Genomic DNA, 57,671 nt, shown 5'->3' on the forward strand with positions numbered 1-57,671 from the left:
ATGGAAATGATTCCTGTAATGAACCTTGGGAAATGCTGCGAAATCAAATCTCTGACAATCCCTGTATCGTTGACAACCCGACTGACTGATTCTCCACTTTGGGTTTTATCAAAGTAAGTAACCGGTAATCGGAGAAGCTTTAACCACATCCTCTCCCGCAAGCGAGCAACGATTTTTTGGCCAACCGCAGCCAGGAGGTAAGTAGATATACCATCGATAACTGCTTGGAGAATGAAAACACCCCCAATTAAAAACATAAGGGAAACACTGATGGATGAAACAGAAAACCCGTCAACCAAATCTCTTGTTAACAAGGGAATGGCAAGACCAAAAAGGGTGGTAATGACACTAGTAATTAACCCAAAGGTAAGGGCCAATTTCGGGAGTTTAGTGGAAAGAATAAGTGAAAAAAAGGGCTTTAAGCCAGCTTGTTGATTGTCCATTCATAAAACTCCTTATCCTATAAAACTGTTGTAATGGGTGGTGGTAAGATAGGGTCAGATCTCACCTCACAAATGCATTACATATCCATCTTACTTTAATTTTAAAAAAATGCCAGTCTGGAACAACGCCCGAAGGATAGGGGGGAGAAAGAGAAAAAAGGTGCCTGACCCCCAGTGCAGTAATGCTTTCCTTTAGCGGGGATCAGGCACCTTTCAAACCTAGTATTTAAAGCTTGGAACTTCTAAGGTGAGTTTATATGAATCTAGTAAGCTATATAAATTATGAATCTGATTTACCTGCTTTGTTGCCCAGCCGATGTCCGTTGCATATTGATGACTTCCAACACCTTTGGCAATTGTCACTTCAGGGTTCCATCGCATTTTGTATAGGGTATCTTGTCCTGTATTGATATAACCTTGGGCAATAAATTGAGCTCCGCCCATAATCGCAGCCTCCGGAGTAAACCATCCTGCGTTATAGGCAAAATTAGCTCCACTTGAAACGGCCGTTTGGTCGTAAGCGCCAATTCCATACATGTTATAAACGGTCTTTCCATAAATCTGAACACCCTTCGCAAGCTGGGAAGTGCCATTTCCTGTTTCTAAAAGGGCATGGGAGATTAAATAGACGTCATTTACACCGTATTTTTCACTCGCCGTAGCGAAAGTTGCTGCGTGGCCAGCAAGGATCCCTTTGCCTGCCAGAATCTTTTCATTTACTTCAAACTGATCTAAATTAGTAGTCTCTGATAGTTTTAAGAACTGCAAGGACGCAACGGGATCATTCACATGGGTACTTGGGTCAAGCTGCTTTTTTACATCCTCTGGGCTAGCATTTACCCAAGACTTCGAAAAGTTGACTTGGTACCAAATATATCCGTCAGTTCCTTTCGTACTAGAAAAAATTTGCAGGAACTCCCCGTTTTTGACTGTCCCAACAACCCAATCGCTTGTACTAGCTCCACCCCTAATCTTCCAACCGGTTCCTTGTACTTTCCCGGTTGTCGGGTTGGAGGGATCATTAAGGATGAGTGCGTCTTCCCTTATGTACGTTGTATACTTTTTATCTGTTTGCGGATTAGTCTTCATTTGCATTTGTGTAAATTCTTCTAAGGTAACACCATATTGCGTGTTTATGGTATTGATGGTCCGCTTAGAAGAGTCCTGGGTTCCTTCTTGCTTATCGGTTAGATATTGTGTACTTATATAACCGGTATGACCATTAGCTGATCCCTTTGCCCAACCATTTTCTTCCGAAATCACTGTAATGGGTGTACCCTTTGTTAGCTTCGTTAGGATTGAAGAGGAAGTAGATGGATTTGAACGCATATTTAGACTAGAACCGTCCTTCACCTTTACAAATTTTACAGTAGATGTACTTTGTCCGGGAGGCGTATTCTCTACTGGTTCTACAACAGGTTCGTCTTTTTCCGGAACTGGGCTAGGGGCTGGGCTATTTGTGTGATCCACAGGATTGTCTTTACTGTTAGACCCCGATTCTACAGTTAATAGATACTCAGCACTTACATAACCTTCTTGTCCATAAACCTTTATCTTCGCCCATCCATTCTGTTCAGACAGGACCGTTACTTGAACCCCACTGGCCAGCTTCACGATTATGGATGCTTTAGTATCTGGTTTGGTCCGCATATTTAAGCTAGATTTAGAGCTCACGTTGACCTTTTTTATCACTACTTCCTCTTTTACAGGAGGAATAGGACTTGATGAACCAGGTTTCGTTTGCGAAAGGTAAGTCGAGCTAACAAAGCCCGTTTTTCCATTAGCTGAAACCTTCGTCCAACCATTTTCGTTGGAGTGGACGGTCACTTGAGTGCCATTAGCAAGACTCGTTAAAATAGAAGCACTTGTTGAAGCAGAAGCGCGTAAATTCAACTTTGACCCAGCTTTAACGTTGACGTATTGAGTAGAAGTTTTTGCTTCTTCTTTAACAGGTGTAGTGGTGCTCGATGAGCCACCGTTGGTATTCGAAAGGTAATTCGTGCTAACAAAACCGGTTTTCCCATTCGCTGAAACCTTGGCCCAACCGTTTTCGCTGGAATGGACAGTGACTTGAGTGCCATTAGCAAGACTAGCTAAAATAGAAGCGCTCGTTGAAGCAGAAGCGCGTAAATTCAACTTTGAGCCAGCTTTGACATTGACGAATTGAGTAGAAGTTTTTGCTTCTTCTTTAACAGGTGTAGTGGTGCTCGATGAGCCACCATTGGTATTCGAAAGGTAATTCGTGCTAACAAAGCCGGTTTTCCCATTCGCTGAAACCTTTGCCCAACCATTTTCGCTGGAATGGACAGTGACTTGAGTGCCATTAGCAAGACTCGTTAAAATAGAAGCGCTTGTTGAAGCAGAAGCGCGTAAATTCAACTTTGACCCAGCTTTAACGTTGACGTATTGAGTAGAAGTTTTTGCTTCTTCTTTAGGTGTAGTGGTGCTCGATGAGCCACCATTGGTATTCGAAAGGTAATTCGTGCTAACAAAACCGGTTTTCCCATTCGCTGAAACCTTGGCCCAACCGTTTTCGCTGGAATGGACAGTGACTTGAGTGCCATTAGCAAGACTCGTTAAAATAGAAGCGCTCGTTGAAGCAGAAGCGCGTAAATTCAACTTTGACCCAGCTTTAACGTTGACATATTGAGTAGAAGTTTTTGCTTCTTCTTTAGGTGTAGTGGTGCTGGATGAGCCACCATTGGTATTCGAAAGGTAATTCGTGCTAACAAAACCGGTTTTCCCATTCGCTGAAACCTTTGCCCAACCATTTTCGTTGGAGTGGACGGTCACTTGAGTGCCATTAGCAAGACTCGTTAAAATAGAAGCGCTCGTTGAAGCAGAAGCGCGTAAATTCAACTTTGAGCCAGCTTTGACATTGACGAATTGAGTAGAAGTTTTCGCTTCATCCTTAACAGTTGTAGTGGTGCTGGATGAGCCACCATTGGTATTCGAAAGGTAATTCGTGCTAACAAAACCTGTCTTCCAATTCGCTGAAACCTTGGCCCAACCATTTTCGCTGGAATGGACGGTCACTTGAGTGCCATTAGCAAGACTCGTTAAAATAGAAGCGCTTGTTGAAGCAGAAGCGCGTAAATTCAACTTTGACCCAGCTTTGACACTGACGTATTGAGTAGAAGTTTTTGCTTCTTCTTTAACAGGTGTAGTGGTGCTCAAAGAGCCACCATTCTTAGGAGCTAGGAAATTTGAACTGACAAAGCCCGTTTTCCCATTTGCTAAAACCTTTGCCCATCCATTTTCGTTGGAATAGACTGTCACTTGAGTGCCATTTGCTAGACTACCTACAATAGAAGCGCTTGTTGAAGCGGAAGCGCGTAAATTCAGGTTTGTACCTGGTGAAATTTTGACAAAATGAGTGATGTTTGCCTGACTTGCCGTAGAAACGGGAGTACTATTTTCTGCAGCTTGAACAACTTGATCAAAGGCTGCTGTGGATAAAACGGCAAAACAGATACTCGGTAATAGAACTTTCTTCTTCATTTCGACCTCCTCAAATATGACATAGTATTACGAATTACTATTTTATTAGATAAATTTTAACATATTAATAGATGATAGAAATTTAAAAAAGAATAAAATATGACATATTTAGAAAAATTTCTTTGCGTTTCCTTTATATAGAACAATTTTCTCTGTGAAAATATGATAAATACTAGGAAACTAAGATTTTTTTTCAGAAATTTTCAGAAGAATGGAACGAAGTGGTTGATGGGCAGGGGAGAATTTGTTAAGATGTAACAAATGAAAAGACTATGTGTAACTGGCGAAAACACGGATCACCGTGAGGGAGCACATAGTTGCGATGAGCCGTTCGCCTGGGCAGAGGTAAGGGAGGAATTCCCTTGCCTCTTTATGTTTCTAGGGGGGATAGGGAAAGTGTAGAGGAATGAAGTATCATTATTGTCATGCATGTTGTTCAGATGTGAATTCGTATGGTAGGAAAGATCTCTGCTTCAATTAAGGAACTGTAGATTTGAATCGATTCTGGAAAACGGAAGACTTTTTTGAAATATTTGTGTTTTTATCCTTTAGTAGGGGTGTACAACGAACGTTTTTAGTGTTAATTTATTAATTATTCAGATTAATGGTGTTATAGAATGAAGCTTAAAATTATTTGATTATAATTATGAACCCAAGATTAAGCTTTGCTACTAATAGTTTTATAAAACGTTGATGGAAGTTATCTCACCAACAACTATTAAAATAAATGAAAAGAGGGAACTAGATGAGCACAATCGCTACGAAAATGAACACAATAAAGCCATTAAATAATATTGCAGAATGCGGTTTGAAAGTATTCGCAAACGGAAATTATACCATTGATGAGGGAAGTAACAGTCCTGATGCTATTGTTGTTCGCAGTTTTAACATGCATGACCTGGATTTTGATCGCAATCTTAAGGCCATTGCGCGTGCAGGTGCAGGCGTAAATAATATTCCCGTTAGCAAATGTACAGAACAAGGCATTGTGGTGTTTAATACACCAGGAGCCAATGCCAACGCTGTAAAAGAATTAGTGTTAACTACACTAATGGCTTCATCTCGTAATCTTTTTGCTGGTGTATTGTGGACGAAATCTTTAGAAGGTGAAGGGGATCAAATTCCTAAACTTGTTGAAGCAGGGAAGAAACAATTTGTTGGGAAAGAAATCAAAGGCAAAACTCTTGGTGTAATTGGGTTAGGGGCAATCGGAGCCTTAGTGGCCAATGATGCACTTGACTTAGATATGGATGTCATCGGTTTTGATCCGTTCATCTCTGTTGATACTGCATGGAACCTATCTCGCAATGTCCAACGTGCGATGAAGATGGAAGAGCTATTTGCGAATAGTGATTATATTACCGTCCACGTTCCATTAACAGACGATACAAGAGGAATGTTCAATGAAGAAGCATTTAGCATCATGAAGCCAGGTGTGCATATCCTGAATTTCTCCCGTGGAGAACTAGTAAACGAGGAAGATATGGCGGTTGCACTTGAAAGTGGAAGAGTAGGCAAGTATATTACGGATTTCCCAAATGAAAAAGTGCTTAAAATGAAGAATGCTGTTCCTATTCCTCATCTAGGTGCTTCTACAAAAGAATCAGAGGAGAATTGTGCTCTAATGGCGGCCCGTCAGGTGAAGGAATTTCTTGAAACGGGTAACATTAGAAATTCTGTAAACTTTCCAAATGCTTCTCTTCCTTATACAGGAAAACGTCGTGTGGCAGCTTTCCATCATAATGTTCCAAACATGGTGGGGCAAATCACAGGTGCGATTTCAAACTACAATTTAAATATCGCGGACATGGTAAACAGAAGCCGTGGAGAATATGCCTATACAATGATTGACATTGACAACAAAGTGAATGGCGATGTGATTCCAGGTCTACTGGAAAAAATCATGCAAATTGGCGGGATTGTAAACGTAAGAGTGATTTAACTATCTATAGCACAAAGGCACCACCTCATAAGGGTGGTGTTTTTTTCTTTTTTATCTTACATTAAGAAATGAGGAAAAAAACAACAAAGACATATTGGTAAATAACAAAAGTATGGTTGGTAAAATGTAGAGAAGAAAGAACGGTGGTTTACCGTCTTTCCTTACAATAGAGGAAGAGGAGGAAAAGAATGCTTTTTGAATATGTACTCGTGTTTCTCGGTGCCGCCATTCCATGGTTTGAAATTGCGTTAGTGATTCCGTTGGGGATTGTTCGTGGATTATCACCGTTCTGGGTGATGGTTCTTGCGTTTATTGGAAATGCCATCACGCTTATTCCTGTTATTATCGGCTTTGAACGATTACGTAATTGGTATGAAAAACGCCAAGAAAAAACATCAAAAGTCCCATCTAAACGAAATGAACGAGCAAAAAAAATCTGGAACAAATATGGTCTTCCTGGTCTAGCGCTATTGGGGCCAATTTTAATTGGCATTCATATTGCCGCTTTTATCGGGATGTCTTTAGGAGCAAAAAAAGGTTGGGCGATGCTGTGGATGATATCTAGTTTAGCACTTTGGACGCTTGTCTTTGGAATCCTTACGATGTTGGGCTTTGACTTTTTTATCCAACACCGCTAGCTTTTTCAACAACACGGAGATTGTCAATCATCGAAAAAATTCTTTATACTTAGGTTAGTTACGTAGGATTTTGTTAATAGATTGGAGTGATAAGATGGCACGGGACCGCAAGTTTTCCACAAGTGAATTATTCCAAACAACAACGGAGCTTTTACTCCAATATGGGTACGAAGGATTTACCTTCAGCATCTTAGCAGACCATTTAGAAGTCTCAAGGGGAACGCTCTATAAGTATTATGAAAATAAAGAAGAGCTAATCACTGATTTTATGATTCATGAGATGAATCTATTTCTTGAAGAATTAAAGAACATTCATAAGATAGAAGGTTTCGAGAAGCAGGTAGATTTTTTGCTCGAATTGATCTTTAAAAATGCTTCTATTCCTCATTTGATTGAAATCGGTAAGAATATTCCAAGCAATCTAAACCAAAAAGTGCGAGACAATCAAAGCAAGATGGAACAGCAGCGTTTTGCCATGTACCATAATTTACAAGCATTTATTGATTTAGGGAGGAAAGAGGGGAAATTAAAACCCAATCTGCCCGACTTCTTAGTGTTAGGGTTCATTTTTCAAACCATTGCAATCCCCAACCATTTTGCAATCCCGCGCTCAGAGTGGGTCAATAGTATTAAGGAAATGATTTGTTATGGAATGTTCGTAAAATAGGATAGAGGAAGAAAGCGGAAAAACCCTATAATGGTTGTTTCTAAAATGGGAATTCAATCCTTTTCTTCCGTCCTTTGCCTTGAAATGTTTAAAAACCATAATTGACACTTTCGTCACATTGAATGATAATGATAAATGAAATCTTGTTGCTTATTTTTTTATCTAAAGTAACACTTGTGTCACTTATGCTGATTTAAGTGAAAATATGGTAGGAGGTTATAGATATGAGGTCCATTTTACAATCCATAACGGATGCTGTAGCGACGAAGAAAGGGATGTGGATTACGTTAGCCGCTTGGCTCGTTGTAACCATGCTTTTGGCAATGTTCGCTCCAAGTGTTAAAGATTATGAAGTATCGAGTCTTGATTCAATTCCAGAGGAAGCAAACTCGGTCATTGCCCAAACGAAAGTAGATGAATATTTTAAAGATAATGAAGGGATTCCTGGTATTCTTGTTTTTCAAGCCAAGGAAGGCGAAGTTCAATTTGATGAATTGGTCTCCCTATTTGCTCAAATAGAGGCTGAGGAGATTGAGGGCGTAGAGCAAGTGGTTCCGCTATCAGCCTTGCCGCCTCAGGCAACAGCTGGTTTCTTTTCAGATGATAAACAAACAGCTGTTATACCTCTAAATTTCAATGATTCATTGGAAACGAAGGAAATAAAGAATTCAAAAGAACAAATTGTAAAGCTAGTTGAAGAAAGCTCCGACTTAAGTTTATATGTGACAGGTCCGGCAGGGATTGCAACAGATACACTTGACCTATTCTCCCGTGCAGATCTAGTGCTAATTTTTTCAACGGTAGGATTAATTCTAGTTCTATTAATTGTTATCTATCGTTCTCCATTATTGGCCTTAATTCCATTATTAGCGGCCGCGTTCGTATATGAAGTCGTGATGCAAACACTCGGGTTAATGGGCATGGGTGGACTAGTGATAAGTAACCAAACGATATCAATTATGTCGATTTTATTGTTTGCTGCCGTCATCGATTATTCCCTTTTTGTCTTTTCACGTTATCGTGAAGAATTAAAACTGCACGAAGATAAATATGTGGCAATGAGATCTGCCATGCGTGAAACAGGGATGCCTGTATTTTTCTCAGGTGGAACGGTTTTAGCAGCAATGCTAGTCTTGTTCTTTGCTCAATTTGGGGACTATCGGAACTTTGCCCCGACCTTTGCGACAACCATGTTAATCATCATGATTGCCTCTGTTACGCTAGTGCCAGCGTTGTTTACACTGTTTGGTAGAAAATCTTTCTGGCCAAAGGTTCCGCGTGTTGGCGATGAAACGGTGAAAAAGAATTCGATTTGGAGTAAAGTTGCTCGTTTCGTTGTAAATAAGCCTGGACTGGCAGCGGTATTAGTCAGTGCTTTCCTAATCTTGTCCGCTAGCAATATGGTTAATCTTAAATTTGAATTCAACACCATGAATTCATTTCCTGAGGACATGCCGTCTCGCCAAGGTTTTAATATCTTAGAAGAGGAATTTGCTAAAGGCGATCTTGCCCCAACAACGGTATTGTTTGAAGGGAAAGAAGCTTTAACTGCAGAAGAGCAAGAGGCACTGAGAGAGGAACTAGCTAACCAATACAATGTTAGTACCGTTCGAATGAACGGTGTAGCCGAAGAAGGTAGAGTGCTGAACTACAGCCTTACCTTTACAGAAAGTCCATATGATACGGAATCCATGGATGCGCTGGAAATCATGATGGACAATTCAGGCGAAATATTGGCAGATAGCGGTGTGAATGGTGAACTTTACTTCGCTGGTGAAACAGCGACTCAAGTAGATGACCGTTCTATCAATAATCGCGACGTTATTGTTATTGTTGTCTTGGAAACAATCTTAATCTTTGGGATGTTAATTGTTTTAACAAAGTCTGTTAAAATGCCAATCTATATGATGGGGACGATTTTGGTATCCTTCCTTGCTGCATTAGGATTGGGAATGTTCTTATCAAATCTATTCTTTGGTATCGATACGATTAGCAATCGTGTTCCGCTCTATTCCTTCGTCTTTCTAGTCGCACTCGGAATTGACTACAATATCATGTTAATTTCTCGTTTCCAAGAAGAGCGAAAGAAGCATTCTGTTAAAGAATCAGTGGAAATTGCTGTTGCGAATACGGGAGGAGTCATCTCCTCAGCTGGATTAATTCTCGCTGCAACCTTTGCGGTGTTAATGACTCAACCAATACAACTATTATTTGTATTTGGATTCATCGTGGCGGTAGGGATTTTACTAGATACATTCCTTATAAGAGGGATATTACTGCCTGGATTGATTATGTTATTTGAAAAAGAAAAAGCAGTAAGTAAGAATTAATTTTGTAAAAAAGCAAGAGGGGAGATGTAATCACATCTTCCCTCTTACTTTTACGGTTTTCTTCTCATTTTCTAGCTCGGATAAGTGTTTTGATAGCGATAACAACAAGGATGATGTAGCCAATCATAAGGGTATAGCCAATCAGGATAATGAGTAATGGTACGTAATCTGGAGTGTTTCCCGAATCGGTCGACATACCAGCCAAAAACAGTGGCATAATTGGTAACATTAACACACCTGGGCCTGAACCAACTAGTAGCAATGCTCCTGGCACAATGATAAACCATGGCCAAATGGGCATTTTACTCGGTGAGTTTTTATGATATTCCTGTGACTCTATTTGTTGTTCTGGTAAAAAAGGAATGCCATTGATTGGTTGATTAAAATTTCTTAAAGCTTGATAGGCTTTGACCATCCCCCAGACCGTCCCAATGATAGTAAAAACAGTAATTATGATAAAAATGTACATAAATAAACCAAGTTCCTCCGCTCTCCAAAAAGGAAGAAGGATTGTAAACAATAAGCCTGGTCCGGCTGAAACCCAAAAGATTGCACCACCAATTAAGACAAACCATGGCCATAATGGCTTTTGAGCTCCCATTCTATTTTCCCCTTTACCATTCTAGTAAAATTCCAATCACAATTATAATTCAGAGAATTGGAAAAAAGTACTGTTTTTTTACAAAAAATAGCCAATAATGACATTGCGGGATACCACCAAGTTTTTTTACCTTAAATAAAAGTGATAAAATAAAACTAAATTACCAGAAAACTGGCTGGTGTCAGGAACCTACAGATATCTACCAGATACAGGGAGTGTTGAGTTTTGAAATCGTTAATAGGGGAGTTGCAATCTATCTGTGAGCGGTTTCCGCTTGCGGAAAAAGTAATGATTGTAGATGAATATAGCATTGGAGAGCAAATCTTGGAGAGCTATACGAAACAGGAGCTTCACGCGATAAATTTGAACTATAAAACCGTGTTTAACCTTGCCTTGGAACAAGAAGAGCTTCATTCAAAGAAGCCAATCGAAGTAGTTGAACCCATTGTCGGAGCACAATTCATCTATCGGGTTCTCACGAAATTAAAGGAAGATGGGGCTTTAAGATATTTTCAGCATATGGAAATCAACTCGTCTTTTAGTCGTTCCATCTATCAGACCATACACACTTTGCGAATGGCAGGTTATTCTAGTGAGAATTTAAGTCCAACTCTTTTTTTGACGGAGGAAAAAGGGCTGGATATGCTTCAAATCCTCAACAACTATGAAAAACTTCTCCATAAGCATCAACATATCGATCAGGCTGAATTATTTCGGAGGGCAAGGCAACATGGGGTAACAACCTCAAAATCTTTGTTCATCCTCCAGTCCGATCTATCTTTAACTTATCTGGAAGAGCAGTTCTTACATAAACATCTACCAGAAGGAAGTCGTAAATTGCCGTTACACCCAGTATTCGGTATTCAGATTCCTGAGCGCACAAGCTTACGTTCCATCCGTTGGGGGGGACCTACTCCTCTCAGTTATGTGTATGATCAGGAATATGCAAAAGCATCAAGGGAATTATCGTTTTTTACAGCGAAAACAGAAGAAATAGAACTAAAACATATCTTGGGGCTAATCAAAAGGTCAGAAACAAAGCTGGATGAAAATGTAATATTTTATACCAGCGGTGACCCATATCATACACTTTTCTATCATTTATCTCAAAAAGACGATATTCCAATCACCTTTGGAGAAGGAATTCCGATTTCGTTTACACACCCAGGTCAATTTGTAAAAGGACTTTTGCAATGGGTCAAAGCAAATTATAGTGTATCCACATTCATTGATTTGCTTCACGGAGGGGTGCTGGAACTCGGAGAAGGGGCACCTTCTAAAATGAAAATCACCCGAATGCTGAGGGATGCCCAAATTGGCTGGAGTAAGGAACGGTATGTCTCACAATTGAATAGAAAAATTGAAGCACTACTAGTGAGAAAAGAAAAGCAAGATGACGAAGAAAAACGTACGTACTATGATGAACAAATTCAGCATCATAAGTGGGTTGTGGATTGGTTTAAAATCAGGATGAACAAGCTACCTGCATTAAAAGAAAAGATGAATGATAAGGCAACCCTTAAAGCCATTCATTATATGTTGGTCAACCATTGTAAAACCACTTCTGCTTTGGATGAATTTGCGAAAGCGTCCATGCTCGAGGAAATCGGTAAATTACTGCCATATGCGGACGAAAGCTATGGGCAACATCAACTTTTTGAAAAGCTAGAGGACTTGCTTTTATCTTTAAGGGTTCTTCGTTCCAATCCTAAACCCGGCCATCTTCACGTAACGTCCTATCATAAAGGACTGTATCATTCGAGAGAGAATGTCTATATTGTCGGCTTGGATAATCGAAAGTTTCCGGGGAGTTCTAATGAAGATCCGTTGCTCTTAGATGAGGAGCGGAAACGTCTCGGCAATCATCTCCCGTTGATGCAAAATAGTGGGCAGGAAAACCTTTATACCATGCTCCAGTTATTCGCTCAAAGTATAGGTTCTGTAACCGTCAGTTTTTGTCGCTTTGATGTAAACGAGAATCGTGTGGTGAGCCCGGCATATGTATTTTTACAAGGTTACCGGCTCGTCACAGGGAAGAAGGACGCAGAGTTTCAGGACCTCAAACAGCTGCCATCACCCCTTGCTCCAGAGGAGCTAGTGGATGAACGCGATTATTGGAGTGGCATGCTGATGGATTCTAAATCTGCAAATATAGATCGGAAATTAGTTTCCCATTTTGCCAACTTGTCTTTCGGAAATCATGCCGATCAAGCAAGATATGGAGCAGCGGAGTTTACTGAATATGATGGCTGGGTGGATATTGACCAAGAAACCTTCGATCCTCGTAAAAATAAAGAAAAAACGCTAACAGCGGGCAAGCTTGAAAGCCTTGCTGCCTGTCCGTACTCTTATTTTATTCAAGAGATTCTTGGTGTTCGTCCTATAGAAGAAATGGTGTATGACCCATACAGCTGGCTCGATCCTGCGACTCGTGGAAGTCTATTACACAGGATCTTTGAAATCAATTACCGTGAACAAAAGGAGAACGAGATAAAAGAGGATAAAGAAGTTTTCATTCTCCAAGTAGCGAAGGATCTAATTGATCAGCAGAAGGAGGTTCTTCCTCCCACGAATGACCGGGTATTTCAGCTTGAGGTTGCTGATCTCCTTGCTTGCTGTCGTATTTTCATTAAAGAAGAAGAACGGCATTTAGATTCTTATGAACCTGCTCACTTTGAGTATACCTTTGGGGTCGATGGGCACGAACCTGCTGAAATTCATTTACCTACAGGTGAGAGCATCATGCTTGCAGGAAAAATTGACCGTGTTGATAGAAAAACAGATGGAACGTACCATATCATTGATTATAAAACAGGCAGTACTTACAACTATGCAATGAACGAACCTTTTAAAGGTGGTCGGCAGCTGCAGCATTGGATTTATGCGTTGGCCATTGAAGAACACTTAAAATTAGAAGCTGGGATTGTTGAGGAAAGTGCGTATTATTTCCCAACTGTCAAAGGGTTAGGAGAACGCTATACTCGGAAACAGGACTCTGTAATCAGAACAAACGGCTTTGACATCCTTGAGCGTCTAATTGACGTGATTTCATCTGGGCAATTCACGATGACAGACGATCCAAATGACTGCAAGTTTTGTCAGTTAAAAGCGGTTTGTAGACGTCATTTTTACCATGATGATCATCTTAAAGTAAAACAAATGGACCAAAATCATGAGGGGTTACGCCGGTTTAAGGGGGTGCGTGCATATGACTAATACGGTAATTGACCAAGGTGCTCGCGAAAAAATTAAACATGAACTCAACACAAACTTCCTTGTAGAAGCAGGGGCGGGTTCAGGAAAAACAACCAGTCTTGTAGAGCGGATGGTGGAGCTGATTCGTACGGGCACTTGTCCGGTAGATCAAATGGTTGCCATCACTTTTACTAGGAAAGCCGCAGACGAGTTAAAGGTTCGTTTTCAAGCAAAGTTGGAAAAAAGTTGGAAAGAGGAAAGCGATGCAGATAAGAATTTTCGACTTGCATCTGCTCTGCAAAATATAGAACGCTGCTTTATTGGCACCGTTCACTCCTTTTGTGCAAAATTGCTCCGTGAAAGACCGATTGAGGCTGAACTTGATCTAGCTTTTACAGAGCTTGAAGATCAGGAAGACAAAGATTTACTTGAGGAAGCTTGGCAAGTCTATTTGCAAAATCTTCAAACCGAGCAGTCTCCTCTATTAGGGGAAATGGGTAAGCTTGGAATCACGGTCACAGATTTGTTTGCAAACCTTTGTGAACTTAGGGAATACCCAGACGTGGAATGGATTAAAGACGAGGTGTCCAAACCAGAATTGCTTTCGTCATACAACACTCTCATGCTAGTTATAAAAGAAGCAAAGCCCTCTATCCCGGAACAAGAGCCTGAAAAGGGGTACGATGCGTTACAAACGGCAATCATCACAGCTTTAAAGAAAGAACGTTTCCTTGATCCTTCTAATGATAAAGAAATTATCTCAGTCTTCGAGCTTTTTAATAAAAGCCTGAAACCAACGCTTAATCGTTGGCATACAAAAGAAGATGCTAAGTATTATGAAGAAAAAATCAAAGATGTGTTTGCTGAAAGCATTAAACCGCGTTTACAAGAGTGGCGTGAATATTGTCATCCCAAGGTGGTGGCTTTTTTACAGGAAGGGATGGCCGTATACAACCAATTGAAAAAAGAGCGCTCGCTCCTCAATTTTCAAGATTTGTTAATCACAACAGCAAACTTATTGAAGAAAAATGGAGAGGTTCGTCAGTATTTTCAAGCTAAGTATCAACGCCTTCTTGTCGATGAATTCCAGGATACGGACCCCATTCAAGCTGAGATCATGTTTTATTTGACGAATGAGGACTCAACAGAACAGGTTTGGAGCCAGTGTCAACCAAAAAAGGGTTCGCTATTTGTGGTGGGCGATCCTAAGCAGGCGATTTATCGTTTTCGTCGAGCAGACATCGACACCTATAACCGCGTAAAACAGCTTATGGAGGAACATGGTGGAGAAGTGCTGCAGTTAACGATGAACTTCCGAACGGTCAACTCTGTAACCGACGAACTAAATAAGGTTTTTCAACATCATTTACCAGAGGTCGATGACGTTTATCAAACTGCCTATCGTCCGCTTCATTCTTTTAAAAAAGAATCTGGTGATGATAAGGTAACGGGTTTAAAGAAGCTAACCATTCCAAGCAGTGTTTCCAAAAAGGACGATATGATAGACTATGATGCTGTACAAATTGCGGCTAGCATCAAACAGTTGCTTACCCAAGGCTTTCGCCCGCGTGATTTTATGGTTCTGACAAGATACAACGACGGAATTGCTACCTACTCTGAGAAAATAGAGGATATCGGCATCCCAGTCAGTATTAGTGGGGAAGTCCTCATCGGAGAAATGAGGAGTTTTCAGGAATTAAGTATTCTCCTGCAAACTTTTGTAGACCCAACCGATGAAGTAAGCCTCCTTGCGACTCTACGGGGAAGTTTTTTTGGAATCAGTGATAATGAGCTTTATCAATGGAAGGTAAATGGTGGCAGGTGGTCAATCTATAGTGATATCCCAGATTCCCTACCTAGTCCGTTAATAAATAAGTTTGAACTTGTTTTCACTAAACTTAAGCTGTATCAAAAATGGGTGATGTCCTTTGCTCCAACTGTGGCGATTGAAAAAATCATTGAGGATGTAGGATTTTATCTTCTACTTCTGCAGCATAGTGGAAATAAACGGACCTATAAGAGCTTGCTGCAAATTTTAGAAGCTCTTCGTAATCATGAAAGAGAAGGACAAACAACGTATAAACAATCCTTTCAATTATTAACTGAAATGATCTTTGAAAAAACGACGGTGTTGAATATTGAAGAAGAAGCTGATGCCGTTAGGGTCATGAATATTCATAAAGCAAAAGGGCTTGAGGCGAGAGTGGTTTTCCTTGCTCATCCTGCCAAGCTAGTTGATCAAGAATCTTTTTTAACAAGACATATTAAACGGAAAGAAGATTCATCAAAAGGGTATTTTTCATTTACTGTTAAAAAGGGATTTCAGCGAAAAAATATTGCATTTCCACTAAATTGGGCTGAATTAAAACTCGAGGAGCTAGCTTATTTAACTGCGGAGGAGCTGCGGATTCTTTATGTCGCAGCAACTCGTCCAGAGCAGGCCTTAGTGATTAGTTCTAGCGCCAAAGGGAATAAAAACAATCCGTGGAGTAGGTTGCTCGAGCTTCCTGACATCGAAGAATTTCCTTTAGAAAAAGTCGAGGAGGAAGAGGCATTCGAGCCGCAAGGGGAAGTCACTTTAGAGGAATATCAGAATCGGGAGAAGTTGCTGTGGCTTGAGGAACGAAAAGAAAAGTCCTTTGACTATTGGTCCCCAACAAAGGATAAAAATTACGCTAATGTTGTGACCATTGAACGCGAATCAGGGGGAGGAAAAGACTGGGGAACCATCATACACGATGTGTTTGAAAAGGTGGTCAAGGGTCAGAATGTTACCAATTATATCCCAACCTTGTTAAGCAAATACGATGTACCTTTAGAAAAAGAAGCGGAAGTGTACAAGGCTATTGAGTTACTAAAACAGTCTGATGTTTGGGAAGAGCTATTAGTGGCTGAACAGGTATTAACGGAGGTTCCCTTTATGTTGAAGGTTTCCAAAGAACATCCACTTTATCCTTTCGTCTCTAAATCAGAGGAAGCCAGCCAACCTTACTTCGTAAAAGGCGTAATCGATCTAGTCTATAAAAAGGACGATGCTTGGAAAATTGTTGACTATAAAACTGATCACCCAAAAGAAGCTGAACACTACAAAGACCTACGAGAATTTTACAAGGGGCAGATTCTCTTCTATAAAAATGCTTGGGAATTTTTGACTGGAGAAAGAGTCTTAAGTGAGAACCTATTCTTTGTAAATGAGAGGTCAGTTTGAGGAACCCTTCACAATTGTAAGATTGAGAGCACGATAGGACCCTAACCATTTGACCTACAGCCCATTCAACGGACAAATATCCCACATACCGTAATAGAAGGTAAGAATTATTATGGGAGAGGGAGTTGAGCGAATTTGCAAAATCAGTATAATATGCAGGGGCTTAGACAGTGGGGGCACCACGGAGGCCACCACGGAGGACATCACGGAGGACATCATGGAGGACATCACGGAGGACATCATGGAGGCCACCACGGAGGACATCATGGAGGATATGGTGGGGCACCGTTTGTAGGAGGCCTATTAGGTGGACTTACTTCGGGTGCATTAGGGGCTGCAGCAGGAAATCCTTACTCTGCTCCATATTTGAACCCGTATTACCCTCCATATTCTCCTTATGGCGGTGGCTACCCATATTACTAAAGGAAGCGGACGAACAAGTTATACCTTGCCAACCTTGCACTTGGTGCGAATAGGGAATAACAGAAATTCGGTGTCAATTCGGCACCGAATTTTTTTAGTAATCTGTTTACATGCTCGGAAAAAGGTAAAGAATTTAAACGAGGTGAATGTTATGGTTTTTCTGATTATTGCCGGGAGTATCATCACTCCATTGCTGATGTTTGGTTTACGAACCTATTGGGAGCAATCGAGGCTGTTTTTAAACTTGCTAGCTATTATCTGTGTCCTATTATTTGGGATTATTGCAGCTCTAGCAATTCTTGAGATTATTAAAGATAATACGGTATTTATGACAAATATCCATGGTCTATTTTTAAATCCTGTCTTTTTACTAACAAGTGCATATATAGGAGTGTATATCCTCTATCGATTGGTTGTCTTGACGTTTGATGAAACAGTTAAAAAAGAAAGGTAGTGAAGTTCCATTCTTTAGGAGTAGGGCTTTTTTATTTTGAATTAAATTACCCTTTTCAACTCGCCCCAGTATTATTTGCATTCTGATTTAAACTGCATGATTTAAACATGTTTTATTCCTATATTTATGAATTTCCTAAATTTAAATGGAGGATGAATAGGTTTGGTTAAACACATGATAAAGAAGGATTTTGAGAAGAAAGGGGGAAGCACAATGAGAGCTAATTTAGGAGTTCATGAAACAGTGGAATTACATGAGTTATTGGTTTTTAAAAATACATGCCTAACAAAAGCGAATACCCTTAGCGGACTCGCCCAAGATGAAGCGTTAAAAACGATTTTAGATGCTGATTTAACAGCAACAAAAAAGGAAGTCCAAGACATACAGGGCTTTCTATCTTAAAAGGAGGAACGATTATGGATGGACAACAGAGTAATCAAATGACTGATCAAGCGATTGCGACAGAATGTTTACTGTCTGCAAAGTCGGCAATTATTGGATATGCTGCCGCCATTACTGAAACGGCAACCCCTGAATTAAAACAAACCTTACAAGATCATCTTAATCGAGCGATTTATACCCATGAGCAACTTAGCAATTACATGATTGAAAACGGTTATTATCATCCACATGACGTAAACGAACAGATTAAAGTGGATTTGAAAGCGACCCAAACCGTACTAGGAATGACACAATAAACAAAAGAGAGGAGGGAAATCGTTATGGTAACTCAATACATGGGTATTCACGAAAGCTTAGATCTCCATGAAATTCTGATGTTTAAAAATTTATGCCTGACAAAATCAACGACGATGAGTGCTTTGGTTCAGGATGAGGAACTTAAACAAATCTTATCGGATGATGCGAACAAAACCACAAAGCAGATTAACCGTCTACAGCAATTTATTACCGAGAGGGGGGCACAACAGTGAATCAGTTCATGCAAAATATGGCGGGAATGGGCGGCATGACGAACCAAGTCATTGCTACTGATTTTTTATTCGCCACTAAGTCTGATATAAAAATGCTTGCGATGGCAATTGCTGAATCCTCAACCCCGGAAGTTAGGGAAACCTTAACTCAGTATTTAAACGACTCTATCGATAAGCATCAAAGAATCACCGATTATATGGTTTCAAATGGTTTTTATTATCCAAATGATCTAGGGAAACAGCTTAGCATCGATTTGCAAGCTGCACAAACCGCGACAAACTTAGGACAGAATCAGAATCAGAACCAAGGGCAGAACCAAGGGCAGAACCAGAATCAAGGACAAAATCAATACCAAGGCCAAGGTCAAACTGACGACCAACTAAATTTTATGCAATAAAATGATTCTTATTGAAGCTAACAATAAAGGACAGAAATAAACAGAGGGAGTGTAGCATATGCCATTCGGCGCACATGAAACCATGGAAGTCCATGAAGTACTAGCAGAAAAAAAGAATATGATTAGCCATTTTAATCTATATGCCATGCAAACGAAAAATCCAGAGCTGAAAAATATGATTATGCGGCACCAACAAGAAGAAATCAAATCCTATGATACGATTGTCACATATACACATGATTATACTCATTTTAATCCTATCTCCCCAAATACGAGTGTGAGCAACATCAAACCCGATCAAATTCAATACGGTCTTGATAATCCATCTATGCTTGCCCCGGAAACAAATGTGACTCTAAATGATTATGAAGTGGCCTCGGCGATGCTTTTATGTCATAAAAATGCAGCAGCAAATGGGGTAAAAGCAGCTTTAGAAATAGCGGATCCAAATCTTCGCCAAATGCTTACCAATAGTGCGATGAACTGTGTTAACCAGGCGTATGAAGTATTTTTATTTATGAATCAACAAGGCTTATACCAAGTACCAACAATAAAGGATCATACTGCGAAAACATACTTACACAGCTATCAACCTTCTAGTGAAGGATTGAAAGCTCAATACACCATGCAAGCTGGTCAAAATCAGGGTCAAGACAATCCAATGAAGGCTTATATGCAACAGCCGACAACTCAGGCGCCTACGGGTTATATGAATGCTTCTACTCCAGCGCAAAATTATCCACCTTCAGGACAAATGGGAGGAGCTCAAGGTCATAACTTTGGAGCTATGGGAGGTATGTCAGCTGGCGGTACGATGGGACAGCAGCACAATATGAATCCCTCCGGGCAGCAAACAAAATCCTACGGACAAAGTGGGAATATGAATGTGCCTCCTGGGTACCAACCAAATATGAACTCCTATCAAGGGAATCAAAAATTTAATCATTAAAAAAAGGGTGCCCCGAGTGAACAACTAGGGGCATTCTCACATTCATAGATTTTTTTTCTGTTTTATTATAAATAGGGGTTAATATCAAGAGCATGGAAAGGAGTCGATGACAGCATTTTAATTAAGTGGTATAATCATGCAATAGAAAAGGGCTCTAAAGCTAAGTAAATCAGAGGTGCAGTGATGTTTACCATTCCAAGGAAATTAATAAATGAAAACAATAAGGAATACTCCTACCGGGTAATAAAAGGTGCGATAATGAGTTTAGAACTAAAACCTGGTCAGGCGATAAGTGAAATAGAAGTTGCTGAAGCATTGCAGATTTCGCGGACACCAATAAGGGAAGTAATGGCCAAACTGAGAGAAGAAAACTTGGTCGAGGTTCGCCCCCAAATTGGTACTTACGTGACTAAGATCGATCCACGATTAATAGAGGAAGCTGCTTTTATGCGTTATACTCTTGAAAGAGAAGTGTTAAAGCTGTCGTGCGAAGATTTTTCAGTAGAATACCTATTTGAGTTAAAAAAAATCGTCTCGTTGCAAGAACGGATGAGTGAGGCAGAAGGGAATGCGTTGGAATTTCATGAGTTAGATAATCAATTTCATCGTACCATCTTCCAAGGGAACCAGAAGGAAAATGTCTGGAAAGCCATTATTAGATTAAGTACCCACTATAATCGGATAAGACTTTTATCCGAAATCGAACATCGATATGATTTGGCCATCGAGCAGCATAAGGAAATCATTAAAATTATTGAATCTAAGCAGGTCAACAAAGTTGATGAATTTGTCCGAAATCACATATTAGAACCAACCAAGAATTGGGAAGTTTTATACGCTAAAGACAGCCCTTATACGGATTATTTTGATTATACCCATAAAATGCCAGTGTTCTAAAATTGAATACTGGCATTTTATCTGTTTTAGATACGAAATTCTTTCACACGACTGTCCTTTATAGGATATCAACATGGTGGCTAAAAAGGATTGCTGTAATTAGAATGATAATCGTTATACTGACAAAAAGAATAGACATCTTTTGAGATGTTTTTGCCCGGTCGACATCCTTCCATTTCACTGGTCGAATGCCACTTAAGGAAAAGACAATAATCGCAGCTAAAATGACTGAACTGATATTTCCGACCAATAAAAGTCCCGACCCATAAGCCTCTTGCCACAACCCTTCACCTAGTGACATCCCAAGGACAACCGTCGGTGGTAACAATGCCACTGCGACCATCACGCCAACAAGTGCGTCAGGTAGACGACTGATAATGGATAAAGCACCTGCCGTACCAGATGCTAAGGCTAGAACAATATCAGATAAATTGACATGAGTCCTTGATGCAAATTCGGTATTATCAAGTGGGACTGGGAGAAAGAACGAGCAGAAGATGGCGATGCCAATTCCAATGGCAATCGCATATAAAAGCGTAATCGACGAATGGCGGATGAGGGAAAAGTCCCCCAAAATAGATGAAAAAGCAATCGAAATCACTGGACCAAGCATCGGTGCAATTACCATCGCCCCGATAATCACCGCCTCACTATCTTTTATAAACCCAATTGTAACCACTATGGCCGAGAGAATGACCAACAAGGTATAGTTAAGAGTAATCCGACTAGATTTCTCAATCGCACCCAATAATTCATGGCGGCTAGCTCTTTGAATTTTAGTGGTATCTTCCTTTTCCTCTTGTTTTATCTTTTCTTTCTCTTCATCGGTTAATCTGGTTAAATAGCTTTGTACCGGAAACAGTAGCACCTCAAAGCCATCCACCACATTTGAAACATTTTCTAAATAGTTTAGGACTTCTTCCGTGTTTTTGGTTTCAACAAGGACACGGATTAATTTGCGCTCTTCTGACTCCCTGGAGACCCAATAGGAGACAAGGGGGAATTTATGTAAGGACTCGGTCACTTTTTCAAAATATTTTTCAGGGATGTAAGCTTCAACAAGTTGTAAATCCACAAATCCAACTCCCCATTTAGATACTTGATTTATAGCTTTTCCATTCTTTGGATTGGTTAAAATAAAGTAGTAAAAGAAATTAAAAGGAGAGCACCCTCTATTAAGTTTTCGGTTCTCCCCTATAAAGGACCAACTTGGAGCATCAAAAAGGAGGATTGTGTCCATGAGGAGTGCTCTCAAGGACACTTTGAGCACGAAAAAGGAGGATTTTGTCCATGAAGAGTGCTCTCAAGGACACTTTGAGCATCAAGAATGAGAAATTTGTCCATGAAGAGTGCTCTCAAGGACACTTTTAGCATCAAGAATGAGAAATTTGTCCATGAAGAGTGCTCTCAAGGACACTTTTAGCATCAAGAATGAGAAATTTGTCCATGAAGAGTGCTCTCAAGGACACTTTGAGCATCAAGAAGGAGAAATTTGTCCATGAAGAGTGCTCTCAAGGACACTTTTAGCATCAAGAAGGAGAAATTTGTCCATGAAGAGTGCTCTCAAGGACACTTTTAGCATCAAGAAGGAGAAATTTGTCCATGAAGAGTGCTCTCAAGGACACTTTGAGCATCCAAACGGAGAAAAGTGTCCATGACAAGTGCTCTCAAGGACACTTTTAGCATCAAGAAGGAGAAATTTGTCCATGAAGAGTGCTCTCAAGGACACTTTGAGCATCCAAACGGAGAAATTTGTCCATGACGAGTGCTCTCAAGGACAATTAATGCCAAGCAATATATGTTGACCTTAAGCACATATACCAGATAGACTAAACGGACTCCGAATGCAAAATACAAAAAGACTTAGTTCTAATAAATTGAACCAAGTCTTATCGCTTTTTATTTTCAAAATAAGTAGGGAGTGCGCGTATTATATTCGCTTAGATAACCATTTCTGATTGCACGTAATGGTATAACAGCTTTGCTGTGTTTTCGATGGAATCTTGATGTGTTCTTTCAAAGGCATGGGAAGAGTCGATTCCTGGGCCGACAAGGCCGTGCACGATATCATGTCCTGCCCGAATCGCTGCAGAAGCATCTGAGCCATAGAAAGGATAGACATCCAGTTTGTAGCCAATGTCGTTCGCCTTTGCTAGCTGTACAAGTCTTTTTCTTAGTTCATAATGGTAAGGTCCACTCGCATCTTTTACACAAATGGAAACCGTGTATTCGTCCGTAGATTGACCATCGCCCATTGCTCCCATATCAACAGCTAAATATTCAACCGTTTCCGGAGGAATATTCGAATTCCCACCATAGCCAATCTCCTCATTATTCGAAATAAGGAAATGAGTGGTATAAGGTAACTCTATATTGTCTATTTTCACTTGCTTGATCAGTTGAAGCAAAATCGCCACACTTGCTTTATCATCGAGATGGCGGGATTTAATAAAGCCAGAAGGGGTGAGTTGAACTCGTGGATCAAAGGAAATAAAATCCCCAACCTCAATCCCTAGTGCCTTAACATCTTCCGCATTATGTACTTTTTCATCTAAGCGAATTTCCATATTATCCTGATTGCGTTCGGCCTTCCCGGCATCCTTATAAACATGGACAGATGTTTGGTGCATTAAAATCGTACCGGTGAATTTCTTCCCTGCAGAAGTTTCAATTTCGCAATATTCGCCTTCTATTGAGTTATATTTAAATCCACCTATTAAATCTAGCTTCAAGCGACCGCTAGATTTTATTTCTTTTACAATTGCCCCAAGAGTATCAACATGCGCTGTCAACATTCTATGGTTCTGGTCATCTTTACCAGGTATGGTTGCAATTAACGCCCCTTTGCGGTTCCTACGGGTATCCACATTGAGTTCCTTTAGGAAATTCTCAACAAATGTAATGACTTCATTGGTGTTTCCAGAAGGACTTGAAATGCTTACCAATTCCTTTAATAAATCGACTGTCTCTTTTGTGTCTGGATAAGTCAAAGTAAAACTCCTTTCTATGTAAAACGAATTCCATTCTTATTATAATGGTTTCTCGGCATAGAAGATAATCAAAAGGACTCAATTTTCATCAATAACACTAGTTCATTTGTACTTATTTCGCCCCTCGAAATTTGTCTAAAGGATAGGTCGGTATCTCTATTTATCTTATTCGAACATTAGCTATAGAATAATAGATAAGAGATTTCTTTTACTAGAAATCAATAAAAGATGGAGGTAATGTGGATGAGTATGAAAAAGAAGGTTCTATCTATTTCTTTATCCGGTTTAATGGCGTTTGGGGCGGTGACAGCGGTGGGTCTACCTGCAAGTGCTGTTGGGAATGGCCCGAATGTTGGCGGATCAATCCAAACATCAATTCTACATACATATGAAAGCATGGTAGATTATCTAAAAGTCCAAGAGGCAAAGCAGGAAGCTTTAGACCTAGAGGTCATTGGTCAAACGGTTAAGGGCCGTGATATTTATATGGCTAAATACATCTCCAACCCAGAGAATCCAACGATTTTATTTTTAACACAACAGCATGGTAACGAGCAGTTAACAACCGAAGGAGCACTTGAATTTATCAAACACCTTGGCACAGGAAAAACAAAAGGCGTACTAGATAACGTGAATGTACTCGTAGTTCCAATGTTAAATGCCGATGGTGCAATGGGAGATGTTAACTTCTCACTTGAAGACTACCTAGCAGACGGAGACCGTCACCTAACCCGTTATAATGCAAATGGTGTAGATATTAACCGTGAGCATGCTAAAGCAACAGAGGATATGGTACCTGAAGCAAAAGTCTTACATGAAAATGTGTTCCAAAAATATGAAATCGATTACATGATCGACCTCCATCACCAAGGAACGAGAAGTGCAACGGATGGAGAGCTAGTATCCGGCTCAATTCTTTATCCAACAAATTCAAATGTTGATCCAGACGTGCTTGAAGGTTCAAAAAAGCTAGGCTCTATCGTTTATAATACCCTTGAACCGACTGGCTGGGGACATATTGGCAAATATGCCGGTGGAACTGGTGAAAATATTGGCCGTAATGGTGCTGCTGTCCGCTATGACATTTCAACCCTTCTATTTGAAATGCGCGGAATGTCTGATCACTCATATGAGTCCTATGCTCTTGGGCAAAAGAGCAATGGTTATTTGATTAAACAAACAATCACAACATTGGATGCAGCAGTGAGGGCTATTGCCGATGGTTCGATTGAAACTGCAGATACAAGTTTCTGGGATACTCTTCCTGAACAAAAAAACTTGCCTTCTGAAGAATAGAATAATGATAAACGAGGAATTCCCGGTTTAAACCTTTGGTTTAAACCGGGAATTTTTTGCATTCTCATAAAATTGTAGGGATGTTACCCTTTTAGACGTATATTCGTAAAATTATTTTAAGATTATTTATCAGAAAATTCACATTTTTATCAGGCCCCACTAATATATATCTAAAGTAAACAAGCATAAAGGGACTTTTACTAGGAAGAACGATAATCGATGTAGTTTGTATCAACATCAAATCCACCTAGGGATTCAATCATATAGCTTTAAAGGGAGGTTGTTTTCGTAAAGATTGTTGTTAAAATTGTAAAAATCTTAAAGCCGATTTTTACTACCTAGTGCCGATTTTAACGTAAGAACAGCTAGTTATTTTGTTTTATTTATGTTTGCAAGCTCTTTTCTCATAATTGAAGTTTCTTGCTGGTCATTATTAACTCAATCAATTGTTTTGTTAAATAACAGAGTTTGAGAAAAGAGCCTAATCAGGGAGGGAAGCATATGCTGCATATTGTTGCCTGTATTAAGCAGGTACCTGACACGAAAATCATTAAGATGAACCCAAAAACAAACACGATGGATCGAAGAACAGCCCCAGCGATTTTGAATCCTTATGATGCTCATGCGGTCGAAGAGGCTGTCAGGCTGAGGGAGAAATATGGAGGCACCGTTTCCGTTGTCACGATGGGACCACCTCCTGCGGTGAAGGCCATTAAGAAATGTATTGAAATCGGAGCGGACGAAGGATATTTAATCACGGACCGTCGTTTTGCTGGCGCAGATACATTGGCCACAAGTTACGCTGTAACCAAAGCCATTGAAAAAATCTCAAAAATAAAACCTGTGGATCTGATTATATGCGGGAAGATGACAATTGACGGCGATACCGGACAGGTAGGACCAGGGATTGCTAGAAGACTTGATATCCCGCCGCTTACATCTGTAAACAAAGTGGTCGAGGTGAATCGAGAGGAAGGCAAGGCGATAGTTCATCGAAAGCTAGAAGACGGGCATGAGGTCGTCCAATCGAGTCTACCTTGTTTGTTGTCGGTTGAAAAAACCATAAATGAAGTCCCATATTCCCCTTTTCCAAACATGCTGAAAGCAGCCCGATACGAGCCTCATATTTGGTCGGTCGATGATTTGGAGGATGTCGATATTAAGCAGCTAGGATTGAAAGGTTCCCCAACAATCGTTTCGAAGGTATGGGCTCCACCGAAACCAGAAGGAGGAGAGATTTTAGAAGGAAACCCGCAAGACCAGGTTGAAAAATTACTAGAAGTTCTTCTCGAAAAGAAAGAATTGTTTCAGGCAAAGGAGGGTGTGTAATGGATTTTAAAGATTATCAGGGAGTTTGGGTCTTTATTGAAGAAAAGGATGGTGAGATTCCCTCCGTTTCATTGGAATTACTAGGTGCTGGCAGAAAGCTCGCTGACAAACGCGGAGTCGAATTGGCCGGTATTTTAATCGGTGAGAACATTAAACCATTAGCGCAAACAGTGTTCGAATATGGAGCAGATGCGGTCTATGTTTATAATCAGCCTATTTTTAAGCATTACCGGACCGAATCGTTTATGAAGGCTTTGTTAGATTGTTCGAATAAACATAAACCCGAGATTATCCTGTTCGGAGCGACCTCAACAGGAAAGGACCTAGCGAGTGCGGTTGCGACCGATTTACCTACAGGGTTAACCGCTGATACGACAGAGTTAGACGTCGAGGAAGAAACAGGCTTGTTATTGGCCAGTCGTCCTGCCTTTGGCGGCAATATCATGGCCACGATTTTATGTAAAAAATACCGGCCGCAAATGGCCACTGTCCGTGCAAAAGTGATGAAAGCGTTGCCTCCTCAATCTGGTCGAAGCGGGAAGATCATCGAAGAAAGCATATCGTTAAAAGAAGAAGACATTCGCACAAAAGTGCTTGAAATTGTGAAGGAAACGACAAAGAAGGTTCGGATCGATGAGGCGGATATAATCGTTGCTGGTGGGAAAGGTTTGGGAAGTCCTGAAGGCTTTCAGCTTGTTCACCAGCTAGCAGACACGCTTGGTGGTGCTGTCGGTGGTAGCCGTGACGTCGTTGAAGCAGGTTGGATTGAGCATCCTCATCAGGTTGGGCAAACCGGGGTAACAGTTACTCCGAAGATTTATATTGCAATTGGCATTTCAGGGGCGATTCAACATATTGTCGGCATGAAAAATTCCGGGTTAATTATTGCCATCAATAAAGACAATGAAGCACCTATTTTTGATGCCTGCCATTATGGCATTGTTGGCGACGCCTTTGAAATTGTCCCGATGTTAATCGAACAATTTAAAAAGGCCTTAACTAGAGAGGAGGTTAGTCATGTCAGAGAAGTTTGATTGTATCGTCGTCGGGGCAGGACCAGCGGGGATTTCTTGTGCGCATGAATTAGCAAAAGGCGGAGCAAAAGTGTTACTTCTTGAAAGGGGGGAGTATCCGGGGTCAAAAAACGTCATGGGGGGCGTCCTTTATCGAAAAATGATGGAGGACATTGTTCCCGAGTTTTATAAAGAAGCTCCATTAGAACGTCCGGTTGTCGAGCAACGGTTCATGATGATGGATAAGGAGTCTGCTGTTACATTCGGGTACAAAGGAATGGAGTGGGCTAAGGAGCCTTACAACAATTTTACGGTGTTACGAGCGAAATTTGACCAATGGTTTGCGAGTAAAGCTGTAGAGCAAGGTGCGGTGTTGGTCAATGAAACGGTTGTTTTAGAGTGTATCGTTGAAGATGGGAAAGTTGTTGGAGTTAAGACGGACCGACCAAACGGGGAGGTCTATGCCGATGTTGTGGTTTTAGCGGATGGCGTCAACTCGCTATTGGCCCAATCACTTGGCTTCCATAAAGAGTACCAGCCAGATGAAGTGGCCTTAGCGACGATGGAGGTTCTAAAGCTTGATAAAAAAATCATTGAGGATCGCTTCAATCTAGAAGAAAACCAAGGATGTACGATTGAATTGTTTGGGGACGCCACGAAAGGAATCTTGGGGACAGGATTCCTCTATACCAATAAAGACTCGCTAAGCATCGGCGTCGGGACCCTTCTCTCTGGATTAATTAAGCATAAAATCAAACCCTATGAACTCCTAGAATACGTAAAAAACCACCCGATGATTCGACCTTATATTCAGGGAAGTGAGTCCCAAGAATATTTGGCGCATTTAATCCCTGAGGGTGGCTTCAAATCAATGGGAAGGATTGTTGGCAACGGGGTAATTGTCATCGGAGATGCTTCCCAATTGGTGAACGCGATCCATCGTGAAGGCTCAAATCTGGCAATGACTTCGGGTCGATACGCAGCAGAAACGATACTGTTAGCAAAGCAAGCAGGGGATTTCTCTGAAAATATGTTGGATACGTATCGGATGAGATTGATGTCTGGGTTTGTTGGTCAAGATATGCAGAAATATAAGGATTCTACACATCACTTTAATAAATTCCCGCAATACTTTGACGAATACATTCCGATGTTAAACAAAGCAGCTAGCCAAATGTTTACCGTTGATGGGATGTCAAAATGGGAGAAACAAAAGAAAATCTGGAGTGATTTAGGTTCTGGGAAAGAAAAAATGAAACTCGCTCGAGATATGTATCGAGCCTGGAAGGTGATTAAATGATGAGTGAACAGAAAAAAGGTCAGTCTATCGAAGAAAAGCAATACCTTGTTCGCTTTAACGCTGATACGAAATCTCATCTTCATGTAAAAGACGAAGACATTTGTTTAACAAGCTGTCCAGATAAAATTTGTACCATCTTTTGCCCGGCAGAAATTTATAAATGGGAAGATATAAGAATGCATGTAGGCTATGAAGGGTGTCACGAGTGCGGAAGTTGCAGAATCGGATGTCCGCATCAAAATATTAAATGGGAGTACCCAAAGGGCGGTCACGGGATTGTTTTTAGATTAGGATAATGATAGTAGAGATGGAGGGCTAGCTAATGGAGCAGTCCTTCTTTTTTATCCAAGGAGAGGGGAGTAAAGAAAATCTATTATGTACATTTTTCACATAGGAGGCTAAAAAGGAAGAAAACGCAGATACTAGCTTTTTTCTATTTATTTTCATAAATTGTAAATAGTTGGTCTTGCCTTGCCAGCGTTTCAATTTTCCGCATAAGATCGCATGCTTCGTCAAAGGTACGAACAAAGGGAGACTTGAAGAATGCTAGCTTACAATTAAAATGACCTGTTTCACTGGACGGGAAAACAACGACTCGCCACTGAAAGTTTTCTGTAGTCAGTTCACAACCTTCTAAACCAATTAACCAATGTGTGCTTTCGTGGACGTCAGCATATTTAGCTTCTTGTTGAATGGAAAACCGATCATGTTCGCAGATGTGAAACGGTTGCTTTTGATAAAACTCCCGGTAATTTAGGGTTTCTGTCATACGCATCACTCCTTATGTTTTATTTGATTCTTAAAGCGTGGAGACTAGTGCAAGGGTGTTGTAGTATTTAAGTATAGAGTTGCTTCTTTCATTATATGCAGGAGAGAATAAAAAGAGTTTCTATTTTTGTAAAATTTAGAAAAATGGGTGTGCCACTTTTACAGCAAATAGTAGTGTTTTTCAACACGCTTCGTGAGTTTTATTTTACTTGAGAAAAGTTTCTTCTTGGACATAGAATTCGTATCTTAACCAAATCTGAATTATAATGTGGATGTTCGTCACGAATAATATTTCCCTCTAATAGCTCATACAGGGGGAGAATAGACTACATAGACTACATAGACTACATAGACAAGGAGTTCCTTATGAATCCGAAAACTAAGTGGAATAGGAAATATCTGGAGCGTATAACTATAAAAGAAGAAGAACCAAAGGCAAATGCTCGATTAAAGAATGTGTCTGCTTCACTAAAAGGAGGGAACGCACTCGACCTCGCTTGTGGTCTTGGTGGAAATAGCTTGTTTTTAGCACAATTAAACTATGAGGTGCTGGCATTAGATGTGTCTGATGTGGCAGTTGACTTTATCCGTGAAAGAGCGATTAATCAGCAGCTTTCTATTAAGCCAATTGTATGTGACCTTACTGACATCACTAATCTTTCCTTGGAAAAGAATTCTTTTGATTTAGTTGTTATCACTTATTATTTAGACAGAGCTATTTTTCCGTTTGTAAAAAAAATTGTGAGTGACCATGGTTATTTTTTTATGGAAACCTTTTATCATTCTCCAAAGGTGGGGAACAATGGAGTGTCCAATAAATACAAACTAGAGCCCCAGGAATTGTTAGGTGAGTTTGGGAATTGGAAGGTGCTCTTTTATGAGGAAGACGAAGAAGAGGGCAGACAAACAATCTTTTGTCAGAAGCAAGTCACTGATTAACAGGAGAGAGAAGACTGGGGAATGAAGATGATTAGGGAGAGTGATTATGAAGAAATTTTGTGGTCTTCTCATTGTCATGTTGCTAATCGTGCTTACGGCGTGTTCATCTACTGAGCAAAATAGTTCGAACGAAAACGTTTCTGTTGAAAAGAACGATTGGAAGGCTGGAGACCAGGGAACGGAAGAGCAAAAGCCGGAAGAAGAGAAACCTATTCAAGTGGATAAAGGTCTTTTGAACGTGGAAGTCACATTGCCAGCTTCCTTGTTTCTGGGGGAGGATTTAGATCGAGTCATTGCTGAAGCGAAAGAAGCAGGGGTAGGAGAAGTAAGCAAAAACAGTGATGGGTCCATTACTTATAAAATGTCTAAATCTAAGCACAAAGAAATGATGGTGCAGATGGAGAAGGACCTTATAAGTTCAATAGAAGAAATGAAAAACAATGCAGACCTAGTCTCCGTACAAGATATTCATCATAATCAGTCCTTTTCAGAGTTTACCTTGGTTGTAAATAAAAAAATCTATGAAAATAGTTTTGATGGATTTGTAGTCTTTGGGTTAGGAATTTCGGGAATGTTTTATGGAATTCTTAATGGAGTTGAGCCTGGTGAAAATAAAATTACCATCTTTGTAAAAGATGAGGCCACCCAAGAGGTTTTTGAAGAAGTTGTTTACCCAGATGATTTAGAGGAGATATCTAACTAAAGCTTTTATATCGAATAAGTAGTAAGCACCCATGAACGGAGCATGGGTGCTCATTGCCGATTATCGAAGAATCCATCCTCTTATCAGAATAACACTCTTTGACAAACTAGTTATTTTCTTCTTCTTAATCCTCTTTGTTGAACCATAATGGATCATTGTCATCGACATCGCCATTATAATTGATAAGAATTTCTTCTCCAGCCTTAATATCTTTGTAGGCAAAAAAGTCAAAGGTATGGTTCGCAAAATTAATATCGTAAGTAGCATTCGGTTCATAAGAATGATTAAATAACATGCCATAGCCTAAAAGCATAGCTGTATGGTTAATCCCATATTCAAATGCATAATCAGCCAGCAGCGTTTTTTCTATGTGAACATGTTCGTCATTTGGGTAAGCAATGACGGGAGCTTCGTGAATCAGTTCCCCTTTTTTGATATCACGTGTTGCGAACACGCCTCTATTGAACTCTCCATCGCTAAGTTTCGAAGATTTTACTTCAATCATGTGCGTCACCTACTCAATCTATAAATGAAATCTTTCCTTCGTACAGTTTGACAGGAGTTTTTCAGGAAAGCAACTCTTATTTTAGAATACAATTATTCGTTGTTAAAATATGGGGTTCGTTTTCGGACGTCATTGATTTATCGGAATACTATGAAAGTCGTTGGTTTATCCTTATTTCTTCTATGTTACAATCAAAAAGGCTGTTTTCGTAAAGATGTTTGTTAAAATTGTAAAAATCTTAAAACCGATTTTACTACCTAAAGCCGATTTTAACGCAAGATAAGCTATTTTGTACGTTATAGTAAGTTTGCAAGCTCTTTTCTCATAATTAAAATGCTATGTTATAGAGAAACAAAGCATTATCAATCCTATTTTGTATCTAAAAGCAACAAAGTTTGAGAAAAGAGCCATCAAAAAGGATAGAGAAGGAGGGGGAAAGGTGAAGGAGCGGCTTTTATGGGCAGGGATTCTGTTGATTCTCCTTAGTTGGATTGGGAATTATTCTTATTTTCAATCAAAGCAACTTGAACAACCGATTTTTTTGGATCACTTTTATGAAGGTTTTCTTGGCGAGGAGAGATCCTTTACTTTTTATTATTTAACCAATAAGGTAGACCCTGCTGAAGTCACCCATGTACAGATTGATGGAGCCCACATGGTGAATGTTATTGATGATGGTCAAGGATTTGGTTTTTGGCAGGATTCGTCTGTACCTAGTTTTGTTCAGGAGTTCCGTCATTATTATTTAAAATCTGCGACCCTACAGTTTAATAAAGAGTTTGTGCAGCTTAATGAGCTTGAACCTAGCCTTTCTTTTGAGACCATGGAAGTGTTTTTTAACAATCAATCGTCGATGATTGCGGATGTTGGCAAAGTAAGCTTATATCAGGACGATATGTCACTAAATGTTTTTGATTCTCGAATGTCCTCAGGCAGTAATCAACATCGAAGTGAAGAAGCGATGGTAACGAGAGAGCCTATCACAATTGAAGACGTTTCAATCCCATTTCCTGAAGAGATAGCAGGCGAAGTAGCAGTCAAGGTAGATCTTGACCAGGATAGGCTTAAGGAACTTGAAACTGTTCGACATGGTGGCGAAATTCCTGCATGGTTTGATGAAAATCGAGACCGGGAGTGGGAAGAAATCCCAGGGGTTTCGATTGAGGAAAACGAGCTTTTTCCAGTAACGCTCAATACGAATGAATGGATGCACTTGTATATGTATTTTAATCCAGAGCGTACTAGTTATTACGAGTTTGGGATTCACATCAAAGGGCAAACTGAAAATGGTGAAAACTTTGAACAAATCGCACCAATTATTGACCACCCGTACTTAGAACAGCAAGATATTGATCAACTCATTGCTGAGAAAGAAGGTGGACAGTAATGTTGTATGAAGGGTTCCGTAAAATTTTCTGGGGTTTTATTCTTGTTTTTCTAGAGATTCATCTGCTGATTATTGATATCCTACCAGACCCAATTGGCTATTATCTTATATTCTCAGGGATTAATCTATTAAACAAACATTATGGTGTTAGCAGCAAAGGAAAAGGTTTTGCTCTCGGACTTGTAATACTTTAGCTTCCTACTCTGTTTATTCAAAATCACGGTGTTGTGCAAATGTCAGGAGCGGCCATTTATCTTAGCTTAATCGGGATATTAAATCTAGTGTTGGCCTTCTATATTTTTCAGTTAATGGTTTCTATTGCAACAAAAAGGGAAGATGATTATTTACTTAAACGGACGACAACTACCTTTAGATTTTATATGGTGTTGATGTTTCTGTTTACGTTTCTTGAATCTTTTTCCATCAACATGACGACATCAATCATGTCGGGTTTTATTCTATTCTCCGCCCTTATTGGTCTCGTCATGAATATTCTTTTTTTGGTTCTGTTGTCAAAGTTCAGTAAACTTCCTGATGATGGGAATGATCCAACCGACAGCAATGAACCTGCTGACAAATCGGCAAACAGTTAGCGCGACGTACAGTAAAGTGTTTGTGTGTGAACAAAAGCCCCTTCTTTTAAAATGGAAGGGGCTTTTTTGTTTATTTAGATTTAATTGCTTTTACTCTGCCAACTTGTCCATCCGTAAGCCTTACCTTGATTCCATGTGGATGACTACTAGAGTTAGTTAAAATGTCTTTAACAATACCGCTAGTGAGCTTCCCCGATCTTTGGTCAGCCTTTAAGACGATGTCGACTTCAATACCTGGCGTAATATCTTTTCTATTTTGACCATTCATTCTTAAACACCCATTTTTCTACGGGAATTGCTGACTTTTTTCGTCTGCTGGCTTTTCATTTTTTTCGTTGTTTGTGATTGATTCAGGTTCGCATTCCCTGAAGAATTTTGGTTCTTTTTATTTGCTAGTTGCTTTTGAATTGCTTCTTGTAGAGACATTTTCTTTCCTTGTTGTTCAGATGCTTGTGTATTATTTTTGTTTTCCATGGATTTTGTCCTCCTTACCCCAAATGGGTAAGTTAAGTATACTGATTCTTTAAGCGATATTCAATTTATTAATTATTTATGGTTTCGCTTTAACGGATTAGCTAAGAACCAATAAGTATTGTATCTGATTTTCCGAGAGCGGGGTTATCGCTTGAATCTGGTATCCGATGCTAAGAAATTGGGATAAAGTCTCAGCACAACTAGGCTGGGGCGGTTCTATTGGCGCATGCTTGCTTGTATAAAAGCCAATTAGTTGATTTTGAGTGGTGCAATGAAGCAAGACCACATGTTTCCCTGTCCAAGCTTGACCAATTATGGGTTGAATTTCTCTTCTCATCGCAAAACACCTACATTCATAAGTTGATATAGCATATGCAAATCTTGGGATTATGTTATGAAAAGTCAGCGGAACTCTGGAGGGAGTAGGGTACCAAACATATTTTTCTAATTCGGTATAATCTTTCCTGAATTATTACAAGAAAATACGACTTTTGGAGTATTTTATCGAAATGAATCGAAAAAGCTTTCTGCAGGATGTATAATAGGATAGGATTTTGCAAGAAGCTAGATTAATAAGGGAGGATCTAAATACGATGGAATGGGCAATAGCAATTTTATTTGGAACAGCAGTCATCCTGCTGATTGTGTCATTTATAAAAGCGGGGCAATCATCAAAGGTGGAGCAGCGAGAAATTGATACAGTCTACGTTTCTTTAATGGAGGAAGTCAACAAGCTCCAAGAACAACTAAGAATCGTTGAACTTGATGCGGAAATAACAGCTCAAGAAGCTAGAATCATAGGAACGAATTCAAAAGAGAGAATTCTTCTTCGCGAAATACTAGACTTATACAAGCGTGGTTACACAATGGAAGGGATTGCCGCGAAAACAAAGTTAAATGAGAAAGAAATTGAATACTTGCTAGCTCCTTACAAGGCTTCAAAGATAGAAAGGAGAAAAATGGCAAATGAAGGCTAAGAATATGCGTAGCTTTGCAGCAGGTATCTTGCTTGCATCAGGTGTATGTGGTGTCGTATACTTCTTTGGCTCAAGTAAAGTTGTTAGTACCCAATCAGCTGAGTCGGCTGAGCAAGACCCACCCACTGAAGATGAGATGAAAGAAATGCTAACTTCTGATGGCTATGTCGTCATGACGGAAGAAGAATGGCTAGAGGAATTAACTGCAGTAGAAGCAGCTAAGACAGAGGAAGCAGAGCAATCAACAGATAAAAAAGAAGAGAAACAGGATCAGACGGGAGAGGTAAAAGAAGTAATTATATACCGCACCGTTCTGAACGTTGCCTCAGGAATGACCAGCATTGATGTTGGGAATGCCCTAGTTAAGGGGAAAATTATCGATAATGCTAAAGCGTTTTTTGATGAAGTAGAAAAAAGAGGCTTAGCAAACGACTTACGTCCAGGAACCTTCGAATTAGACAGCGAAATGAGCATGGATGAGGTTATGAATACAATTTTCAAATAAAGAAAAGCTTGATGAATATTTACTAGTAAAGCGGATCCCCATTTTTTCTCGGGATCCCTTTTGCTATGTTTTAGAACAGGTATACATAATTCGCATTTTCTAGCATAAAAAAGAGGTTTATAGTGTCCTTTACCGAATACATTTAATAACGGAAAAATATGGGATGAGTACTAAAATACATGAATATGTTGGTTAAATGGAGATTAAAAGGTAGTAGATGGGCTGCTATTAAGAAAGTGAAAAAGGCTATCACTTAACCTAAGAATGTGATTTACAGTGGACTAACTGGATTAAGAATAAGTATCGGAGGGACAAAAATGGAGGATGCACAACATACTCCAGATATTAAGGTTGCCCCACTGATGGCTGTATTAATATCTGGGGCTTTTGTAGCGATTTTAAATCAAACGCTCCTGGTTACGGCGTTACCTCATATTATGAATGATTTGCATTTAACTGAAAATACCGCCCAATGGTTAACCACCATTTTTATGCTAGTCAATGGAATCATGATTCCCATCACAGCCTTTCTAATTGAAACGTTCACGACTAGAAAGCTATTCCTAACCGCTATGGGGTTGTTTATCGCAGGCACGATTGTATGTGCCTTTGCACCGGCTTTTTCCATCATAATGGTGGGAAGGGTGCTACAAGCTGCAGGGGCGGGAATCATGATGCCATTAATGCAGACCATCTTTTTTATTATTTTCCCGATTGAAAAGCGCGGACAGGCGATGGGGTTGTTCGGTTTAGTGATTGCCTTTGCCCCAGCAATTGGCCCGACCTTATCAGGGTATATTGTTGATCAATTTCCATGGAGAGCATTGTTTTTTATCATTCTCCCGATTGCAATCATTGATTTCATTTTCGCTTATCTGCTATTGAAAAATGTTACAAATCAAACCTTTCCTAAATTGGATATTCTCTCCATTATTTTATCAACGCTTGGGTTCGGTGGGCTTTTGTATGGATTTAGTAGTGCTGGGAACTTTGGATGGGGAAGCATGCAAGTTATCTTAACGATTTTGATAGGAGTGACGTCACTTGTCATCTTTATTCTGAGACAATTTAAATTAAAACAGCCTATCCTACAATTTAAAGTATTTACATACCCAATTTTTACAATCTCAACTGTACTGGGCATGATTGTATTCATTACGATGATTGGCGGTGCTACAATTTTGCCGATTTACATGCAAAATATGCATCATTATACCGCTTTTCAGTCGGGTCTCATGCTATTGCCCGGAGCTATCGTAATGGGCGTTATGAATCCGATTACCGGAAGGATTTTTGATAAGTTCGGGGCTAAATGGTTAGCGGTAATCGGTTTGATTCTGATTACTACTTCAACGTTTATGTTCACGGATTTAACGGCGACCACCTCGTTCACTTTTTTAGCAGTGGTGAATGCTGTAAGAATGTTAGGGATTTCAATGGTGATGATGCCTGTTACGACGGCAGGTTTGAATACATTGCCGATTAGGCTAATTCCACATGGATCAGCGATGAATAATACGATGAGACAAGTTTCTGCATCCATCGGTACGGCCTTATTGGTCACTATTATGACAAGTAGTGCGTTGGATCCTGTTAAGTTTGGTAAAGAAGGAATGATTCATGGAGTGAATGTTGCGTTCATGGTAGCCGGAGTTTTGGCGGCCATTGGGATTGTTATGGCATTTTTCTTGAAAAAATCAGAGCCAGATGGTGCAGAAGCAAAAGAACAGGTAGCCTCAGATAAATAAAAGGAAGGTGACAGGCATTATCCAAAAAAGTGGATGGTGCCTGTCACCTTTTTAATCGTTTAGGAAATTATAAAAGGTTAAGGGTGTGGATAATTGTACTCGTTTTTGGTATCCAGTTCCAGCGCCCTAGCGGCTAGTGTCCTTCGCTCTCCAAGTAAAAATCGGCTTTTAGATTTTTACCGCCATAACGATTGCGTCAAGCACGAATGCGCCTCCGGCTCTTCGTGTTGTCTAGCTCCAGCGGCTAACTCCTCGGGTCATAAGCCACCCCGGAATTGAAGGCAAAAAGCGCCTTCTATTCCGGTTTGTCTTATGCCTGTCGGAGTTGAACGAGCCGCTTGCGCTTTTCGTTTTCCTTTATCTCAGTTGGAGCGCTCCGGGCCATACGCCGCTGAACAGGGCGCTTGCGCTTTTGTTTTTTTTTATTGACGTACTTCTCACCCGGTGGTATGATTTTTCTTTTTGAGAGAAATTCAATCGAAGATTTTTGATTAGATAAATGGGAGAAGGGGTGCTGTCTATATGTCAACTGAGCAGAGAAAAAAGCTTGGCATTTTGATGGTGAATATGTTTATTGCAATAGGGAGCTTTGGGATTATTATTCCGATTTTGCCTGCTTATTTAGAATCAATTGGGGAAGGTGGAACAGCAGCTGGATTAATGATTGCCATTTTCGCGGGAGCGCAGCTTATTATGTCCCCAATTGCTGGAAAATGGACAGATCAGTATGGCCGTAGAAAGATGATTATCATCGGTTTAATCGGGTTGACGTTGTCGATGTTTATTTTCTATGGTTCAAATACTATTTGGTGGTTGTATGTTTCCCGTGTAATCGGAGGCGTTGGGGCGGCGTTATTAATTCCTGCCATTTTTGCCTATGTCGCCGACATTACAACTATGGCGCAGCGGGCCCGTGGAAATAGTTTGGTTTCTGCGTCGATGTCATTGGGTATTGTTATTGGCCCTGGAATTGGTGGATTCTTAGCAGATTATGGTTTGAAAATGCCTTTTTTAATTTCCGCATTGGTTTCACTTGTCGCCGTTATTTTCTCGGTAATTGTTTTAAAAGAAAGCAGAACAGAACAGCCATCGACCATGATGAATCATCAAGACGAGTCAATGGCAAAGAAAATGGTGCGTTCGGTTAAAATGCCGTATTTCATTCCACTTATTATTACACTTGTGATGAGTTTTGGACTTATGTCATATGAATCCGTTCTTGGTCTTTTCGTTGATAATCAGTTCGGGGCAACACCTAAGGAAATAGCGATTATGATCACTTCTACAGGTATTGTAAGTGTCATTGTTCAGCTTTTCATAGTTGACCGACTTGTACAACATTATGGGGAAAGAAAAGTGTTAAACATCTTTTTGGCAGTCGCCGCTTTAGGGTTTATGCTGTCATTATTTTCGCCAAGTTATCTATTCTTTTTCGGAACAACACTCTTGATCTTCCTGGCAACATCTATCCTACGCCCTGTTCTGAATACCCTCATTTCAAAATTAGCAGGGGATGAACAAGGGTTTGCAATGGGAATGAATAATGCCTATATGAGTATTGGAAACGTACTAGGGCCGACTCTAGCCGGAATGCTTTATGATGTAAACATCATCTATCCATTTATATTAGGGCTAATTTTGTTAGTTGTAACACTGTTGACAACCATTATGTGGCAGAAACAATCTTTTACTAAAAAGCTTAAGGTAAAGGTAGAATAGCAAATAGAAAAGCATCGGCCAAATGTGACCGATGCTTTTTCTATTTGCTTAGTAGTGATTTCTAGATTAACGGTTATTTTCTAATTCCTTCACATGCTTTTCGTCAATCTGCTTTTCGATTCTTTCTAGTTCTTTCTCATCTAATAAAATTTCCTTCTTGTTGTTGCTGATTAGGGCTTGCATGCTTAAATTTTGTTTTCTCATTTTGATTTTCCTTTTCTATGATAATTTTTTGTGAATATTTTAATATACATAAATATAACAAATTTTCAGATAATAATCAAGAGTAAGACTAAAATTATATTTTTATATACATACAAATCCTCTGCATTAATGAAATTGGGCTCATTTTCACCTTTTTATCCTTGCTCGTGAGCAATGGGAGTCAGTAAATAGGAGTTTAGGATGGTCAAGCAGATATAGCGACAAAACAGGTTAAATCCTGGATGAACCATACTTAGTGAATTTAAAAGGTGAGCAATTATAGTAAAATAATGTAAGGGGCATGTATAGTTCAATTCTCTTAGCAAAATATATCTTTATCGTTATTTTTTTGCTAAGGGGGAATTGAATGAAGGGGTTGTATCGTATACTCCTTATCCTTGTGATTATGAATCTAATTGGATGTGTGGGGTTCCAAAATGAAACGAAGCCAGAAGGTGGAGACATTCGTGAATATGAGCACCTAAAAACAAATTCAAATGGAATCGACGATCGCTATATCACCCAAACCCTAGACGGTAATATTAGTATCCTGAAACAGGACGCAGTTGGTATTGAAGGCTCATCTGAGGAGTACCACGGACATATTTCTAGTCGACCAGAAGTGAAGGGGGCCAATGAAAAACCACAAGCTTCCAATCCATCCTACAAACAGATTCAGCTATTAAGTATCCATGATTTACATGGTCAACTTAATGTGACACGCAGGGTAGACGGAAGACCGGTTGGCCGAGTCGACTATTTAGCTGCCTACCTTAAACAACGAAAAGCAAATCATAAACATACCCTTTTGATACATACAGGAGATATGGTAGGGGCTAGTCCTCCAATTTCAGCATTACTACAGGATGAGCCTACAATAGAGATTCTAAATAAATTGAAGTTTGATATTGGAACGGTCGGTAATCACGAATTTGATGAAGGAATTGATGAACTTCAACGCCTAATTAAAGGGGGGAGTCATGAGCAGACTGGGGAGTTCCGAGGGGCAAATTTCCCTTGGGTTGCAGCTAATGTCGTAGACAAAAACGGAAGACCGGTTCTCAAACCCTATGAAATTTTAAAGATAAATGGAATGCCGATTGCCTTTATTGGAGTGGTCTACTCCGAGACCCCTAATATCGTTGTACCGAATGGGGTGGAGGGGATAAAGTTCACCGATGAAGTGGAAGCAATCAATCAATATATCGCTGAAATAAAAAAACAGGGTGTGCGTTCCGTTATTGTACTAGCTCACAATCCGGGCTCCTCAGGAGTTAATGGCGAGAATGCGACTGGAGAGTTAGTGGATATTGCAAATGGTGTTGATGATGAAGTCGATATTATTTTTGGCGCTCATAACCATGCCTATATGAACGCTATGGTCGACAATAAACTATTGGTTCAATCCTACTCATATGGAACCGCGTTTTCTGATGTTGACATTGAGATTGATCCAAGTACAAAAGATATTGTTACGAAAAGGGCGGAGATTATTACTACTTTTCAAGATGAAATTGACCCTGACCCTGAAATTTCGCAAATGCTCAAAGACTATGAAAAAGTGGTCGAACCCATTGTCAACGAGGTTATAGGGTCAACTTCAATGAATTTAACATCTTTGAGAAACGATAGTGGTGAATCGGTAATGGGAAATATCGTTGCTGATGCACAAAGAAAAGCGATGGGAACCGACTTTGCCTTCATGAATCCAGGTGGGATTCGAGCGGATATAGATAAGGGCGAAATCACTTGGGAGCAAGTATATATCGTGCAGCCGTTCAATAATGACCTTGTAAAAATGAGGATGACAGGACAACAAATTCGGGAAGTACTCAATCAGCAGTGGGGACCTAATACAACGATGCTACAGATTTCAGGATTTTCATATACTTGGGATGGAAGGAAACCAGATAATCAAAAAGTAATTAGTATTCAGCTTCCGGATGGTACAGAAATGGATTCCAATCAAACCTATACGGTAACCGCAAACTCTTTCCTTGCAGGCGGTGGCGATGGTTTTACAGTCTTTACAAAAGCACAGGATAAAGAGGTAGGTCCTGTTGATTTAGGAGCTCTTGTTGACTATATCAGGGTACAACCTCAACCAATGTCTTTTAGTTTGGATGGCCGAATCAAAAAAGTTGAATATTAAATTAGCTATTCTATCTTTTTAACCAAAAATTTCCTTTTTAATTATTGGTTGACAACTAGTAGGTATTTTGCAATAATAAGGTCAATTAAATACTGGTACCTTTAATTCAGTCCCGTGAGGCTGACAAGGACAGCGGAATGTATGATAATCATTGGGTGAGGTGTATCCTGCTCTTTGGCTTATCATGCGGAAAAGGCTTCTTGTCGGAAAACGGCAAGAAGCCTTTTTTCGTATCCGTATCGTCATATACACTCGAAGGATCCTTCGGTACCAGTTTCAAACACAACATGAAATTGGAGGAAATGGTATGAAAAAAGTAGATTTGGATTTTTCGTTAGAGGCGGTACCACAGAATAATCGGAATGGATTTTGGAAGATGCTCGTCGTTATGCTGGGACTCACTTTCTTCTCAGCGAGCATGATGTCTGGTGGAACATTGGGGTTAGGGTTAACTTTCACACAATTTATTTTAATCGTTTTAGCCGGTAATCTTATTCTTGGAGCTTACACAGGAGCACTTGCGTTTATTGCCGCAAAAACAGGCTTATCGACTCATTTGCTTACCCGTTATGCATTTGGTGAAAAAGGATCCTACTTATCTTCTTTTCTATTAGGAGCCACACAGGTTGGATGGTTTGGCGTAGGGGTTGCGATGTTTGCAGTACCGGTACAGAAAGTGACAGGGTTAGATACGAATCTACTGATTATCGTTTCAGGAATCTTAATGACGGTAACGGCATTCTTCGGGATGAAGGCACTTGCTATCCTAAGTTTTATTGCTGTCCCGTTAATCACTGTATTAGGAAGTTTTTCCGTTTTCAAAGCTACAGAAACAGTAGGAGGATTTGAGGGGCTAATGCAGTACGAACCAACTACAACGCTTGGGCTAGCAGCTGCGTTAACCATCTGTATTGGGTCATTTATTAGTGCGGGTACACTCACTCCGGACTTTGCGCGTTTTTCAAAGACCAAACGTTCTGCCGTTGTAACAACGGTGATTGCTTTCTTCATCGGAAATTCCTTAATGTTTGTCTTTGGTGCAGTAGGAGCAATTGCCACAGGGCAATCTGATATTTCAGAAGTAATGTTCCTGCAAAAACTTATCCTACCAGCCATTCTTGTTCTGGGTTTAAATATTTGGACGACAAATGATAACGCGCTTTATGCATCAGGATTAGGTTTCTCAAGCATCACGAAGATTACAAAGGGTAAAGTCGTTATTTTCAACGGAATTGTCGGGACCCTTGCAGCCATGTGGTTATATAATAACTTTGTTGGCTGGTTAACCATTTTAGGAGCAACCTTGCCACCAATTGGTGCAATTATTTTAGCTGACTATTTCATCGTAAATCGTGGGAAATATAAAGAGTTTGCAAATATGAAGTTTAAAGCAGTAAATTGGGTAGCTTTACTCGCTTGGGGCGCAGGGGTTGCCACTGCAAACTTTGTTCCAGGGATTCCCCCAATCAATGCACTATTAGGTGCTGCGATTACATTTGTAATTGTTTCAAAACTATCGGCACAGGTTGAAGTGAAAAAGAGCGTTATAACTAGATTAGAAAAGGTGAGTTCATAAATGATCATTAAAAATGCAAAGCTTAGAGGGAAAGATGGGCTATGGAATATTGCCATAGAAGATGGAAAAATAAAGGATATTACTCGAGGTAAAATGGAGAAGATGGACCAAAAAGTCTTAGATGTAAATGGGTCTTTAGTGGCTCCACCTTTTATTGAACCCCATATCCATTTGGATACCACCTTAACGGCCGGGGAGCCAGAGTGGAATCAAAGCGGTACATTATTTGAAGGAATCCAAAGGTGGTCGCAAAGGAAAGAAAGCCTAACGTTGGAGGATGTAAAAACAAGAGCTAAAACGGCCTTGAAATGGCAGATTGCCCAAGGAATTCAACATGTTCGGACGCATGTGGATGTGACGGACCCGACTTTAACAGCTTTAAAAGCTTTGCTTGAAGTAAAAGAAGAAATGTCTTCTTATGTGGACCTTCAGCTTGTTGCTTTCCCGCAAGAAGGGATTCCGTCCTACCCAAATGGGGCAGAGCTGCTAGAAGAAGCTTTGAAAATGGGTGCTGATGTTGTCGGAGCCATCCCTCATTTCGAGTTCACAAGAGAACATGGAGTTTCTTCATTGAAAACGGCTTTTGACCTCGCAGAGAAATATGACCGTCTGGTCGATATCCACTGCGATGAAATTGATGATGAACAATCTCGGTTTGTTGAGGTAGTCGCAACCGAAGCCTACGAACGTGGTTTAGGGAGTAAGGTAACCGCTAGTCATACAACAGCGATGGGCTCTTATAATGATGCATACACGTACAAGCTGTTTAGATTATTAAAATTGTCTAAAATAAACTTTGTTGCAAATCCGCTCGTGAATATTCATCTTCAAGGGAGATTTGATACGTATCCGAAGCGGAGAGGAATCACGAGAGTAAAAGAATTGCTTGAGGCTGGTTTAAATGTTTCCTTTGGTCATGATGATATTTTTGATCCATGGTATCCACTAGGTACTGGAAACATGCTTCAGGTTCTACACATGGGCATCCATGTGAGCCAATTGATGGGGTACGAACAAATCGTAAACTCGTTTGATCTTATAACAAACAATAGTGCGAAGACCCTGAACATCGAGGCCAACTATGGTCTAGAAATTGGAAAACCAGCGAATTTTATTGTCCTGGATGCAGAAAACGAATACGAAGCAATCCGCAAGCAAGCGACAGTTCGCTACTCTGTTCGATATGGGAATATCATTGCAGAAACACAACCGAGAGAAACAAAGATTACCTTAGGAACAGAACCGGAAATGGTCAATTTCAATAAATAATTGAAAGTTGATTAAGAAAGAATACAGTACATTTCCACTAGCATCGTTTGGAATCAAATCTATGTAGTGCGAAAGGTGATTGTCACTTAAAAAATAACCAAAAAGAAGACCCTTTGATGAAATGGGTCTTCTTTTTTGCGGTTTAGTAATCTGTTACAATCACATCGCGATCTAAAAACTTTTCGATCACTTCACTAATTTGGAAAGATACTTGTGGCAAATCATAGTTCTCAAAAGAATGCTCACAGTTGTTTTTGTACTGCATGATTTCATCATAATGCTTCATATGTCGTTGAATATCCGCCTCATTATCTTCCCGGTCTTTCTGTCTTTTGATGACCGTTTCACGGTCTGCGTAAATAAAGAAACGCATAACACGGTCCCCATACATCGTTTTTAATTTCTCAGTGCCTTCAGGATTTAGTGTTAAATAGACAAGGTTATGAGATTCAAAGGCCTTCACAATATCTTGCTCACGAATGCCATAATAAATCCCATCTATTTCTACACTCTCTAAAAATTCCTGTTGGTCAAGCATATTCTTAAAGGTTTCTTCACTTACAAAATGGTAATCCTCTCCATTTTGCTCATAATGACGAGGGGGACGGGTCGTGTAAGAAAGAACAGTCTCCATATCAAACGCGGTCGCAACCATTTTGGCAACCGTTTTTCTTCCGGAACCATCTGGACCTGTGTAGATGAAGAGTTTTTCTTTTTCCTTAATTTTATACATGGAATAGCCTCCTTTATGAAATTGTAATTTTTATATAAAAAAAGGAATAAACAAGAATGTAATGTACTCGGTGGGTACTCCTTTTAATCTTAAAATTTCGGATACCATTATTATAACAAATTTTAACGTAGGAATGTTTGAGTTTTCAGATTTTATTTGCGTAGCCACTCCATATAAATGAAGAAAGTTAGTTGTGTGCCTTTTATTCTTCCTCTTTAAATAAGCTTTAATGCGAAATTGACAGTATAAAAAAATTGAAGTGCTAAAATCGTTGAGATTTAGCACTCTAATTTATTCTGAAATTTGTTGTTTTGAACCGTTAAAGGGAACCCGTTAAGACCCTCTATGTGACCTTTTTCTTTCTAGATACGTTTATATAGAAATTCTTTCATCAGAATTATTTCTTTGTCTATGCCTTGCTAGGAAATTGCGAACAAGCTGATTAAATCGTTCCTTAGCCTCTAATTTGGCTACATGTCCAGTTTTCCTCATAATGACAAATTCCGAATGAGGCATAAGTTTATGCATCCAAACCTGTATCCAAACAGGAATAACGGAATCATATTGCCCACCAATCACGAGTGTTGGAACGCTTATTTTACGTAGGAGAGCTAGATTATTTACTTTCAAACAAGAATGTAATGAATCAAAGAAGGCTTTATGATTAGGAGCAAAATGGTTGTCAAACTCTTCGAGGTGCTCATCTTCCCAAGAATATAGAGCTAATGCAGCAGCAGGTTTCTTTTTTCCGCCAGAGGTTAAATTTCTAAACTTTTTCTTTCGATAATTAATAAATAGTGGTGCGAGTTTCTTCGGGAAAAAATGGAATGTGCTAGCTAAAATTAAGGAACGGCACATTTCAGGAGCTTGACGGTAAATCTCCTGTGCCACAGCCCCACCCATTGACAAGCCAAGAATGTTAGCGCTTTCAATTTGACATTCCTTTAATAATTCAATAATATCAGATGCAAAATTTTGAATAGATATTTCCTCTGTAGTTTCATTTTCTCCATGACCTCGCAAGTCAGGAATGATTAATTCAAATTCATCTTGTAGTTCAAACTGGTTAATCCAACCTTCTTTCACTTCACCGAGACCATGTATCAACACCAGTGGCTCACCATTACCAAAATGCAAAAAGGGAATTCCTGCTTTGCTTAATTTTGATCTTGTCATAAATACCACCTTATTGATTATTTTAGATAAGTTTATTATCACACTGACAAAAGTGCAAATCACCAAAAAAAGCTATTTACTGGATTTATCGCCACTTTACAAATGTTTTCTCTCTATATCTCTCTTATGCTTAGTTTTTTAAATTTTCTGAATAATTGTGTGAAATATTGAATAATGATTTAAATTTATCCTTTTTTTGGGAATAGTACAAGGTATGAATGTTCAGATTCGGAGATGCATAGATTGTTAGGAACTAAAGTTAATTTAAAGAGCTTTCTTATTGCTAGACTTTAAGTAGCACTATGAATGGCTAGCTTAGGTTTGCTAATGGATGAAAGGAAGGTACGAAATGGAAAAGATAAAAAAGCTTATTTCCGGTGGACATTATCTAGTTTCAGAAACTGACTCAGATGCTGTTTTTAGCCCAGAGGACTTTACAGATGAGCATAAGATGATTGCGAAAACGGCGAGACAATTTGTAGAAAAGGAAGTTCGGCCACATCGAGAGGCAATTGAACAACAGGACTTTGAAAAAGTAGTATCGTTACTGCGTGAGGCGGGCTCACTTGGGTTACTTGCTCATAGTATCCCTGAGGCCTATGATGGCCTTGGCTTAGATAAAGTGAGTAAAATCCTTGTAGGGGAAATTGTCGGAAGTACAGGTGGTTACGGGGTTGCTCAATCAAATCATACCTGTATTGCTACACTCCCAATCACATATTTTGGAACAAAGGAACAAAAGAAAAAATATCTCCCAAAATTAGCATCTGGAGAATATTTAGGTGCTTATTGTTTAACAGAACCTTCAGCGGGATCAGACGCATTGGCGGCAAAAACCACAGCCTTTTTAAATAAAGAAGGAACCCATTATGTGTTAAATGGGACGAAGATTTTTATCACCAATGCTGTTTTCTCTGACACCTTTATCGTCTACGCAAAGGTAGATGGTCAAAAGTTTACCGCCTTCATTGTGGAAAAAGATTTTCCAGGCTTGTCTCTTGGCCCAGAAGAAAAGAAAATGGGGATAAAGGGATCATCAACGAGGTCCGTAATTATGGAGGATTGCCTAGTTCCTGTTGAAAATGTTCTCGGCGATATCGGGAAAGGGCATGTGATTGCCTTGAATGTATTAAACCTTGGTCGATTTAACTTAGGTGCGGCATGCATGGGTGGAGCGAAAGAAGCCTTAAAAATGGCTGTTGAATATACGAATGAGCGGGAGCAATTTGGAAAAACGCTTGCAGCCTTTGGAGCAAGCAAGGAAAAGGTTGCAAGAATGGCATCCAGAATCTATGCCGCAGAATCGCTACAGTATCGGACTGCCTCTCTACTTGAAGACGCTTTAGGAGATATTTATGATTGTGAAGATAGAAGATTGGTAGGAGCTAGGCTGATGGAATATGCCTTAGAGTGTGCGATTTGTAAGGTTTATGGATCGGAGACCTTAGACCAGGTGGTGGACGAGTCTTTACAGTTACATGGTGGTTCTGGTTTTATTCAGGAATACCCAATCGAACAGGCTTACCGTGATTCTCGAATCAATCGTATTTTTGAAGGGACAAATGAAATCAATCGTTTGCTTGTTACCGGAAACTTCTTTAAAAAGGTAGCCAAGGGAGAGCTTCCAGGAAAGGAAGCGATTTGGAATGCGGTTAGGCAGCTTCATGATGGGAATAGAGAACAGCTTAATGGTCCTTTGGCGAAGGAGAAAGCAGCGATTGCATCCATTCGAAGGGTTTTCCTAGCTTCTGCCGGAATGGTTTATGAGATACATGGGACAGAGATTTCCGAAGAACAAGAAACAGTAATGAAGCTTTCCGAAATCGCCATTGAATTATTTGCGGGAGAATCCGCTGTGTTGCGCTCTGAAAAGCAAATCAAGAAAAATGGTCTTGAGAAAGAAAAAGTAAAGAAGCTTCTTGCCGAAATGGTTGTCGAGCAGAGCGTATTAAAGGCTCAGGTTCTTACGCAAGAAATCATCGGTGGCCTAGATACTGACAAGCCAAGCATCTTAAAGATTGCTCCATTGATTAAACAAGAAATAGCTCATTATCATGTCGAGAATCGTGTAAGCAGAATCCGAGAATTGGCGGCTGTGATCAACGAAGCTCGACAGTATACCTGCTAAATGTTTAAAGGATGAAAAACCTACTGAATTTTTAGTAGGTTTTTCATATTAAAAATTGGTAAAGTAAACCTTCTGAGTTTGGATGTTTTTAGAACTTCCAGAGTTTGGATATAAATAGAAAAATTGGGAACCCTAAGAATGCGTGTAAGATTTTATTAAAAGGGGGTTTCCTGATGGAACTAGATAAAAACATGCAATTTGAAATTAAAAGTGGCTTTATGCCAAATCTCAGCCGTTCTGACTCTTTAACCATTCTTGAGGTGACACCAAATAGTGTCGTCATTCAGATGAATAAATCCAATGGAAGAGGCGTTTTCCCATCTGAAAATCTTCAATACTGGATTAAAAAAGGTTTACTTGTAAAAATGGATGACCAGCACAAGAAAACCTCTTAAATACGATTAGAAAAACTATTCTTTGAAAACATTTATGTAAGCCCATAATTGTGAATGCCCGACTTTTCAAAAAGAAGTCGGTCTTTTTGTTTGGCTCTTTTCTCAAACTTTGTCACTTTTGGGTGCAAAATAGGATGGATGAGGCTTTGTTCCACTGTAAAATGGCTTTTAAATTATGAGAAAAGAGCTTGCAAACTTCCTATAACGAACAAAATTACTTATCTTGCGTTAAAATCGGCTTTAGGTAGTAAAAATCGGTTTTAAGATTTTTACAATTTTAACAACAATCTTTACGAAAAGAGCCTTTTGTTTTAGTGGCTACCATTCATCCCTCCAAAGTAGGATACTATATAATGGAGATGAGTATCACGCTGGTTCACTATTTAATTAGTTAAAAATTTCTGGATTTTTTACATTCGGAGGGGATGAAGGTGTCAACAGACCAATGGGATATGAGCGGGAACGTCTGTATGATAACTGGTGCCAATGCGGGGATTGGTAAAAGAGCAGCCAACCAGCTGGCGAAGTTAGGTGCAAAGGTTATCATAGTTTGCAGAAACATGACAAGTGGAACCAAAGCAGCAGAAGAAATCGTAAATGAAACGAACAACAAAAATATCCAGGTGTTACAAGCCGATCTTTCTTCTCAAGATAGCATAAGAACATTGGTTGAAAACTTCCGTCAGGAATATGACCAACTCGATGTGCTCATACACAATGCAGCCAATTTCGATTTATCGATGAAAGAGCCTATTCTAACAGAGGATGGGGTCGAAGCCATCTTTGCGACAAATCATTTGGGACCGTTTTTACTAACCAACTTGTTACTAGATTTGCTTAAAAAGAGTCGGGGACGGGTCATCACAATTGCCTCGAAAGGATTAATCGCCTATCCTAATTTGTTGATTGAATTTGATAATTTGAATGGAGAACAAAAATACTCTCCAACCAAAGCATATTATCAATCGAAAATGGCCCAGCTCATGTTTACCTATCACGCAGCCGAATTATTTCAAGGAACGGGTGTAACGTTTAACTGTATCCGAGTCCCTGCCGTACAAGTAAATTTAGGTAGGCATGAAAATGTCCCCGCTTTAATGAAATATGCATACAAATTAAAACGTAAATTTTCAATCCCTCCTGAAGTGATGGCTCAAACCTACACGTATCTCGCTGCAAATCCAAGCCTTTCAGAAACTACCGGTAAGTACTTTGATGAAAATCAAAGCATTGTATCCTCGTCTAAAAAATCATATGATCGAGAAGTCTGGTCAAAACTTTGGGATATTAGCAATCAGTTAACACATATTGACCAATGGTAATATAAATTTTGAGGGGGCAACCAAACGGTCTGCCTCTTTCTTCTATTCTTGGGGGAAAATGAACCTTTTATGGTTCCTAGAAAATGGGCTTGTAAAAATGGAGAATTCTTCCTGTTGGTTGCGTACCTTGTAATAACGGGGGTGTTTAACATTAAAAAAATAAAACGGAAAGTACAGGTGATTTTTAGTTCGATTTTCTTGGTGGGTGCCTTCACTTTTGGATTGGGGTTTGCCCATAACTCTCTGGTGCAGGCGGAAGGTGATTTTATTGTGATTCAAAAGGGTGATACTTTATATAGCATCGCCAAACGGTATGGAACAACCGTTCAAACGTTAAAAGAAGACAATAGCCTAACAAGTGATTTGATTTATGTTGGGCAGAAGCTTCAAGTGCCTGGCCCACCTCAAGCTGAAACGTTGTATGTTATTATGGGTGGTTCGTTTAGTAAAAAAAGCAATGCGGATAAACGTGTAGCATTCTTAAAACAGAAAGAGATTGATGCAGTGGTGGTAACTAAGGTCATCAATAATAAAACACATTATCGTATTCAAGCAGGAGCCTTCTCAAAAAGGGAAAATGCAGAAGAACAACTAAAGAGGCTGAATAGTGCAGGGATAAAGGATGCCTATATTTTATCTTCAAAACCACTTCATTTAAATGGGATAACAGTTGGAAATAACTACAATAAAGTAGTTGAAAACTTTGGTGCCCCAAACTTCTCCGAAGAACAACAGAACACAATCTCCCATTTTTATATGGATGAAGGGGCAGGGCTCCGCGTGCAACTAAAAAACGGGAATGGCGCTGTGGATCAATTGCAAGTTTATCCAGAGTACTTGCCAGTTATCAATATCCCGCGGGAAAAAGCACAAGTGCTCGAAACCTATGAACATCCTAATACGGTAGAAAAAGTATCGTGCTATGAAACAGCGGATTGTGAAAAAATGATCTATCAGCTTAACGGTCTTCAATTGACAGTGCAAATCGGTCGTGACGGTAAAACCGTTCAATATTTAGAATTAAGCAAATTACCTTAACTGTAAACTCTAATATTGGTAAGTAGAGAAAGCATCCAATAGCTTTCTCCGCTTACCAACTCGGATTCTTTATAATTACATAATTTTCACTTCGCGGTAATTTAGTGGTGCACCCTTGTAAGCAGAAGCTAGACCATGTTTATCAATCGAGGATTTTTGAACTTCCTTATAGGGTAGTGCTACCTGAAGTGGTCCCATCAAGGGAGATACAGAAAGTTTTATATACTCTTTAAAGCTCCAGTCTGCAGAAATAGGCTGATTGTGAGCAAAAGGGAAAACCTGCGGGAAACCATTACGAAAAAATGGGTATTCCTTCGTTTTCGTAGTACCTGGTTTGTTCAGGCATAAATACAGCGAGAGATTATCACAGAATTTCAGAATATCTAAGTGATATAGTAAATTCTTTTCTTTTACGCTATTACCATTGATATTGAACCGATTGAGTAGTTGCTGTTGTCTGTTATTTTCTTCACTCACAAACCGCCTACTCACAGGGGATGTGGGATTATGAAGAAAAGAAGTGTAGTGTAAACTACATAATAATGCCGCATATTTGTTTAGGTTAAAAACCTCTTCAATCCCTCTTTTATAGTAAGTTATTTTAGGTTCCGCAGGATAATCCATAAAAGAATAGGGTTTTTGGTTTATAGCATTCCATTTTGGATTTTTATCTAGTTCAATCCAACCACGATCATGCTCGTAGCATGCTAGGACGACGTCCTGTTTATGATCAAGCTCAGGAAAATACTCTTCTTTCCAGTTTTCGGCTATTTGTCCTGAAACCATAGCATGGTCGTGTTGGGTAACCATAATAAAACTTTGGTCTTGCTCGAGTATGATCATTTCGTATAGTCCCTTTCTTTTTACTAATCTCCCTTTGTCACAAAAATGATAGTGGAAGCTGATCGATATAATTGTTACTTATGTATACTCCCAAGCGGGTTTTAACATTCTTGAATGGAAACACGATTGTTTCGCTGATGGTCTCATTTTAATGGATGAATATGTTGAGGACAAAATAATTTAGTTATTGGCTGAAAAGTTTCCTATACTATAAACGTCAGGCTCTAACTTTAACTATTAAGCACGAACATGAAAGGGGATAAAAAGTGGCGGCTAATATTAAATATGAAATCACCGAAACGATTGGAGTGATTTCAGAAGGCGCAAAAGGTTGGAAAAAGGAATTAAACCTTATCAGTTGGAATGAACGCGAGCCAAAATACGATATCCGTGATTGGGATTCATCACATGAAAAAATGGGCAAAGGGATTACTCTATCTATAGAGGAAATGAAGGAATTGAAGAAATTACTGGAGAGAATTGATCTATAGTATTTGATTGTTGTGAAAAGGCCTTTAAACCTTAGAGAAGGTTTAAAGGCTTTTTTTAACAAATAATGATTGACACATTTATTTAGGACGTTACATAATGTATATATGAGCATATATTCATATTTAAAAGATAAGGGGGAAGTTTTTATGGGACACGGTCATTCTCATGGCCATCATCACCATGGTCACGGAGGTCACCATGGCCACGGCCACCATCATCACTCAAACAATAAAAAAGCTCTACTTTGGGCTTTTATATTAATCGCAACCTATATGGTCATTGAATTTATTGGCGGGTTGATGACCAATAGCTTGGCCTTATTGTCAGATGCTGGCCATATGTTAAGTGATGCGGCTGCGCTTGGGCTAAGCTTATTTGCGATTAAATTAGGAGAACGGTTGGCAACAAAGAAAAAGACATTTGGTTTTAAGCGCTTTGAAATTATCGCAGCAGCAATAAACGGAGCAACCTTAATTATTATTTCCATTTTTATTATCAATGAGGCTATTGAGCGCTTTATCCATCCACCAGAAGTGCAAAGTCTAGGAATGTTAACCATTGCAGTCATCGGACTCCTAGTTAATATTTTGGCAGCCTGGATTCTGATGAGGGGAGACAAGGATGATAACCTCAATGTTCGGAGTGCTTTTCTCCATGTCCTTGGTGACATGCTAGGGTCAGTTGGGGCCATCGTTGCAGCACTTGTTATTTACTTTTTCGGCTGGGGGATTGCTGATCCAATTGCTAGTGTGATTGTGGCGGCACTTATTTTATTCAGTGGTTGGAGAGTAACCAAGGAATCTCTTCATGTTCTAATGGAAGGCTCACCAGAACATCTGAATGTCGATGAGCTAAAAGAAGCACTCCTTAGCGTAACGACCGTTCAATCTGTTCATGACCTTCATGTTTGGTCGATTACATCTGGAGTTCCCATGCTGAGTTGTCATTTGGCCATCTCTGGAGAAGGTCGGCACGATCAAGTGTTGCATCATGCGCAAACCCTTCTTCATGATCAGTTCGGAATTGACCATAGTACCATTCAAGTAGAATCAGAGAATGCAGGCTGTCCTAGTAAACATGATCCATGTAATTAAGGCTGTTTTCGTAAAGATGGGTGTTAAAATTGTAAAAATCTTAAAACCGATTTTTACTACCTAAAGCCGATTTTAACGCAGAAGAAGCTAATTAGTGCGTCATCACTAAGTTTGCAGCTCTTTTCTCATTCGCTAAAGCTATTTTCAAAAACATAGCATTTAAGTTCTATTTAAGCTCCGCAAGCAGCATTGTTTGAGAAAGAGCCTTAATGATGATTGGCATGATCAATGGTTTGTTTAAGAATGCTTTTAACATGTTCGTCATCACAGCTATAATATACAGTCGTTCCTTCTTTTCTGAATTTAACGAGTCGAAGGTTTTTTAGAAAACGCAACTGATGTGAGACTGTTGATTGAAGGAGAGATAAACGCTCAGCTATGTCGTTGACGGAATGCTCGCCTTGAAACAAGAGATGTAAAATTCTTAAACGTGTCGGGTCAGATAAAGCTTTAAATGTTTGAGAAACGATAAACAATGTCTCCTCATCCATTACCTGATATTCTTTCTTATCCAAAAAATCAGCCTCCTTTATTAAAGATTATACTTCTCTTAAGCTAAAATAAAAATCGTGGGGTCCTATATATCCCACGATTTTTATATTTTACTCATTAAGTGTAAAGCATCTATTTTAGGTGTGCTATAGTGAATGATGGCAGGGATGTTATCCCTAGTAGAAAGTTAGCAAAAGACAAGTATATAAAACCAAGAATGTTGACAGAAGAGGAGATAGGATTTGAATGAACATAAATGCGGTTTTTTTTGATTTAGATGATACTTTACATGACCATCACGCTCCTTTCGCAAGGTCCGTTGTCCCTTTATTATCTAGTTCCAACAACAATCAAATAGATACGGAGGACGTGTACAAGACCTTCCGATTTTACAGTGATGTTTTATGGAAAGAGTATGACAGTGGGGAAATTCCACTGTACCAATTGAGAATCGAACGCATTGTCAGGACCTTAAAAGACTATGGCATTGAGGTATTAGAAGAAAAGGCGATTCAATTTCAGCAAAGCTACGAACAGGAATTAAAGCTCTTAACATTGTTTCCCGAAGTACCAATGCTTCTTAAAGAATTAACAAAACTAGGGATTGAGATTGGCCTGATTACGAACGGTCCTACAGAGCATCAACGGTTGAAAATTCAGCAATTAGGCTTGGACGAGCATTTTTCGGAGAACCGCATTTTCATCTCAGATCAGGTTGGAAAGGCAAAACCTAATCCATACATATTTGAGGTAGCGGCACGAGAGATAAACCTCCCGCCTGAGGAACTTCTCTATGTGGGAGACTCATGGGAAAATGATGTGGTAGGACCGATGATGGCAGGTTGGAAGGCCGTTTGGTTCAATCATCGAGGAAAACAACCGCTAACAGAACATAAGCCTGTCACCGAAATTAAGGCATTGTCTACTATCTTAACGCTTGTGAAGGGAGACAAATAATCCTCTCTTTAAAGGTTTTTACGGGAAGCACAGAAAGCATAGTAAAAAGTATGGAAGGAGGGACAGGGGTGTACGAATTAAAAACAAAAGAAACAGATAACAGTGTGATTGGGTTTATCGAAAAGGTAGGCAGCCCCAAAAAACGTGAAGAAGCATACAAATTATTAGGCCTTTTTACGAAAACCTCAGGCTATGAAGCAAAAATGTGGGGGCCAAGTATCATTGGTTTTGGCTCATACCATTATAAATACGCTTCTGGTCATGAAGGGGATGCGCCGCTAGTAGGCTTTTCTCCTCGTAAAGGAAAAATTAGTTTGTATTTTGCAACAGGGGATACAGAAAGAGAAGAACTGTTAAAGGAGCTTGGGAAACATACATCTGGGAAGGCTTGTGTGTACATTAACAAAATTGCCGACATTGATGTTGAGGTTTTGAAAAAGTTGATTAAGCAATCGATAAAATTCTTGAGGGAAACCTATCCAGAGCAGTAAATGATCTTGCCTAGCATAATTTTCATAAGAAAAAATCACTGATGTTCACCATTAATTAAATTTTGCTTTATTAGAGATTAAGGGAGTATGCGTCGCTCAGTACGCTTACTCCCCTTTTCATTTGAATATAGATCATCATTCCTACGATGAATAATAAAACTTAACTTCCACCTTAGCCTCGATTTCGATATTTCCTGGTTGCACAGGGGTTGATTGAGCATGAGCGATTCCTACTTCGGAGAATGTTTGAAAGGGCATCGGAGGTGGAGGCACGGTTAGTTCGGTAATTTGTGCAGGAATCGGATCAAGGGATAACCGCATGGTCTGCGCAATGACTTGGGCTTTTGTTCGTGCATTCTCTAATGCCTTTTGTAAGGTATGTTGATAGTATGCATCGATGTGTTTAACCGTGAACTGGATATTTAATATCCTATTCGCTCCGTTCCGGACGGCCATATCAATGACTACACCGGTTTGTTCGATATTTTCAATCGTAAGTGAGAGCATATGTGTAATTTGATATCCTTTAAATTGTTGATTCCCATCGACATAATCGTAAATTGGTAGGATTGTATATTCTGAGGTCTGAATATTAGACGGAGAAATCCCTAATTCGAAAAGAGAGTCGGTAATAAGTTGTATCACCCTTGAACTCTCCTGTTGCGCTACGCTGAGTTCAAGATTACGCACTTCTACTCCTAACTGTACGGTTGACCTATCGGGTTTAATGATAAGCGTGCTTTCCCCATATACCTTCATAAATTTTCCGTTTGAACCATTTGTTTGTCTATTTGGAGGTAAATACGTATTCATCGCAACTGCCCCCTTTCATTTTATGAAAATGATGTACTTTACATTTCATGATAATTGCTTTTCTTTTATGTTAAATTCTTTCAGTGTACGAAAAACCATCTATTTTTTAATGGTGTTTTTTTTGTCGTCCTTTGGAGACCAGCTAGAGGATAGTCTAGTTATCTATAGGAATTTTAAGGAAACGAAGAGTGAGGTAGTCTCTTAGGCTTATTTGCTGTAATACTCTGAAAATAGAGCAAATATCGAAGTTTAACAATTATGTAAACTTTGTAATAATTAGAAAGGAAGGGGGAGAAACATATGAAAAAAGGATTTTTATCATTTGTTATGTTCGTACTTACTACTCTTATCATAACAGCATGTGGTAGTAGCGAAGAATCTTCGGGTGAACAATCTGATGGTTCAACAGGAGGCTCAGAAAAAGGAACCGTTTATACAGTTGCTACGGATAGTAATTTTGTCCCTTTTGAGTTTCAGAATCCTGATACAGGAGAAATGGAAGGATTCGATATAGAGTTAATTCAGGCACTAGCTGACGAATCAGGAGTTGAAATTGAATTTGAAACACTGGAGTTCAGTGGGTTAATCGCAGGAATGGAAACGGGTCGATTTGAAATTGGAATTGCTGGAATTACCATCACGGACGAACGAAAAGAAAAAATTGACTTCTCTGATCCGTATTACGATGCAGGTCTAATCACGGTCGTTGAGGCTGATAATAAAGAGATAGCAGCAATGAATGATCTATCAGGGAAAAAGGTTGCAACAAGAACGGGTTCAACTAGCTATGATTATTTAACAGAGAATTATCCAGATGCAGAAGTGGTTCCTTTTGAAGGAATTGTGGAGGCGTATATGGAGCTACGTAGCGGCCGAATTGATGCGGTCGTCTATGACTCTCCGAATGCACTATATTACGTAAATGAAAAAGCTGAAGGCAGTCTAAAAGTAGTGGGAGACATTGCCGAAGCTCAGCAATATGGTATTGCCTTTAAGCAAGGATCAGAGCTCGTTTCTCCATTTAATGAAGCTCTTGAGAAGTTTAAAGAAGATGGAACATATGACGACATTTACGAAAAATGGTTCGGTGAACGCCCATATGGAACGGAGAACTAAACAACTCTGATTAAAAAAAGTGTAGCAAGTACTGCTTGTTACACTTTTTTTAGACTGAGATTACTATATTACTATAAAAGAAGGTGAGAATATGGAAGCTTTTTTAAACTCAGATTATATAAAACCCATGCCTTTCCTGCTAGAAGGACTTGTCTACACATTGCTTATTACCTTTGCAGGATTATTCTTTGGGTTTATTATCGGAGCCATTACCGGTTTTGGTCGATTATCTAAAAACAAATTCATCTATGGACTTTCTTCAGTCTATGTGGAAATCATCAGAGGGACCCCTTTATTAGCTCAAATTCTCTTTATCTATTTCGGACTATCTCAGTTATTGGATATTAATATGCACAAACTGGTTGCAGCCATCTTAGCCATTGCTCTTAATGCGGGAGCCTATATTGCTGAAATCGTTCGGGGTGCAGTGCATTCAGTTGATAAAGGACAGATGGAAGCAGGAAGGTCAATCGGCTTAACGAAAACGCAAACGATGCGTTATATTATCTGGCCACAAGCATTTAAACGAATGATTCCACCACTGGGCAATCAATTT

General features: G+C 39.6%; 57 protein-coding genes and 1 riboswitch (2 of these 58 cut by a window edge). Of the genes, 41 read left to right on the forward strand and 16 right to left on the reverse strand.

Annotated features, from left to right (window positions below; translation table 11 throughout):
- A protein-coding gene (locus LG336_RS10405) for an ABC transporter ATP-binding protein (RefSeq protein ID WP_404332479.1) crosses the window boundary here: on the reverse strand, positions 1-443 show its 5' portion. Its footprint begins 1,291 nt before the window's first position; the window shows 443 of its 1,734 coding nt (coding positions 1-443); the start codon lies at positions 441-443; the stop codon falls past the left edge of the window.
- Positions 444-662: 219 nt separating this feature from the next.
- Positions 663-3,944 (reverse strand): SH3 domain-containing protein, encoded by a 3,282-nt coding sequence (locus LG336_RS10410; RefSeq protein ID WP_404332480.1) that lies wholly within the window; start codon positions 3,942-3,944, stop codon positions 663-665.
- Positions 3,945-4,210: 266 nt separating this feature from the next.
- Positions 4,211-4,292: riboswitch (ZMP/ZTP riboswitch) on the forward strand.
- Between the two features lie 397 nt (positions 4,293-4,689).
- Here LG336_RS10410 and LG336_RS10415 point away from each other — a divergent pair.
- The 4 genes from LG336_RS10415 to LG336_RS10430 all read left to right on the forward strand — a co-directional run bounded on the left by LG336_RS10415 (position 4,690) and on the right by LG336_RS10430 (position 9,521).
- Positions 4,690-5,886: a phosphoglycerate dehydrogenase gene (locus LG336_RS10415; protein WP_404332481.1), complete on the forward strand. Its 1,197-nt coding sequence runs from the start codon at positions 4,690-4,692 to the stop codon at positions 5,884-5,886.
- Between the two features lie 188 nt (positions 5,887-6,074).
- Positions 6,075-6,524: a small multi-drug export protein gene (locus LG336_RS10420; protein ID WP_404332482.1), complete on the forward strand. Its 450-nt coding sequence runs from the start codon at positions 6,075-6,077 to the stop codon at positions 6,522-6,524.
- Positions 6,525-6,618: 94 nt separating this feature from the next.
- Positions 6,619-7,191, forward strand: a complete 573-nt coding sequence (locus tag LG336_RS10425) for a TetR/AcrR family transcriptional regulator (RefSeq protein WP_404332483.1) — start codon at positions 6,619-6,621, stop codon at positions 7,189-7,191.
- A 224-nt stretch (positions 7,192-7,415) separates the two neighbouring features.
- On the forward strand, positions 7,416-9,521 hold the full coding sequence (locus tag LG336_RS10430; RefSeq protein ID WP_404332484.1) for an MMPL family transporter: 2,106 nt from the start codon (positions 7,416-7,418) through the stop codon (positions 9,519-9,521).
- Between the two features lie 64 nt (positions 9,522-9,585).
- Here LG336_RS10430 and LG336_RS10435 read toward each other — a convergent pair whose 3' ends face one another.
- Complete coding sequence (locus LG336_RS10435) at positions 9,586-10,122, reverse strand: hypothetical protein (RefSeq protein WP_404332485.1); 537 nt, start codon at positions 10,120-10,122, stop codon at positions 9,586-9,588.
- 225 nt (positions 10,123-10,347) lie between these two features.
- Here LG336_RS10435 and LG336_RS10440 point away from each other — a divergent pair, with 225 nt between their 5' ends.
- The 10 genes from LG336_RS10440 to LG336_RS10485 all read left to right on the forward strand — a co-directional run bounded on the left by LG336_RS10440 (position 10,348) and on the right by LG336_RS10485 (position 20,578).
- Positions 10,348-13,338: a PD-(D/E)XK nuclease family protein gene (locus tag LG336_RS10440; RefSeq protein ID WP_404332486.1), complete on the forward strand. Its 2,991-nt coding sequence runs from the start codon at positions 10,348-10,350 to the stop codon at positions 13,336-13,338.
- Positions 13,331-16,525, forward strand: coding sequence for a UvrD-helicase domain-containing protein (locus LG336_RS10445; RefSeq protein WP_404332487.1), 3,195 nt, complete (start codon positions 13,331-13,333; stop codon positions 16,523-16,525). The genes LG336_RS10440 and LG336_RS10445 overlap by 8 nt, the downstream gene beginning before the upstream one ends.
- Before the next feature lie 135 nt (positions 16,526-16,660).
- Positions 16,661-16,948, forward strand: a complete 288-nt coding sequence (locus LG336_RS10450; RefSeq protein WP_404332488.1) for a hypothetical protein — start codon at positions 16,661-16,663, stop codon at positions 16,946-16,948.
- Between the two features lie 151 nt (positions 16,949-17,099).
- Positions 17,100-17,402: a transposase gene (locus LG336_RS10455; protein ID WP_404332489.1), complete on the forward strand. Its 303-nt coding sequence runs from the start codon at positions 17,100-17,102 to the stop codon at positions 17,400-17,402.
- 213 nt (positions 17,403-17,615) lie between these two features.
- Positions 17,616-17,804: a hypothetical protein gene (locus LG336_RS10460; protein WP_404332490.1), complete on the forward strand. Its 189-nt coding sequence runs from the start codon at positions 17,616-17,618 to the stop codon at positions 17,802-17,804.
- Positions 17,805-17,818: 14 nt separating this feature from the next.
- The gene (locus LG336_RS10465) at positions 17,819-18,100 is read left to right on the forward strand and encodes a spore coat protein (RefSeq protein WP_404332491.1); all 282 of its coding nucleotides are present in this window, start codon (positions 17,819-17,821) and stop codon (positions 18,098-18,100) included.
- A gap of 24 nt (positions 18,101-18,124) precedes the next feature.
- Positions 18,125-18,334, forward strand: coding sequence for a hypothetical protein (locus LG336_RS10470; protein WP_404332492.1), 210 nt, complete (start codon positions 18,125-18,127; stop codon positions 18,332-18,334).
- Entirely contained in the window at positions 18,331-18,732 is a 402-nt protein-coding gene (locus LG336_RS10475) for a spore coat protein (protein WP_404332493.1), read from the forward strand. The genes LG336_RS10470 and LG336_RS10475 overlap by 4 nt, the downstream gene beginning before the upstream one ends.
- A gap of 58 nt (positions 18,733-18,790) precedes the next feature.
- On the forward strand, positions 18,791-19,681 hold the full coding sequence (locus tag LG336_RS10480; RefSeq protein ID WP_404332494.1) for a spore coat protein: 891 nt from the start codon (positions 18,791-18,793) through the stop codon (positions 19,679-19,681).
- A 258-nt stretch (positions 19,682-19,939) separates the two neighbouring features.
- A complete protein-coding gene (locus LG336_RS10485; protein WP_404332495.1) occupies positions 19,940-20,578 on the forward strand; it encodes a GntR family transcriptional regulator in 639 nt (212 codons plus the stop codon).
- Between the two features lie 58 nt (positions 20,579-20,636).
- On the opposite strand, the gene LG336_RS10490 is transcribed toward LG336_RS10485, so the two are convergent.
- Together LG336_RS10490 and LG336_RS10495 are read right to left on the reverse strand one after the other, a co-directional pair.
- Positions 20,637-21,653, reverse strand: coding sequence for a TIGR00341 family protein (locus LG336_RS10490; protein ID WP_404332496.1), 1,017 nt, complete (start codon positions 21,651-21,653; stop codon positions 20,637-20,639).
- An 865-nt stretch (positions 21,654-22,518) separates the two neighbouring features.
- Positions 22,519-23,568: a M42 family metallopeptidase gene (locus tag LG336_RS10495; protein ID WP_404332497.1), complete on the reverse strand. Its 1,050-nt coding sequence runs from the start codon at positions 23,566-23,568 to the stop codon at positions 22,519-22,521.
- A 249-nt stretch (positions 23,569-23,817) separates the two neighbouring features.
- On the opposite strand from LG336_RS10495, the gene LG336_RS10500 reads away from it, so the two are divergent.
- The 5 genes from LG336_RS10500 to LG336_RS10520 all read left to right on the forward strand — a co-directional run bounded on the left by LG336_RS10500 (position 23,818) and on the right by LG336_RS10520 (position 28,802).
- Positions 23,818-24,864, forward strand: a complete 1,047-nt coding sequence (locus tag LG336_RS10500) for a M14 family zinc carboxypeptidase (RefSeq protein ID WP_404333133.1) — start codon at positions 23,818-23,820, stop codon at positions 24,862-24,864.
- Between the two features lie 501 nt (positions 24,865-25,365).
- Positions 25,366-26,193 (forward strand): electron transfer flavoprotein subunit beta/FixA family protein, encoded by an 828-nt coding sequence (locus LG336_RS10505; RefSeq protein ID WP_404332498.1) that lies wholly within the window; start codon positions 25,366-25,368, stop codon positions 26,191-26,193.
- Positions 26,193-27,227 carry an electron transfer flavoprotein subunit alpha/FixB family protein gene (locus LG336_RS10510; RefSeq protein WP_404332499.1) on the forward strand — a complete coding sequence of 345 codons (1,035 nt, stop codon included), beginning with the start codon at positions 26,193-26,195 and terminating at the stop codon, positions 27,225-27,227. Before LG336_RS10505 ends, LG336_RS10510 begins: the two co-directional genes overlap by 1 nt.
- Complete coding sequence (locus LG336_RS10515; protein WP_404332500.1) at positions 27,211-28,506, forward strand: FAD-dependent oxidoreductase; 1,296 nt, start codon at positions 27,211-27,213, stop codon at positions 28,504-28,506. The genes LG336_RS10510 and LG336_RS10515 overlap by 17 nt, the downstream gene beginning before the upstream one ends.
- Complete coding sequence (locus LG336_RS10520; protein ID WP_404333134.1) at positions 28,506-28,802, forward strand: ferredoxin family protein; 297 nt, start codon at positions 28,506-28,508, stop codon at positions 28,800-28,802. Before LG336_RS10515 ends, LG336_RS10520 begins: the two co-directional genes overlap by 1 nt.
- Positions 28,803-28,939: 137 nt before the next feature.
- On the opposite strand, the gene LG336_RS10525 is transcribed toward LG336_RS10520, so the two are convergent.
- On the reverse strand, positions 28,940-29,275 hold the full coding sequence (locus tag LG336_RS10525) for a hypothetical protein (protein ID WP_404332501.1): 336 nt from the start codon (positions 29,273-29,275) through the stop codon (positions 28,940-28,942).
- 365 nt (positions 29,276-29,640) lie between these two features.
- Between LG336_RS10525 and LG336_RS10530 the strand changes: the two genes are divergently transcribed.
- Both LG336_RS10530 and LG336_RS10535 read left to right on the forward strand, forming a co-directional pair.
- Complete coding sequence (locus LG336_RS10530) at positions 29,641-30,213, forward strand: class I SAM-dependent methyltransferase (protein ID WP_404332502.1); 573 nt, start codon at positions 29,641-29,643, stop codon at positions 30,211-30,213.
- Positions 30,214-30,259: 46 nt separating this feature from the next.
- Positions 30,260-30,916, forward strand: coding sequence for a hypothetical protein (locus LG336_RS10535; RefSeq protein WP_404332503.1), 657 nt, complete (start codon positions 30,260-30,262; stop codon positions 30,914-30,916).
- Positions 30,917-31,040: 124 nt separating this feature from the next.
- Here LG336_RS10535 and LG336_RS10540 read toward each other — a convergent pair whose 3' ends face one another.
- Complete coding sequence (locus tag LG336_RS10540; protein WP_404332504.1) at positions 31,041-31,421, reverse strand: SET domain-containing protein; 381 nt, start codon at positions 31,419-31,421, stop codon at positions 31,041-31,043.
- 439 nt (positions 31,422-31,860) lie between these two features.
- On the opposite strand from LG336_RS10540, the gene LG336_RS10545 reads away from it, so the two are divergent.
- Genes LG336_RS10545 through LG336_RS10555 form a run of 3 tightly spaced genes read left to right on the forward strand, consistent with a single transcriptional unit; the run spans position 31,861 to position 33,401 of the window.
- Positions 31,861-32,808, forward strand: coding sequence for a hypothetical protein (locus LG336_RS10545; protein WP_404332505.1), 948 nt, complete (start codon positions 31,861-31,863; stop codon positions 32,806-32,808).
- Positions 32,808-33,002, forward strand: coding sequence for a hypothetical protein (locus LG336_RS10550; protein WP_404332506.1), 195 nt, complete (start codon positions 32,808-32,810; stop codon positions 33,000-33,002). The genes LG336_RS10545 and LG336_RS10550 overlap by 1 nt, the downstream gene beginning before the upstream one ends.
- A 39-nt stretch (positions 33,003-33,041) precedes the next feature.
- On the forward strand, positions 33,042-33,401 hold the full coding sequence (locus tag LG336_RS10555) for a hypothetical protein (RefSeq protein WP_404332507.1): 360 nt from the start codon (positions 33,042-33,044) through the stop codon (positions 33,399-33,401).
- Between the two features lie 70 nt (positions 33,402-33,471).
- On the opposite strand, the gene LG336_RS10560 is transcribed toward LG336_RS10555, so the two are convergent.
- The 3 genes from LG336_RS10560 to LG336_RS10570 form a co-directional block, all read right to left on the reverse strand.
- A complete protein-coding gene (locus LG336_RS10560) occupies positions 33,472-33,669 on the reverse strand; it encodes a YwbE family protein (protein WP_404332508.1) in 198 nt (65 codons plus the stop codon).
- A gap of 2 nt (positions 33,670-33,671) precedes the next feature.
- Positions 33,672-33,875 carry a hypothetical protein gene (locus LG336_RS10565; RefSeq protein ID WP_404332509.1) on the reverse strand — a complete coding sequence of 68 codons (204 nt, stop codon included), beginning with the start codon at positions 33,873-33,875 and terminating at the stop codon, positions 33,672-33,674.
- 97 nt (positions 33,876-33,972) lie between these two features.
- Positions 33,973-34,212: a hypothetical protein gene (locus LG336_RS10570; RefSeq protein WP_404332510.1), complete on the reverse strand. Its 240-nt coding sequence runs from the start codon at positions 34,210-34,212 to the stop codon at positions 33,973-33,975.
- A 256-nt stretch (positions 34,213-34,468) separates the two neighbouring features.
- On the opposite strand from LG336_RS10570, the gene LG336_RS10575 reads away from it, so the two are divergent.
- From LG336_RS10575 to LG336_RS10590, 4 genes are all read left to right on the forward strand, one after another.
- On the forward strand, positions 34,469-34,852 hold the full coding sequence (locus LG336_RS10575) for a hypothetical protein (protein ID WP_404332511.1): 384 nt from the start codon (positions 34,469-34,471) through the stop codon (positions 34,850-34,852).
- Positions 34,842-35,357 carry a hypothetical protein gene (locus LG336_RS10580; protein ID WP_404332512.1) on the forward strand — a complete coding sequence of 172 codons (516 nt, stop codon included), beginning with the start codon at positions 34,842-34,844 and terminating at the stop codon, positions 35,355-35,357. Before LG336_RS10575 ends, LG336_RS10580 begins: the two co-directional genes overlap by 11 nt.
- 317 nt (positions 35,358-35,674) lie before the next feature.
- The gene (locus LG336_RS10585) at positions 35,675-37,105 is read left to right on the forward strand and encodes an MDR family MFS transporter (RefSeq protein WP_404332513.1); all 1,431 of its coding nucleotides are present in this window, start codon (positions 35,675-35,677) and stop codon (positions 37,103-37,105) included.
- A gap of 522 nt (positions 37,106-37,627) precedes the next feature.
- Entirely contained in the window at positions 37,628-38,824 is a 1,197-nt protein-coding gene (locus tag LG336_RS10590) for an MFS transporter (protein ID WP_404332514.1), read from the forward strand.
- Positions 38,825-38,890: 66 nt separating this feature from the next.
- Here the strand turns inward: LG336_RS10590 and LG336_RS10595 are convergent, their stop codons facing one another.
- Entirely contained in the window at positions 38,891-39,028 is a 138-nt protein-coding gene (locus tag LG336_RS10595) for an FbpB family small basic protein (protein ID WP_404332515.1), read from the reverse strand.
- A gap of 367 nt (positions 39,029-39,395) precedes the next feature.
- Between LG336_RS10595 and LG336_RS10600 the strand changes: the two genes are divergently transcribed.
- The 3 genes from LG336_RS10600 (at position 39,396) to LG336_RS10610 (ending at position 44,025) form a co-directional block, all read left to right on the forward strand.
- Positions 39,396-41,180: a bifunctional metallophosphatase/5'-nucleotidase gene (locus tag LG336_RS10600; protein WP_404332516.1), complete on the forward strand. Its 1,785-nt coding sequence runs from the start codon at positions 39,396-39,398 to the stop codon at positions 41,178-41,180.
- Between the two features lie 307 nt (positions 41,181-41,487).
- On the forward strand, positions 41,488-42,756 hold the full coding sequence (gene codB, locus LG336_RS10605) for a cytosine permease (protein WP_404332517.1): 1,269 nt from the start codon (positions 41,488-41,490) through the stop codon (positions 42,754-42,756).
- Entirely contained in the window at positions 42,757-44,025 is a 1,269-nt protein-coding gene (locus LG336_RS10610) for a cytosine deaminase (protein ID WP_404332518.1), read from the forward strand.
- Positions 44,026-44,167: 142 nt separating this feature from the next.
- Here LG336_RS10610 and LG336_RS10615 read toward each other — a convergent pair whose 3' ends face one another.
- Together LG336_RS10615 and LG336_RS10620 are read right to left on the reverse strand one after the other, a co-directional pair.
- Positions 44,168-44,758 (reverse strand): guanylate kinase, encoded by a 591-nt coding sequence (locus tag LG336_RS10615; protein ID WP_404332519.1) that lies wholly within the window; start codon positions 44,756-44,758, stop codon positions 44,168-44,170.
- Positions 44,759-45,130: 372 nt separating this feature from the next.
- Entirely contained in the window at positions 45,131-45,934 is an 804-nt protein-coding gene (locus tag LG336_RS10620) for an alpha/beta fold hydrolase (RefSeq protein WP_404332520.1), read from the reverse strand.
- A 349-nt stretch (positions 45,935-46,283) separates the two neighbouring features.
- Here LG336_RS10620 and LG336_RS10625 point away from each other — a divergent pair, with 349 nt between their 5' ends.
- The 4 genes from LG336_RS10625 (at position 46,284) to LG336_RS10640 (ending at position 50,817) form a co-directional block, all read left to right on the forward strand.
- Positions 46,284-48,062 carry an acyl-CoA dehydrogenase family protein gene (locus LG336_RS10625; protein ID WP_404332521.1) on the forward strand — a complete coding sequence of 593 codons (1,779 nt, stop codon included), beginning with the start codon at positions 46,284-46,286 and terminating at the stop codon, positions 48,060-48,062.
- Positions 48,063-48,235: 173 nt separating this feature from the next.
- On the forward strand, positions 48,236-48,457 hold the full coding sequence (locus LG336_RS10630; RefSeq protein ID WP_404332522.1) for a hypothetical protein: 222 nt from the start codon (positions 48,236-48,238) through the stop codon (positions 48,455-48,457).
- Between the two features lie 431 nt (positions 48,458-48,888).
- Entirely contained in the window at positions 48,889-49,779 is an 891-nt protein-coding gene (locus LG336_RS10635) for an SDR family NAD(P)-dependent oxidoreductase (RefSeq protein WP_404332523.1), read from the forward strand.
- Positions 49,780-49,848: 69 nt separating this feature from the next.
- Positions 49,849-50,817 (forward strand): LysM peptidoglycan-binding domain-containing protein, encoded by a 969-nt coding sequence (locus LG336_RS10640; protein WP_404332524.1) that lies wholly within the window; start codon positions 49,849-49,851, stop codon positions 50,815-50,817.
- Between the two features lie 75 nt (positions 50,818-50,892).
- Here LG336_RS10640 and LG336_RS10645 read toward each other — a convergent pair whose 3' ends face one another.
- Positions 50,893-51,660, reverse strand: a complete 768-nt coding sequence (locus LG336_RS10645; RefSeq protein WP_404332525.1) for a DUF3891 family protein — start codon at positions 51,658-51,660, stop codon at positions 50,893-50,895.
- 266 nt (positions 51,661-51,926) lie between these two features.
- Here LG336_RS10645 and LG336_RS10650 point away from each other — a divergent pair, with 266 nt between their 5' ends.
- On the forward strand, positions 51,927-52,151 hold the full coding sequence (locus LG336_RS10650) for a YdbC family protein (protein ID WP_404332526.1): 225 nt from the start codon (positions 51,927-51,929) through the stop codon (positions 52,149-52,151).
- Positions 52,152-52,298: 147 nt separating this feature from the next.
- On the forward strand, positions 52,299-53,246 hold the full coding sequence (locus LG336_RS10655; RefSeq protein WP_404332527.1) for a cation diffusion facilitator family transporter: 948 nt from the start codon (positions 52,299-52,301) through the stop codon (positions 53,244-53,246).
- A gap of 206 nt (positions 53,247-53,452) precedes the next feature.
- On the opposite strand, the gene LG336_RS10660 is transcribed toward LG336_RS10655, so the two are convergent.
- Positions 53,453-53,737: an ArsR/SmtB family transcription factor gene (locus tag LG336_RS10660; protein WP_404333135.1), complete on the reverse strand. Its 285-nt coding sequence runs from the start codon at positions 53,735-53,737 to the stop codon at positions 53,453-53,455.
- Positions 53,738-53,984: 247 nt separating this feature from the next.
- On the opposite strand from LG336_RS10660, the gene LG336_RS10665 reads away from it, so the two are divergent.
- Positions 53,985-54,695 (forward strand): HAD family hydrolase, encoded by a 711-nt coding sequence (locus LG336_RS10665; RefSeq protein ID WP_404332528.1) that lies wholly within the window; start codon positions 53,985-53,987, stop codon positions 54,693-54,695.
- Between the two features lie 68 nt (positions 54,696-54,763).
- Positions 54,764-55,186, forward strand: a complete 423-nt coding sequence (locus tag LG336_RS10670; RefSeq protein ID WP_404332529.1) for a DUF1801 domain-containing protein — start codon at positions 54,764-54,766, stop codon at positions 55,184-55,186.
- A 141-nt stretch (positions 55,187-55,327) separates the two neighbouring features.
- On the opposite strand, the gene LG336_RS10675 is transcribed toward LG336_RS10670, so the two are convergent.
- Positions 55,328-55,999: an SIMPL domain-containing protein gene (locus LG336_RS10675; RefSeq protein WP_404332530.1), complete on the reverse strand. Its 672-nt coding sequence runs from the start codon at positions 55,997-55,999 to the stop codon at positions 55,328-55,330.
- Positions 56,000-56,299: 300 nt separating this feature from the next.
- Between LG336_RS10675 and LG336_RS10680 the strand changes: the two genes are divergently transcribed.
- Positions 56,300-57,115, forward strand: coding sequence for a transporter substrate-binding domain-containing protein (locus LG336_RS10680; RefSeq protein ID WP_404332531.1), 816 nt, complete (start codon positions 56,300-56,302; stop codon positions 57,113-57,115).
- Positions 57,116-57,206: 91 nt separating this feature from the next.
- Positions 57,207-57,671: the 5' portion of an amino acid ABC transporter permease gene (locus LG336_RS10685; protein WP_404332532.1), read on the forward strand. Its footprint extends 192 nt past the window's final position; 465 of the gene's 657 nt are visible here — the first part of the coding sequence; its start codon is at positions 57,207-57,209; its stop codon lies beyond the right edge, outside the window.

This window comes from Mesobacillus maritimus (genome assembly GCF_044803185.1).
Lineage (GTDB): Bacteria > Bacillota > Bacilli > Bacillales > Cytobacillaceae > Mesobacillus_B > Mesobacillus_B maritimus_B.

What these genes read in the sequence shown, in the direction of transcription:
- LG336_RS10620 (WP_404332520.1), bottom strand. Translation starts at nt 45,934, where the DNA reads ATGACAAGATCAAAATTAAGCAAAGCAGGAATTCCCTTTTTGCATTTT.
- codB (WP_404332517.1), top strand. Translation starts at nt 41,488, where the DNA reads ATGAAAAAAGTAGATTTGGATTTTTCGTTAGAGGCGGTACCACAGAAT.
- LG336_RS10425 (WP_404332483.1), top strand. Translation starts at nt 6,619, where the DNA reads ATGGCACGGGACCGCAAGTTTTCCACAAGTGAATTATTCCAAACAACA.
- LG336_RS10675 (WP_404332530.1), bottom strand. Translation starts at nt 55,999, where the DNA reads ATGAATACGTATTTACCTCCAAATAGACAAACAAATGGTTCAAACGGA.
- LG336_RS10625 (WP_404332521.1), top strand. Translation starts at nt 46,284, where the DNA reads ATGGAAAAGATAAAAAAGCTTATTTCCGGTGGACATTATCTAGTTTCA.
- LG336_RS10595 (WP_404332515.1), bottom strand. Translation starts at nt 39,028, where the DNA reads ATGAGAAAACAAAATTTAAGCATGCAAGCCCTAATCAGCAACAACAAG.
- LG336_RS10525 (WP_404332501.1), bottom strand. Translation starts at nt 29,275, where the DNA reads ATGACAGAAACCCTAAATTACCGGGAGTTTTATCAAAAGCAACCGTTT.
- LG336_RS10535 (WP_404332503.1), top strand. Translation starts at nt 30,260, where the DNA reads ATGAAGAAATTTTGTGGTCTTCTCATTGTCATGTTGCTAATCGTGCTT.
- LG336_RS10520 (WP_404333134.1), top strand. Translation starts at nt 28,506, where the DNA reads ATGAGTGAACAGAAAAAAGGTCAGTCTATCGAAGAAAAGCAATACCTT.
- LG336_RS10645 (WP_404332525.1), bottom strand. Translation starts at nt 51,660, where the DNA reads ATGATCATACTCGAGCAAGACCAAAGTTTTATTATGGTTACCCAACAC.
- LG336_RS10430 (WP_404332484.1), top strand. Translation starts at nt 7,416, where the DNA reads ATGAGGTCCATTTTACAATCCATAACGGATGCTGTAGCGACGAAGAAA.
- LG336_RS10420 (WP_404332482.1), top strand. Translation starts at nt 6,075, where the DNA reads ATGCTTTTTGAATATGTACTCGTGTTTCTCGGTGCCGCCATTCCATGG.
- LG336_RS10570 (WP_404332510.1), bottom strand. Translation starts at nt 34,212, where the DNA reads ATGAGAAGAGAAATTCAACCCATAATTGGTCAAGCTTGGACAGGGAAA.
- LG336_RS10585 (WP_404332513.1), top strand. Translation starts at nt 35,675, where the DNA reads ATGGAGGATGCACAACATACTCCAGATATTAAGGTTGCCCCACTGATG.
- LG336_RS10665 (WP_404332528.1), top strand. Translation starts at nt 53,985, where the DNA reads ATGAACATAAATGCGGTTTTTTTTGATTTAGATGATACTTTACATGAC.
- LG336_RS10485 (WP_404332495.1), top strand. Translation starts at nt 19,940, where the DNA reads ATGAGTTTAGAACTAAAACCTGGTCAGGCGATAAGTGAAATAGAAGTT.
- LG336_RS10410 (WP_404332480.1), bottom strand. Translation starts at nt 3,944, where the DNA reads ATGAAGAAGAAAGTTCTATTACCGAGTATCTGTTTTGCCGTTTTATCC.
- LG336_RS10480 (WP_404332494.1), top strand. Translation starts at nt 18,791, where the DNA reads ATGCCATTCGGCGCACATGAAACCATGGAAGTCCATGAAGTACTAGCA.
- LG336_RS10590 (WP_404332514.1), top strand. Translation starts at nt 37,628, where the DNA reads ATGTCAACTGAGCAGAGAAAAAAGCTTGGCATTTTGATGGTGAATATG.
- LG336_RS10510 (WP_404332499.1), top strand. Translation starts at nt 26,193, where the DNA reads ATGGATTTTAAAGATTATCAGGGAGTTTGGGTCTTTATTGAAGAAAAG.
- LG336_RS10445 (WP_404332487.1), top strand. Translation starts at nt 13,331, where the DNA reads ATGACTAATACGGTAATTGACCAAGGTGCTCGCGAAAAAATTAAACAT.
- LG336_RS10615 (WP_404332519.1), bottom strand. Translation starts at nt 44,758, where the DNA reads ATGTATAAAATTAAGGAAAAAGAAAAACTCTTCATCTACACAGGTCCA.
- LG336_RS10660 (WP_404333135.1), bottom strand. Translation starts at nt 53,737, where the DNA reads ATGGATGAGGAGACATTGTTTATCGTTTCTCAAACATTTAAAGCTTTA.
- LG336_RS10640 (WP_404332524.1), top strand. Translation starts at nt 49,849, where the DNA reads ATGGTTCCTAGAAAATGGGCTTGTAAAAATGGAGAATTCTTCCTGTTG.
- LG336_RS10505 (WP_404332498.1), top strand. Translation starts at nt 25,366, where the DNA reads ATGCTGCATATTGTTGCCTGTATTAAGCAGGTACCTGACACGAAAATC.
- LG336_RS10565 (WP_404332509.1), bottom strand. Translation starts at nt 33,875, where the DNA reads ATGGAAAACAAAAATAATACACAAGCATCTGAACAACAAGGAAAGAAA.
- LG336_RS10460 (WP_404332490.1), top strand. Translation starts at nt 17,616, where the DNA reads ATGAGAGCTAATTTAGGAGTTCATGAAACAGTGGAATTACATGAGTTA.
- LG336_RS10530 (WP_404332502.1), top strand. Translation starts at nt 29,641, where the DNA reads ATGAATCCGAAAACTAAGTGGAATAGGAAATATCTGGAGCGTATAACT.
- LG336_RS10435 (WP_404332485.1), bottom strand. Translation starts at nt 10,122, where the DNA reads ATGGGAGCTCAAAAGCCATTATGGCCATGGTTTGTCTTAATTGGTGGT.
- LG336_RS10600 (WP_404332516.1), top strand. Translation starts at nt 39,396, where the DNA reads ATGAAGGGGTTGTATCGTATACTCCTTATCCTTGTGATTATGAATCTA.
- LG336_RS10550 (WP_404332506.1), top strand. Translation starts at nt 32,808, where the DNA reads ATGTTGTATGAAGGGTTCCGTAAAATTTTCTGGGGTTTTATTCTTGTT.
- LG336_RS10560 (WP_404332508.1), bottom strand. Translation starts at nt 33,669, where the DNA reads ATGAATGGTCAAAATAGAAAAGATATTACGCCAGGTATTGAAGTCGAC.
- LG336_RS10580 (WP_404332512.1), top strand. Translation starts at nt 34,842, where the DNA reads ATGAAGGCTAAGAATATGCGTAGCTTTGCAGCAGGTATCTTGCTTGCA.
- LG336_RS10540 (WP_404332504.1), bottom strand. Translation starts at nt 31,421, where the DNA reads ATGATTGAAGTAAAATCTTCGAAACTTAGCGATGGAGAGTTCAATAGA.
- LG336_RS10630 (WP_404332522.1), top strand. Translation starts at nt 48,236, where the DNA reads ATGGAACTAGATAAAAACATGCAATTTGAAATTAAAAGTGGCTTTATG.
- LG336_RS10575 (WP_404332511.1), top strand. Translation starts at nt 34,469, where the DNA reads ATGGAATGGGCAATAGCAATTTTATTTGGAACAGCAGTCATCCTGCTG.
- LG336_RS10555 (WP_404332507.1), top strand. Translation starts at nt 33,042, where the DNA reads ATGTCAGGAGCGGCCATTTATCTTAGCTTAATCGGGATATTAAATCTA.
- LG336_RS10465 (WP_404332491.1), top strand. Translation starts at nt 17,819, where the DNA reads ATGGATGGACAACAGAGTAATCAAATGACTGATCAAGCGATTGCGACA.
- LG336_RS10500 (WP_404333133.1), top strand. Translation starts at nt 23,818, where the DNA reads ATGAAAAAGAAGGTTCTATCTATTTCTTTATCCGGTTTAATGGCGTTT.
- LG336_RS10680 (WP_404332531.1), top strand. Translation starts at nt 56,300, where the DNA reads ATGAAAAAAGGATTTTTATCATTTGTTATGTTCGTACTTACTACTCTT.
- LG336_RS10415 (WP_404332481.1), top strand. Translation starts at nt 4,690, where the DNA reads ATGAGCACAATCGCTACGAAAATGAACACAATAAAGCCATTAAATAAT.
- LG336_RS10515 (WP_404332500.1), top strand. Translation starts at nt 27,211, where the DNA reads ATGTCAGAGAAGTTTGATTGTATCGTCGTCGGGGCAGGACCAGCGGGG.
- LG336_RS10655 (WP_404332527.1), top strand. Translation starts at nt 52,299, where the DNA reads ATGGGACACGGTCATTCTCATGGCCATCATCACCATGGTCACGGAGGT.
- LG336_RS10610 (WP_404332518.1), top strand. Translation starts at nt 42,757, where the DNA reads ATGATCATTAAAAATGCAAAGCTTAGAGGGAAAGATGGGCTATGGAAT.
- LG336_RS10455 (WP_404332489.1), top strand. Translation starts at nt 17,100, where the DNA reads ATGGTTTTTCTGATTATTGCCGGGAGTATCATCACTCCATTGCTGATG.
- LG336_RS10470 (WP_404332492.1), top strand. Translation starts at nt 18,125, where the DNA reads ATGGTAACTCAATACATGGGTATTCACGAAAGCTTAGATCTCCATGAA.